A 57,671-nucleotide genomic window follows, 5' to 3' on the forward strand; every position below is an offset into this window, starting at 1 on the left:
ACAAGTACAGAGGACTGGAAAACCTCGAGTTCGCGTTGGACATTTTTATAAACCAACGTTTGTACGCTGCCAACTTTCAGGCATTAAATGACCCGATGGAAGGGCGCTTCATTTATTCGAGAGGATCATTGTCCCAAGATGAACTCAGAATGATCAGGGGCAGCAAATCAGACTACAATATTTTGTCCCTGAGCGAGTCTTGCCAAAACATGCTGATGTGGTCGTACTACGGCGCCGGCCACAAAGGATTTGTTGTAGGGGTTGAGATCGATGATGAATCCACAGAGACCGAGCCGGTAAACTATGTAGAAGACCTTAAACTGAATGAGCGAGACGACGGCGACATCGCCAAGAACATTCTCTCAAAAAAACTCGCCCTCTGGTCGCACGAGCGCGAACAGCGCGTATTCAAACGATATGATCCCTTTGTAGCTGTCAACGTGAAAGAACTGATCTTTGGCATCAACACAGAGCAAAGGCATGTCGATCTTCTCACCCAGATTGCCGAAAAGTTTTGCCCGGGTATTGTAGTTAGAACGATAAATAAGTCCGAACTCGAACTAGGCCGCGTTGACGAGTATGACATTTAAACTGCTCGTATACCTTTCTCAACCACGAATCAAGTTCATGCATAGCGTTGAGAAGTAGCGTGTAAACACACACGTCTTACCGGTCGTGATCCGGTATCCAGTTTCTGTAAAGGACCATTAAACAGCCATCCATCACATGCTATATGTAGTCCTCATCCCTGCCTGGCTGTGGGCCCTCATGCTGCTGGCCGGCTGGACAACACTGGCTTACCGCGCCTACAACCAACTCAATTTTCGCCACCCGCTAATGCTCAGTTTACTGGCCGTGTTAATGTTGCAGGCAATTGTCGCATCAGCCGGCGCTTTTGCGACGAGTCAGTACGCTATCGGTCAGTTTGCCTGCCTGACGGGTATCTTCGGAATGTGGGGTTCGATGGGCTTTACGCTGATTGAAGCAGGTGTACTGGTGTATCTTTCCAGGCATTGGCCGAGAGATGCTGATCGTAAAAGACGACTTCTTCGCTCCTGGACAGCGCTGTGGTTGGTCTTTAAACTGGTTGCGCTCTTAGCGCACATCCGATCAGCAGCGCTTTGTACGGTTTGATCGCTACGCAGATCATTTTCCCAAGTCCGGCTTGACGTGAGATGAGCGTCAAGAAATCAGCTTAGACAATACCTCAGCCACGCATGAACAGGCACAAAAGAGCACACCAGCTCACCACCGAAATTGCAGCCGCATATAGCCGGCTGTCTGCCGTAGAATCCGTTGTGCTCGCCGGCTCACAGACAACCGTCTACGCTGGCCCCACCTCTGATATCGACCTCTACGTCTATCAACGCACATCCATCGCTATTGACGATCGCCGCGCCATCGCTACAGCGTCATCTTCCAAATCTGAAGTCAACAACCAGTTTTGGGAAACGGGCGATGAGTGGATCGACAAAGCCACTGGCATTCATGTTGACGTCATGTTTCGGATGCCGGCGTGGATTGAAGATCAATTAGACCGCGTGCTCGTACGGCACGAAGCATCTCTGGGGTACTCAACCTGTTTCTGGTATAATGTGCTGACCTCACAAATCCTTTTTGACCGTAACGGATGGTTCGACGCGCTGCAGCAAAGGGCCAACCAGCCCTATCCTGACACGCTGCTAAACAGGATCATCGAGAAGAACTACGCAGTCCTCCGCCGTTCGATGTCTGCTTACCACAGCCAGATTGTAAAAGCAGTGAAGCGTAAAGATTGGGTAAGCGTAAACCACCGCGTCTCGGCACTGCTGGCGAGTTACTTTGATATCATCTTTGCCCTTAACCGGTTGCCCCATCCGGGGGAGAAGCGGTTGGTTGAGATTGCAGTAGCGGAATGTACGTTGCTGCCGGCGGATATGTATGAGCAGGTTAACGTAATGCTCGAAGCCGGCGCTGGGCAGGGCGATGTATTACGGGCACTAGATGGATTATTGAATCCATTGGAAGTGTTGCTAAAAACACGAGGTTTATTGTCTGGATGATCATTGCGCAACCACACGCGAGCAAACAGAAACACACGAAGTTGAGATGCAGAATAGAGACTATAACGAAATTAAAGCTGTTTCAACAAGCGTTCTTTTGCATGGTCAACTAGACGAGGCGTGTATCTAAATCTTTACACATTGTAGGGTATTGGCTTGTTAAAATAGACTATTGGGCCTGATTTGATCTCTGGTACTGTCTTTGTCATGCTATTGATGACACACATCAATAGAACCGTCATGAAGACACTACATCGATCCCACTTTGTTGTGCTGACTCGGCTACTCCTCTACGTGCTAGCAGTTGGTTTTATGTCTGGTTGTGGTTTCCAGATAACATTTTACGACTTCAACGGAGATCCTATAGGCAAACCAAAACCACGAACTTCCAGCATTCACTATGACAATCCCACGCAATCGCGCTATTTAGACCTCGAAGCATATGCGCATGAAGAGGTCCAACCATATATTGTGAAGCAAGAGGTGGTGTGTTTAGGGCCTATTATCGTAAAGGTCCTACCTAAACCCAAAAGGCCCAGCCGATGTGGCAATGATGGAAGGTCAAGAAATCCTTGCATAAGATACGAGTATAGGTAATCTATATTTCTTGCTATGCCCACCCTGGCTTATCAAAAGATTGCAGTCAGCATACAAAAAAAGCGCCTGACCACGAGTGATCAGGCGCTTTTGAAATTTCAAGCCAGCAGCCTTAGTTCAGGCGCTGCACGTTCATGGCGCTCAAGCCTTTTGGCGTGCGCTCAATTTCATACTCAACCTCTTCGCCATCTCTCAAACCGTCATCCCAGCCGAGGCCTTCAACGCTGTTGCGGTGAACAAATACGTCTTTGCTACCATCAGAAGGTTCAATGAAGCCGAAGCCTTTTTCAGCATTGAACCATTTTACTTTACCGTGTCCCATTGTATTGTTACGTTTCTACACTGAGCGCAAATCAACCAGGAGGAATCGTGAAGAGCCAACAGGGTGTTAGACGTGAGGTCAGTGATGTGTTTATAAGTATTGAAGAGCCCGGTGTACGTGCTTCTCTGGTAGAGGTTCGGTAAATCCTAAATGTTTATGTGAATAATGCTGCACAAGCCTGTTTCCAGGCGGCAAAGACGTGATTGAAAAAAGGGGTTGCGTAACCTACCTTGTAAATGCTTCTTCCAATCCAGCCCCAATTCATTTATGTCACGGCAAACGCTTAGACTCGTCCCCTGCTTGTTTTTTTGCCTTTCCCTCGTCTTTCCGGCCCTCGCGCAGCAATACCAGACCCCGCCTCCAGCGCTGCAAAAACTGGTCGACACCCCTGCCACACCGACCGTATCGCTCGGCCCTGATAAATCGGTCCTTCTCCTGATGGAGCAGCCCGGTCTGCCGGCCATTGCGGAACTGGCTGAACCCGAGCTCAAACTTGCCGGCCTCCGCCTCAACCCCCGCAACTTTGGCCCGTCCCGCACCCGCTCCTACAACGGCCTCCGGTTTGTATCTATCAAAGACAACGCAGAAACTGCTGTCACCGGCGTTCCGGAAAACGCGCGAATCCGCAACGTCCAGTGGGCGCCCGACGGCAAACATATTGCCTTTACCCTGGACCAGACCAACAGCATCAATTTGTATGTCGCAAACGTAGCGTCAGGCCAGGCCACCCAATTGTCGGACCGCGCTGTACATGATGTTTACTACGGCGCGCCTTTCCAGTGGATGCCGGACAGCAAAAGCCTCGTCATCCGAGCGGTACCCGTGGATTATGGCGCTGCCCCTGCTGCCCCCCTCGCCCCCGCCGGCCCTGTGATCCAGGAAAACCTAGGCGAAAAGGCTGCAGCACGCACCTACCAGGATCTCCTCAAAAATGCGCACGATGAAGCCCTGTTTGCCTACTATCTGACCAACCAACTGGTACACATCGCGCTAAATGGCACCTCGCGAAACCTCGGCAGTCCGCAAATCAACACCATTTTCTCCCCTGCCCCATCGGGTACCTACCTGCTTGCCCAGCACTTGCACAAACCGTTTTCCTACCTCGTGCCGGCAAGCCGATTCCCGCAAAAAACAGAAGTAATGGACCTGGAAGGCAACATTGTAAAAGAAGTGGCCGCGCTTCCGCTGGCAGAAAACATCCCAACTGCCTTTGGCTCCACACGCCAGGGCCCACGCTCGATCAACTGGCGTGCGGATAAGCCGGCCACCCTCTACTGGGTAGAAGCACAAGATGATGGTGACGCGCTCAAGGATGCTGAAATTCGCGACGCCCTCTTTACGCTTGAGGCCCCATTTGAAGCCGCGCCTATACAACTTGCCGCAATGCCACTCCGCTATGCCGGCATCACATGGGGCAGTGACAACCTCGCCATCCTGAACGAATCATGGTGGCTGACGCGGCAAACGCGGATGTACAAAATCAATCCATCATCACCCGGCGAATCGCCAGAGGTGCTTTTTGATCTGTCTACAGAAGACCGCTACAACAATCCTGGCCGGCCGCTTACCCAGACTACCCCGCAAGGTACCCAGGTGTTGATGATGCGTAACCACGGCAACACCCTGCTGATGCGCGGAACCGGAGCCTCGCCGGAAGGCAACCGGCCGTTTGTACGTAGCCTGGATTTGAAAACGAAGAAAACCGAAACGCTCTTTCGGTCTGAAGCGCCGTTTTACGAGTACCCGATTAGCGTGTTAGATAAACAGGGTACCCAATTGCTAACGCGCAGAGAGTCGCCAGACACGCCTCCGAACTATTTTGTGCGCAACCTTAAAAAAGATGACCTTGCAGCTGTCACACACTTCCCACACCCCTACCCGAATCTGGCTGCAGTCAACAAACAGGAACTGACGTACAGCCGCGCAGATGGTGTACAGCTCACCTCTACCCTCTACACGCCCCCGGGCTATGACCCAGAACGCGACGGCCCCCTGCCCACCCTGTTGTGGGCGTATCCGCGAGAATACAAAAGCGCAGCCAATGCCGGCCAGAAATCGGGTTCGCCATACCGGTTTAAATCGATTAGCTACTGGGGTGCCATACCGTACGTGACACAGGGTTACGCGGTAATGGACCAGACGTCGATGCCCGTCATCGGTGAGGGAGATGCAGAACCAAATGATACGTTTGTCCCGCAACTGGTTGCCAATGCAGAAGCCGCCATCTCAGCAGGTGCTGCAACCGGTGCCGTGGATCCTGAACGCGTAGCAATCGGTGGGCACTCGTATGGCGCATTTATGACCGCCAACCTGCTGGCCCATTCCGACCTCTTCCGCGCCGGCATTGCACGCAGCGGTGCTTACAACCGCACCCTTACGCCATTTGGGTTTCAAGCTGAGCAACGAACGTTCTGGGAAGCGCCGGAAATCTACTTCGGCATGTCACCGTTTATGCACGCAGACAAGGTAAACGAGCCCATTCTACTGATTCATGGGGAAGCAGACAACAACTCGGGTACCTTCCCGATCCAGAGTGTGCGGTACTACAATGCGCTTAAAGGCCACGGTAAAGTAGCGCGGCTTGTGATGCTGCCACATGAGAGCCATGGCTACCGCGCCCGCGAGTCGCTGCTGCACATGCTATGGGAAACCAACACCTGGTTGGAAACCCATGTACGCCCGTCTACCCCTGCAAAATCAACGCAGATTAAAGAGCCTGTTGGCCGGTAACCTGGATGCTCGTCCCTTTTCATCATTGTACCTTGTCTCCTTGCCCGGATGCAAAAAAACGCTCCGGGCAAGGGAATAAAGGGCATGCCTGATTTGTCTTATCAGTGTTTTTTTCACTGCCCCATAGCTCCCGTCCAATCATGCGTCTCCTTTGCCTACTTTCTTTGCTGCTTCTTCAGGCTTGTGAAATCTTCGGATCCTCAGATGATCCTGCTGCAAATACACAACAATTTGCCATCGAAACCCAAGAGACAGCATATCAAGCAGTAGCTGCCGAAAATGATGACCGCTTCTTTAGTTTTGAGATAACGGCAACGTTTACCAACCTTACCAACGTACCTACATACTTTGTAGGCTGTCGCCCGCCCCAGCAACCTTTGCTGGACATCAAAGCAGGCAACGAATGGGAGGCCGTTTACCAGCCTATCCAACTGTTATGCCTCAGTGAACCGTTGCGGCTCATGCCCGGTGACACGTTGTCTCTACCTCATGTTTATGGTGCTTGTTATCCCAACAACAACTGCGGACCCACATTCGACGGACCTGTTACGGGCACATACAGGTTGCGGCAATTCGACGTTTACTACGATCCCGAAGGGACCAAACCAGTCGACGTAGAATCGCTCATCTCCAACACCTTTACGCTTACCCTCCCTTAGCACAGTGTTTAAATCGATACCGCAGACATAAAGCCCATAGCCGGGCAGTTAACATGGTCTGGTGTGCTCCAAAGGTCATTAGAATTGCTTAACTTCAACGCATTCATATACCCTGCCACCTTAACCATGACAAAAATGAAAGGACTGCAACGCCTCGCATTGATGCGCAGCGTATTGCCATGCATCGCGTACGTACTAATCGTTGGCTGTACCGAGCCATCATCTCAAGAAGAAGCCGTAGCTGATATATCAAGCGTTGAGACTTCTGTTGTCGACATATCTATCAAGGAGGTAGCTAAACGTCTGGAAAATGTAAAGGTGCTCGATGTGCGTACAGCTGAAGAATTTGCGGCCGGCCACGTTGCCGGCGCCATAAATATCGACGTAAAACGCGACGATTTTCGCGACCTTGTTGACGAACTCGACAGAGACCAAACGTACCTTGTGCATTGCACTGCCAACGTCGAAGCCGGGCGTAGTGACCGTGCGCTAAAAACTATGCAAAATCTTGGCTTCACAAACCTTGAAAACATGGTTGGCGGCTACACTGCATGGGTTAATCAGGGAGGCTCTGTCGTTGTACCTGAAGCAGGAAGCTGATAGCGAGAAGAAGAGTTAGCAGATGCGACGCAAAAAAAAGCTGGCTGATGCCCTGACAACGGAAGACCTCTGGAACTTGATGCGCCGGCGGGTGCCGCCCGTTGTATCAGAGTATTTTCGTGGCGGAGCAGACGCAGAAACATCGCTGCGCGGTAACGTACGTGCTTTCCAACAGTCGGTCACAACAGCATACGGCGCCCTGAGTTTTCCATCGCTTGATCTTAGCACAGATACAGTGGGCCACAATCTGGCCGTACCCTGGTTCATTTGCCCCGTTGGCAGCCTTCGTGCGCTCTACCCTATGGCAGATGCTGTAGCCTCGCGTGTAGCCGGATCGTTCGGCACCGTAATGGCACAGTCCACACTTTCTGGTACCCCGTTGGAGGATGTAGCAGCAGCATCAACAGGCAACTGCTGGTTTCAACTCTACCTCTGTGGCGGTCGGGAAACGGCGTTGCGCGGCATTGAACGGGCTAAAAACGCCGGCTTTTCAGCCCTTATCCTAACCATCGACACCGGCGTTTCCGGTATGCGCGCGATGCATGCCCGTATGAAACCCATGGAAGCTACAGCGCCATTCAAAGGGCGTTCCCTCGGGGGCCGGCTCTCGCTGGCCTGGAAAAAACTCAAACTGACTCCCCAAATGATCACCCGGCTGCCCTGGCTCTTCGATCATTTTCGCGATGGCGGACTGATGCAATTTGTCAACATCATCGATGAAAACGGCAACCCGATGCCGTATGCCGATATCGGAACGCAGCTTGCAGCATCAGCGGTCACCTGGGATGACTTGAAATGGATCAAAGAAGCCTGGGGAGATGACAGGCCACTGATCATCAAAGGCGTCCACTGCGCCTACGATGCGCGCAGGGCAGAAGAAATGGGCGCTACGGGTGTCATCTGGTCGAATCACGGCGGCCGGCAACAAGACCGTGTCCCCCCCACCTTGCACATCGTCGCACAGGAGATGCCGCTGGTTGGCGAAACGCAACTCGACTTTATGATGGACGGCGGCATCCGCAACGGCACCGACATCTTGATTGCACTCACGTATGGCTTAAAGGCCGTCGGTATTGGTCGCGTAACGGCAGCCGGCATCGGCGCTGGTGGCGAAGCCGGCCTTACCCGCGCATTCGAAATACTTAAATCCGATCTCGACCGAGCCATGCGGTTGGTTGGCGTCCAAAGCATCGCCGAAATTCACGAACGCGGCGCCTCGCTACGCCGAGATAATCGGCTTTGGGGCGACGGGCATCTGCCAGCGTTTGTTTTTTAGTGTCGATTTTCGATTGCCGAATGTCGATTGATTGAGGCATAGTGCCATCCGGACAGAAATCCTTCCAGTGCCTCAGAAAAATATGGATGAGACAGATCAGCAATCCCGTACTCAGCAATCAGCCAACCAAACAGCCTTTACATGACTCAAGATGCCGTTTATGAAGGATGCTGCAAATCCTGCCTCCATTCGGCAATCGACATCCGAAATCTCTTTTGTGGATTAAAAGACTCAGGTTGCATATTTTGCTGTACTATTCCTCTAACCAACATACAGCATTATGAAGTCCCTTTACCTGCCCTTATTCCTTGTATTCACCCTTGCTGCCTGTACCGCTGAGACGGAATCCACAAATGCGGAAGCTGAGGCCGAAGTGGTACAAGGGGACTTCACGGTCCCGATGGGCGTCCAGTTGTGGAGCTTCCGCAAAATGGCTGAAGAAGAAGGCGCCGTTGCTATGCTCGACATGGTCAAAAACGTAGGGTTTACGCACGTTGAAACCGCCGGGCTTTATGGTATGACGGCTGCTGAACTCTCCACCACCCTCGACGCCGCCGGCCTCGAAGCTACCTCTATGCATGCGAACTACGACGCATTCAAAAATAACATCGACCAGGTTATTGCCGACGCCAAAGCCGTTGGCGCTGAATACGCAGGTATCGCCTGGTACCCACACGAAGAAGGCAACTTCGACGAAGCCACGGCACGGCAAGCGATCGCCGACTTCAACGAATTTGGACAGGCCATGAAAGATGCCGGCCTCAAATTCTTCTACCACAACCACGGGTATGAACCCTCCCCTTATGGCGACGGCACACTGCTCGACCTCATCATCGACGAAACCGATCCTGAGCTCGTTTACTTCGAAATGGACGTACTCTGGACCTGGTTGCCCAACGTTGATCCTGTTGCACTCATTGATCGCCACCCCGGGCGCTTCAAGCTCATGCACATCAAGGATATGAAGCCTGGTATCGAGCGCGGAACCCTTGCAGGTCGCATTCCTGATGAAGACAAAGCCGTAATTGGCGAGGGACAAATAGACTGGCCGGCTGTCTTGAAAACTGCCACTGAAGACGGGTTTGAGCACTTCTACTTAGAAGACGAAACCACCGAACCGGTTGACAACGCCCCAGTCAGCTATGCCTACTTAAAAGCGCTGAAGTACGAGTGATTTTGCGTGCCGAGTATCGATTGCCGAGTAAATGGCACCCTGTACCCCAATCGTCATCCTGAGCCCTGCAAAGGATCTTGGAATGGCTAACGATTGAGGCGAATGCAAGGAACACCCTGCTTCATAACCGCCATCTTGGCCCTTGCGAAGGATTTCTAAAGAACCGGCACCATAATATCCTAACAAGCCGCTGCATCACATCCGATGCAGCGGCTTGTTTGTTTTCACCCCTGTCGCCGTAGCTTTGAATTGATGCTACGACCAATATCAGAACGCAACGTCTATTAGCCCTATCTCCCCCCATTACTTGCTTCAGAATCCAGTACAACATTTCCAGTTCGCAAAACACATTTGGTCGTGCAAAAGAGAAAAAAACATAGTTGGTTGGGCTGGATTTATCTGTGCTTTGTAGTTTTTTGCTGTACAATTGCACTGCTTGAGCGGGTTTATCTACAAACACTAGACCTTGCGCCCAAGGTTGCATTGCCTTTGCAACTCATATTCGGTTTTAATGCCATATCGTATGTTTTCCTCATTTTCATAGGGGCACTCTGGTTTAACGATTCACTCCAGCGTTTAGGCATTTCGTACAATCAGATGGTTTCCTCACTCGTAATTGGTACCGTGACGTTCCTACTGGTACAACTGCATATACCAGAGCGACTGATGTTACTACCCTCCAAGAGTAATTTTTACAGCGTACTGAATCTACTGCCGGCATCACATGAATATCCGACAACATTAAATCGGCGTATTGGTTGGTTCAAAGTTGAAAGTTATGCCACAGACCCACGGGGCAGCACTTACTTTATGATCTACCAAACAAACGATTTTATAGACACTATCTCGCACGGACTGTGCTATGATCCGACTGGCGACTGCGCTTTTCCAAGTGACTTTATTGAATATGGCATTGCCCACTACAAGGCAATGAGCCTAGGCGATGGGTGGTACTGGTTTAGCACATCAAATGACTGGTAAAACATGCATCTTATCCCAAATGAGAACCCGACAATAGCTCATTCTGTATTGCAGAGGGCAACTCATTTCCAAAGCCACCTGTCTAATATGCCGATCTTATCGTCCAGGCACTTTTGGAAAGCCATACTTACGATCCTTTTATGCTGGTGCCTCATGCCCTCAGTACAAACCCGTGCCCAGCAGCGAACCCATGCGGTTTCTTCCTATACGATTGCGCCATTGTCGTCCTTAAAGCCTAACCCACGTAATCCCAAACTCGCGCTTGGCATTTCCCTCTTCAACTCAGTGACGCCATTCCTGGTGAACAACCTTATATTGCGCGACCGCCGAAAACACGAGTCGACGCGCTTACTACTTTCCGCTTATGGCTTATTGCTGGGGCCGAGTACGGGATACATATACGGCCGGCACTATGGGCGCGCCGTTGGCGGATTTATGGTCCGCACCCTGGGCATAGGCGTCTCGTTTCTTGCCATCGGGATTGTCGTCAATGACACATTTTTCAGGGGCGGTGAGGGCAACAACGTGCTCCCCGCAATCCTGTTTTATGGCGGCCTGGGCTTTTCGGTTTACAGCGGGATTTCAGATTTTTTCAGGATCCAGCGTGTCATCGCTGCGAGAAACGAACTATTGGCAAGCAAACATCGGGTTAGCATGGCACCCGTCTACGCCGGCAAACAGTACGGCTATGGGTTTGCATTGCGGGTTCAGTATTAACCATTTAGCAACTCTCTCGGCTATCTCTTCTTCGATCTGTTGCGGAATGCAAGGGATCTCTACGCGCCCTCGATGTCATATTTTGGGTCACCCTTTCACCAAAACAGGACCATAACACAGAACTGCACGTAAATTTTATAACGCATCCCCATGAACCACAACGGTTTTGGCTATGAAATCGCGTATTTCGGATCACTTCTGCGCTGCATCTATCTATTTCGTTTTGTTTTCCACCTTGCTGCTACCTACAGCGCAGGTAAGTGCCCAATCAACGGATGCCCCAGCTTCACCTGTCCAGCTTGATATCGACAATCCTCGCAGTCCGGATTGGGCAGTTTTTCATTCTGCTACGCATACCCTTCTGCCACTTGTTATCGGTTATACGGCTTTCAGCGAAAACAGCCAGGAGAACACCCGACTGGCAATTTATGCGTATAGCCTGATTATTGGCCCAAGTACGGGTTATTTCTATGGCCGGGACACGGGGCGTGCATTTGCCGGCATCATGGCGCGCACAATTGGTTTTGGGACGATTGCTGTCGGAAGCGCCGTGTTTATTGACAATTTATACGAAGGAAATAGAGCAAAAGGACTCCTAGCAATCGGCTTATGGCTGGGCGGCGGCGGTCTGGCACTCTATAGTATCATTTCTGATATGAACGGACTCAAACGTGTTGTCCGTGAGCGCAACGCATTCTACGCCAACCGCGGCAACCTTAGTATGACACCGATATACGCCGGCAAAAAAGGCGGATACGGCGTGGCTTTGCGGCTCACCCTTTAGCGGCATACATGCTTCACGTACTCGTTCGACTGACAGTTAAAGACTTCGCCGCCCTTGCACAATTTGAGCAACGGGCCGCGCAGCTTATGACCAACTACGGTGGACAAATCGTTGCCGCATTTGAAACGGCCCATAATGATGATGGCACGGGTGAGGAAGTACACCTCCTTACCTTTCCCGATGAAGCTGCATTTAATGCTTATCGGCAGGAGCCGGCGCTTGGTACGCTTGCTGCCTTGCGTGAGCAGGCCATCGCGCATACTGAGGTTAGCGTGTCGGTTGGTGTGAAACAGTATGGGTAGCGGGTGTGCTGGCCGTCAGGGAGATAGGGGTTGAGCAGTGCGTTCCTGGTGCTTGCCTTGCTGTAGTGTCATACACAGATCCTTCGGGATCAGGATGACAAACGTGAAGCAGCGCGCCATTCCCCAATCAACATCCCCCAATCAGCGATCTCCCGCCTTATCCTGCGAACGCTGGCCGCGATACTTGCTGTAAAAAGACAAGTCTCCTATGAAGCGTATTTCCTCTTGTACACTCCTGCTCATTGTCCTGCTAACTGTGGGATGTGCGGCGACCTTTGTGCCGCGCAGCTACGACGTACCCGAACAGCACCAATTACCGGCTTTTGCGTTCACCCGGCTCACACAGGCACACGCTGCCATGGACTATGAGGCTGTTATGGAGAGCCGGCACGAATTACGTTTGCTCTTTGGCGGGGACTGGCCAGCGGATTCGTTTTCGTTGGAAGAGAATATGGCTGATCTTGCACTACACGAATCGCTCTTCAGCGAACGGACGTCATTCACCTACACCATTGTCAACAGCAACGGCAGCCGGGTACTCGGCTGCATGTACATCAACCCTACTGATAGCGCTGGGTATGAAGCGCAGGTTCATCTTTGGGTGCGTACAAGCGAAGCACATCAGGCTGCAGCGATTCGAAACAGCGCGGTAGCCTGGCTGGATGACAATTGGCCTTTTGACCGCGTTTTGTACCATTGGTAATCCGATCACTTCGTAGTATGTTTACTCCCGAGCAACGCAAAACGGACCATTGAGCCTGCCGGCATGCCAGACTTCTACTGCGACCAGGTACTTAGCGGCAAATTACAGGTGGACGTAATTTTTGAGTCAGACCTCGTGCTGGCTTTCCACCACACCCGGCCCTTCTTCGAGCACCATGTCGTAATCATCCCCAAGGCACACATTAATTCACTAAGCGAGCCAGATGCTGTCGATGCAACGCTGGCGTATGCCTTTCTATCTGCCATACAACACGTAACAGCACAGCTTGAAGCAACAACTGGGGGCTGCCGGGTCAGCAGCAATGTGGGCGATTATCAATCCACAAAACACCTGCACTGGTACGTCCACGCCGGCAAACGCTTGCGGCACGAAGATGGTACAGTCATCGACCACTAAACGGCAACCCCATGCAAGCCTACTACGAGAAACGGCAACCTGAATACGAAGCCATCTACCAAAAACCTGAGCGGCAGGAGGATTTGTTGTGGCTCTGCGATGCGCTTTCCCCCCACGTCAGAAGGCGGCGCGTTCTTGAACTCGCCTGTGGAACGGGCTATTGGACCCGGCGGATGAAGCATGACGCCACCAGCATTCACGCGACGGATATTTCAGCCCAACTCGCTGAAGCCGCTGTGATGAGTTGCGACCATGCAAGCGTTACCGGCGACACACTCGATGCGTTTAATCTACCCGACAACCTTGATTTTGATTGTGTTGTAGCCGGCTTTCTGTATTCACATATCCTCATTGAGCAACGTGCTTCTTTTCTTAAAGGGCTAACCGCCTCTCTACCCATCGATACAACCCTGCTTCTGTACGACAACAAGTACGTGCCGGGCAGCAGTACACCGATTTCCCGAACAACGCCAACCGGCGATACCTATCAGCGCCGCAAGTTGAAAGATGGCAGCCAGCATGAAGTCCTCAAAAACTTCCCAACAAAAAAAGAGCTGCAGACAACGCTGCAGCCCTTTTGTAATGATGTTGTTGTGCTGGAAAGCACGTATTTCTGGTTTGCAACCGGCAAGCTACGCGGCTAACCCACCACCTCTGCCCCAGAGAACTCATGGACGGCATCGATAAACGCGCCGGCGTGTTCTGGATCGTGGCTCGGCAACATGCCATGGCCAAGGTTAGCAATGTGCGGACCGTCTCCAAACGCTTCGATCATTTTCCTGACCTCATCCCGAATACGGTCTTTCGGCGCAAACAGCAGGCAAGGATCCAGATTACCCTGCAGCGTTTTGTTGCCTACGCGACGGCGTGCTTCGCGCGGATCCATGGTCCAGTCCAGCCCGATTACATCGTAAGATGTAGCGGCGAGGTCTTCCAGCGCATAGTAAGCGCCTTTAGCAAACACCGTTTTGGGTACGTCAGGACGCGCAGCCTGCAAGCCGTCTGCTATTTGCTTCAAATATGGCAACGCAAATTCGTCAAAGTCTTCTGGTGAAAGCAGGCCGGCCCAAGAGTCGAATACCTGGATCAACTGGGCGCCGGCATCCACCTGTGCAATCACATACTCAATCAGCAAATCGGTAATAGACTGCAGCAGCTTGTGGCTCGCTTCGGGATAGCGGAATAGCCACGTTTTAGACTCTGCAAACGACTTGCTTCCGCCTCCTTCAATCATGTACGCCATCAGGGTCCATGGTGCACCACAGAATCCGATGAGCGGAACGCGGCCGTTGAGGGTTTTACGTGTCAGCGTGAGTGCATCAAACACATAACCCAGCGCTTCCTGCACGTCTGGCGTCTCAAGACGCTCGAGGTCGTCCGGTGTACGCAGCGGTGCAGGGAAAACAGGGCCACGGCCCTTGATCATCAGGCATTCCATCCCCATTGCCTGGGGAATAACCAGGATGTCGGAAAAGATAATTGCTGCATCAAGCGGAAAACGCTCGATGGGCTGGAGGGTGATTTCGGTAGCCAGTTCAGGCGTACGAACGACAGTAAAGAATTCTTCCATGGCGCGTTTTGCGCGGTATTCAGGCAAGTACCGGCCGGCCTGCCGCATAATCCATACGGGCGTATAGTCGGTAGCCTGTCCGCGTGCTGCGCGCAACAGGGTGTCATTCTGAAGTTCGGGGAAATTATGAGGCATCGTTACGTTACTTATTACTAATGCGTTAAGCATGTTTATAGAAAGAAGGGATCAACTTGTTTTACCTTGAGCGGTATAACAGCGCTGATTTACCAGTCCATCACACACATTTTAAACCCTGCATTTTGCAAGAGACTACTGAAACGTCTTCCGAGATCCCGTACCGTGCAGAACTCCTTCGAAAATCATTACACCTGCTTGCACTGGTGATTCCAGCGAGCATGTTGTATCTGGGTAAAACAACGTCTTTACTTATACTCGTTCCGTTTTGCGGACTGGCGATTTTCACAGAAGCTGCACGCGTCAGATTTCAGACTGTGGCAGACATAGTAGAGATGATTTTCGGGCGCATGATGCGTAATCATGAGCGGCCTAAAATTGGAGATGCAGTTGTAATCAATGGCGCCACCTGGGTTTTGTTGACTGCAACACTCCTTGTAGTCATCTTTCCTGTAGATGTTGCGGCCATCTCAATGATTATGTTTATGATAGGCGATGCAGCGGCAGCGCTTGTCGGCCGGCGCTTTGGTAAAATCCGCTGGCTCAACAGCACAAAAACGGTTGAGGGATCCCTCAGTTTTTTTATTGTTGCCGCTGGTATTTTGATGCTGTTCGACTTGCTTCCGCTCCCCTACAGCATGGGTATTGCAGCCTTTGCAACCCTGCTCGAATTGCTCCCGCTGCGCCTCAATGACAACCTTTATGTCCCGCTCCTCACCGCCGGCATGATGTATTGCCTGATGCGCTTCTTGTTGCTACAGGATGTCACACTATTTTTCTAACTATCAATTTGTGCCAATTCAGGTGCAACCCTTGTACGGCAAACAAATACAAGTACCCTGTCAAGCTTGCAGGAGCAAAGCAGATCCACCGCTACCGCAAAAGGAAGTACACCATTAAAGGGAAATTAGCAGTTACGTGACATGGGAGAAGGTGCAATTACCAAATTTATGAGCCTGGATGCTTTTCCTCAGCCGGAAATCATCCAGTTACAGTATCCTGTTGTATTGATGCACGGGTTTGGCATGGCCGGCTCATTCAGGCGCAGTGGTCACATGCACGACCTTGCCATGCACCTGCGTGCCCGTGGGGTACTCGCATACGCGCCCAACGTACCGCCTTACAATCCCGTCCCTGTGCGCGCCTCAATATGGCAGGAACGCCTCGCTTATGCGTTGCATGAAACCGGCGCTGAAAAGGTTAACCTTATCGCCCATTCTATGGGTGGGCTCGATGCGCGCTACATGATTTCTGTCAATGGTTGGCACGACCGGGTGGCCTCACTCACCACCATTGCGGCACCCCACCATGGCTCTTCCATCGCTGCGTTCCTGCTTGAGCAGCCGGAAAAATTCCGTGAATGGCTTAGCGAGTTTGCCAACTGGATGGGCACCAAAGTGATGCAAGACGTGGAATCAGACTTCCTCAACACCGTTACCGAACTTACCCCAGACCACCTCTGCAACACATTTAATCCCAACGTACAGGATCACCCAGACGTGCACTATTGGTCGTATGCCGCGCAAGCCGGCAAAGAAACACCGGTAGGAATCACACCTTTCTTGCGCCCGCTCAACTATATCCTGTACGGCAGAGAAGGCCAAAACGATGGCTTTGTTTCTGTTGAAAGCGCCAAATGGGGGATCTTTTGCGGCGTTATTGAAGCGGACCATGCGCAACAGATTGGCCTCAACTTTCCAGCACTGCGAAGCACCTTTGACGCATCCGAATTCTTCTGCAAGTTAACAAACAACCTCGCTGCAGCTGGCTGCTAATCCTGCAATACAACAAAAGGCCCGACAAAACTGCCAGGCCCTTTGGTATCCAATTTAAATCATGCTGTAAGCAGCAGATTACATGCTCGGTTTGATTTCAAGGAGCCATGCATCACTTGGGAAGTCGCTGCCATAACGAGACTTGTCAGCCTGCGCCAGCGAACGGCTGCTGTACTGCCCAATCGCAATACGGTAGCGAACAACACCACCTGATTCACCTGAGAGTACATCCACGCTGATTCCCTGCCGATAGAGGGCCATATACGTATTAGCCAGCTCCTCAGCTTCCTCCATGGAGGTCCGAGACGCGACAATCCACGTCCACCCGCCGAGACTGCGTTTGATGGAGCCAAGCCATTCTGGCAAGACGTTAGGTTCTGTAAACGTTTCAACAACTTGCGCAATCGGTGGCTCTTCGACAGGCGCCGGCGTCAGATCAGGTACCGGTACGGAGACGTTGACGCCTCCATTGGGCGAACCGACAACGGTATTTGTTGGCGCTGTATTCACCGGCATTTCGCCCTCGGATGCGGCTGTTACTTCTTCAGCTGGCAACGAGGTTGGCGGTGGGGTAATCACTTGCTGCTCTGTATTAGGCAGTGTCACCTCTTCTACCGGTGGGACAGGCACTTCAGCAACGCCGCCTCCCCGGTTAATGTCAACCTGTGTCGGTACGGCTGCAAATTGTGCACTCAGTACTTCAGTAAAGCCACCAAAGCCATCATCGGTCACAACCATCGCTGTTTGTCCCCCATAGTGGTTCGGTACAGGATCGTTCACAGAACGCTGCCGGCCCGGGAAAACGTAGTATTGCTCGCCATCTGCAAACACGCCTAGCGCAGGCTCTTTCAGTTGGCTTTCAGAGTAAAACTCAGGGTCAAAATAGCCCTCATAAGCCGGGTGAATCAGCAGGTATTCCGAATCCACACCATACGACTGCAACATGGCCTGCATCAGGCTTGTGATCTGGTATGCATTCCCTTCGCGTTTAGACAACAACACATCGAGACTGCGGTGCTGGCTTCCTTCGACAAGTTGGATATTGTCTTGTACAAACCCGAGAGCACGTTCAACGCGATCAAGTTCACTGGATGCGCCACCAAGCATTTGATCTGCCGCCTTTTTGACAGCGCGAGAAGGCTTGTCGTTTGGTGCAATTGCAAATTTGCTGTAATCGTCGGCAAAGTCGGTCCAATCTTCAGGCGCGCGGTACTTCACAGCACTACCCATCGACATGTTGCTCACCTGCAACTGGAAATAGGGTGCAACCTGCTTGAAGTAAGGCGACGTATTGGTCTGCTGAAACGCCGGCACATTCTGGTCAGCGTATTGCAGAATGATCTTGCGACGATCCTGGTCTTCAATCCGATCATACCTGAGCGGCTGATTCAAGCTCAGGTTCTTTACCTGCACCTGCCACCAGATGGGATAGATATACTGAAAGTCGAGGTTCTGGACAGGAATATCATACTGGAGCCGAACATCGTGGCTGACAGGCGGATTGCGTTCCAGATCACCGCGTGTAAGTTCATACTTTTCTGTGATGACCGTACCGGCAGCTACATTGGCATAGTCTAGCGTATACACCATTTCGCCTTCCGCACCTGTCTGGGCAACGAGGTCGTCTTTTGTGAAGGTCCGACTGGAAGCACCTGGTGCATTAAGTGTAATGGCAGCCTGCTGCAATTTGCTGTTCGAGGATACATCGAGGCGAAACTCGCGCACGGCCGGCCCACCTGGGTTGAAGACCACAAAGCTGCGGTCAACGATCTCATAAAATTTCCAATGTGGAATGGTACTCGTAAAAGCAATGCTCACATTGTGTTCGAGGGCCTGATTGTAGTTCAGATAGACACCATCAACATTGCCATATTGGGACTGGAGCGTTGCAAGGTTATTGCTGGGTAACTGCACACCTCCTATAGAATCAGAGGGGAAATGTACCACGCGTTCGGTTGTGTTACACGAAGTCAACACGAACACAAAAAGGAGTAGAAAGAGAGGTGATCTCATGGGAGTATTTAACAAAATTGGCTCAATAATAATGCTTTTTGAGAAAAGCCTGTTTGTTTGATTAATGCCCTGTTGTTTCGATGCTGGATCAATTGTACATGGAATTCGCAAGGCAAGCATGTCAATCCTTCAACTAGCATTCGTTACAGTCTGTCAACAAAGCTAAATGGTTAACAGGCTGCCCTTGTTTTTTATTGATTGGGAGTATGATACGTGCCAGCGTAGAATTTGATCGTGGCGGGCAGCAGCACAGTATCAGCAATCAACCGTATAAAAAAATACAGCCAACTTCATGCCAAGCCGGCTCATCTCAGGCAAGTGGCAGCGTTACCAATCAACACATTAGGCCACCAATAAAAACCCTGTAAAAAAGAAAGGATGTGCATAGATCAGATTACAAACGGTCTTAAATCTTGTTTTTGGAGAAGAATCGCTGTTATTTATGAGCACTTGCCCTCCCCTTGGCATTCTTATAGGTTATGTAGCCATGGCCCGTTTCCTCCTGTTTGCACTCCTTTTGCTCTTTACCGGCTGCAGGTCGGACCTGCCGCGTGATGTCGCCCGCGCCTACCGGGACCTACCGGACCAGGTTGATTTCAACTTTGACGTACAACCGATCCTTTCAGACCGTTGTTATGCCTGCCACGGCCCGGATGAGAATGCGCGAGAAGCCGACTTGCGGCTTGATATTGAATCAGCAGCAATGGCGGAGCTCCCGGAGACAGGTAACCGTGCTATTGTGCCGACGTCTTCAGGCGAAAGTGCGCTGATAAAACGCATCCTGCACGATGACCCGGAGGAGTTGATGCCACCGCCAGCGTCGAAAATGGCACTCTCAAGCAGGGAGCAAGCTATCCTGGTTAAATGGATCGAACAGGGGGCCGCATACAAAACGCATTGGGCTTTTGAGGCACCTGCTTACCCGCCCATCCCGGACAACAATACAACCTGGGGCAATAACGAAATTGATGCATTTATCCTCAAACGGCTCCAGGCAAGCAATCTCAAGCCGGCGCAAGCTGCAGACCAGGCAACGCTGCTGCGCAGGGTCTCGCTAGACCTCACCGGCCTCCCCCCCACCATTGAGGCGCTGGATCAATTTCTGGCTGATGAGACCCCAGGCGCCTACGAGCAAGCGGTAGACGCACTCATTGCATCTCCGGCGTACGGACAGCGCTGGGCATGGGACTGGCTGGATGTTGCCAGATACGCGGATACAAACGGATTTCAAGGCGATCCGACGCGCTCCATGTGGCCCTGGCGAGACTGGGTTGTTGAGGCAATCAACGACAACATGCCTTTCGACCAGTTTACAAAAGAGCAATTGGCAGGCGACCTGCTCCCCGAAGCTTCCTCACAACAGATTCTTGCCACCGCCTTCAACCGAAACCACATGTACAATGGAGAAGGCGGTCGTATCCCCGAGGAAACCCGCGTAGAGAACGTCTTTGACCGCGTGGAAACCCTGGGTACGACGTGGCTCGGGCTAACGGTCAATTGTAGCAGATGCCACGATCACAAATATGACCCGCTCACGCAGCAGGAATACTACCAACTGTTTGACTATTTCAATCAGACTTCTGAAGAAGGCGGTATTTCCAGTGGCAGGGTCCCGCCTTACCTCGATATGAGCGATGCTGCAAATAAGAAAGTCACTGCCGGCTTGAAGGCAACGCTTGACAAAGCTGCAGATCGGGTGTTCGAGGCGGAGCTGGTAATTTTTCCACGGCCGGCAGGAGAGAGCGCAGCAACCTCTCCAAACGCACGCGGCTTAATTGGAGAGAATGTTGATGCCTTGCGTATACATCCAGGCAAACGCAGCGGATATTACAACGGCTTGCTTATCAAAGCATTTGAAGAAAGCCGACCAGCATACACGCAACTCCTCAGCACCCTGCAAGAGGCAGCATCGGCACATGCCAGGCAACTCAATACCAGCCTGCTTGTCATGGTGATGGACGAAATAGAAGAGCCAAGGGAAACGTTTGTCCTGACCAGGGGCGGGTACGATAAACCTGCTGAATTGAAAGCTGAGATGAATGTGCCGGCATTCCTGCCTCCGTTGCCCAACACAGCACCAACAAACCGACTTGGGCTGGCAGAATGGGTTGTTTCAGATGAAAATCCATTAACGGCCCGCGTTACGGTAAACCGAATCTGGCAATCGTTTTTTGGTACCGGGCTTGTAAAAACAACTGAAGACTTTGGCATCCAGGGTGAAAAACCTTCGCACCCTGAATTGCTGGATTGGCTTGCGCTAGACTTTAGAGATAGCGGGTGGGACGTTAAAGCGCTGCACAAAAAAATTGTAATGAGCGCCACCTATCAACAGGCGTCTCATGTAGCCCCCTCCCTGCTTGAAGCAGACCCTGAGAACAGACTCCTTGCGCGAGGCCCCCGCTATCGCTTGCCTTCCTGGATGATTCGTGATGTTGCACTGGCTGCAAGCGGACTGTTAACCGAAAAAGCCGGCGGACCTTCCGTGAAACCCTACCAGCCCGCGGGGATTTGGCAGGAAGCCACCTTTGGGCAAATCAAATATGAACAAGATTCAGGGCAAGACCTTTACCGGCGTACGCTCTACACGTTTTGGCGCCGCATCGTTGGCCCCACCATGTTGTTCGACACAGCCAGCCGGCAGACGTGCTCTGTAAAGTCTCCTCTGACCAACACGCCGCTTCACGCCTTAACAACCCTGAACGACATAACCTATGTAGAAGCTGCCCGCGTAATGGCCGCCAGGGTGATGGCACAGGCAGAGACAGATGAGGCAAGAATTGAACGTGCCTACCGGCTTGCAACAGCCAGATTGCCCCGTGCTGCTGAAAAAGATATTCTGCTAGGTAGGCTGCACGCATTGCGTGCGCAATACAAAGCAGCACCTGAAGCAGCAGCAAAAATCATTGCAGCCGGCGAAGCACCCGTCAATGAAACGTTCGACCCTGTTGAACAGGCCGCATTTGCCGGACTTTGCTCGCTTATTCTCAACCTTGATGAAACACTTACTAAACACTGAGGAGTGAGCAGGAGACGCGTAAATGAAAAAATGCGACTATCTGGAATCACAGAACGGTGTGTGGTGCACGTACCCAACGCTTAACTTGCAAAATTGAACAATGAATCCATTAGAAGAACGCTCTGCGCATCTTTCTCGGCGGCAATTTTTTGGGCGCGCCGCAACGGGTATTGGAGGTGCTGCACTCGCCAGCTTGTTGTATAAAACCGGGTTTGCCTCCCCCCTGGATGCCCCAGCTACTGATGCGATCCAGAGCACCCTCAGTGCAGAATTGCGACATTTTGCGCCAAAAGCAAAACGGGTAATTTACCTCTTCCAAAACGGTGCGCCCAGCCATGTCGATCTGTTCGATCACAAACCCGAGTTGCGCAAGTGGGTTGGTACCCAGATACCCGATGAAGTGGTCGGCAATGCCCGCTTTAGCACCATGACGAGTGGGCAATCAGACCGTCCCGTTCTACCTGAAATCACCAATTTTGCGCAGCATGGCGACTCGGGCGCCTGGATATCCGACTTCTTGCCTTATACAGCAGAAATTGCTGATGAACTCTGTTTCATCAAATCGATGCACACCGAAGCAGTGAACCATGCCCCTGCCATCACGTTTTTTCTGACGGGGTCTGAAATGGCTGGCCGACCCAGCATGGGTGCGTGGTTGTCTTACGGCCTCGGCAGCATGAACGAAGACTTGCCGGCCTTTGTTGTGATGACCTCAGTAGACAAAGAAGCCAGTTGCGGGCAGATTTTCTACGACTATTATTGGGGCAGTGGATTCCTGCCCTCCAAACTCCAGGGCGTAAAATTTCGCGGCTCGGGCGATCCTGTGCTCTACCTCTCCAATCCCGAAGGCATGAGCAGCGAAATCAGACGAGGTATTCTCGATGACATCGCGCAGCTAAACGAACTCAGCTTACAGGACTATGGAGACCCTGAAATTGCCACCCGTATTGCGCAATACGAAATGGCGTACCGCATGCAAACCAGCGTCCCGGAGCTAACCGATTTTTCGGATGAACCCCAGCATATCCTCGATATGTACGGTCCGGATGTACACCGGCAGGGCAGCTATGCCTACAACTGCCTGATGGCCCGTCGACTGGCTGAGCGAGGTACGCGGTTTATTCAACTCATGCACGCCGGCTGGGACCAGCATCGCAACCTCAACCACCAGCTCAAAATCCAATGCACAGACACCGATGCCCCAAGCGCCGCGCTGGTCAAAGACCTCAAACAACGAGGCATGCTTGAGGACACGCTTGTCATCTGGGGTGGCGAGTTTGGCCGCACCCCTTTCCTGCAGGGAAAAATAGAAAACAAAAAGAATTGGGGCCGCGATCATCATCCGTATGCATTTACCATCTGGATGGCCGGTGGCGGCGTAAAACCCGGGATTTCTTATGGCGCTTCAGATGCGTTTGGTTTTAACGCTGTGGAAAACAAGGTGCATGTACACGACTTCCAGGCTACGATTTTACATTTACTCGGCATAGATCACGAGCGGCTGACGTTCAAACACCAGGGCCGGCACTACCGATTGACAGATGTGCACGGAGAGGTGGTAAGGGCCGTGATTGCCTAGCTGCAGAAGGCGGGATTGCACCCTGGTTCAGGCGCTTTCCAAAAGCAACAATACATCAAAACAACAAACGCCTGCCCCTCACAAGAGAGCAGACGTTTGTAGGCAACGCGATACAATCAGAATCTTAATAAACGTTACTGCATGACCGGGCCGGGTTTGCCAGTCACAGCAGTCATTTGTGGCTTGAGGGACAGCATCCAGGCGTCAAAAGGGAGTGCTTCACCAAGCGTTTCGCGCGCCGACTCGATGCCCGTCCGCGTTGCAAAGGTACCGAGAACCAGGCGGTATGCATTGGCCTCGCTGCCATCCATCAATACATTGATGTCAAAGCCCTTCTCAGCGAGTTCTTCCCGGTATTTGGAAGCTTCTTGCTCAGCTTCTTCGACGGAAGCAAAGGTTTGGATAACCAGCGTCCATGGGCCACCGGGCTCAACCTCTACTCCCTCCCCAGCATCGGTGAATATTGGCATCGTTGTCATTTCCAGCATCGGCAAAGCAGCGCGAGCCGGCAGGCGGATAACATCGTTTGAAGCCACTTGCAACGGTTGTACCGCATTGCGTTCCAGCGCCAGGGCCTGGTCTACTTGCAGGAATCCGGGCTGCGTTTTAACCTTGCGCGTAAATCGACCTCCAATGACGGTTTCAGCTGCTTCCTGTACATCGGTAAGCAGGGTCCATGCTGCAGGATAGCTGATGGCTACCGTGTTTTTCAGCACCATCGTTTCGCCCGAGGCAGACCCCAGCCGGCGGGGTGCACGCGTTAGCACCGTGCCGTTGTGCATGGCGTCAAACAACCCACAGGATTCGAATACAACCGTTTCATCTTCCTGAGCAACACAATCGTCCAGTGCATAGGTAACCTCAACGCGCGTCGGATTATCCCAAGAACCAGGTGCAATATTGTAGGTCAATTCGTCAACCTGCGTATCACTATGTGGCAACAGCGTTTTAACCATATGGCCTTCGTCTTCGCGTGCTAGACCATGGAAAAACTGGTATGCAGCATGGTGTCCCATTTCGAGGGTTGCTTCAACGCGGGCATCACCGTCTGCATTGATGAATACATCGTAGGCGTTGTTGTCTGCATACGACGCAGCGTTGGCCTGGGAAATGGTCGTAAATCCTTCAAAGTCACCCTCGACATACCGCAATGCCGGTTGCTCTTCAAAAACGGAGGGTACATAGGCTGCCGGCACATGGTCAAGTGCAGGAAAGAGATAAACCTGCTGCCCTGCCACTTCGGCTTCCAGTACCGGGTGATACAACTGCTCGCCGGAAACAAACTCAGCGTCAAAATTACCCCCCTGTGCGGAATGCGCCACCAGGTAATTTGAGACAATGCCGGCACGGTCCATGAGGGCTTGTGCATAAGTAGCAATTGCATAAGGATTGCCTTTGCCATTCTTCACGACGTCTTCCAGGCCACGACGCGGATGCGGTGTAATGTCTGCTCTGACATGCGTGAGGATGGCATCTATTTTCATTTGATCAGACGCGTGCTCGTCGAGTGCCAGGTCGCGGAATGCTTTGTCGATACCGGCTTTAACTTTGCGACCCGGGGTGCGGGCGTGAACGGCATAGCTCCTTGCAATGGTCTCCCACGCATCCGGGGCTTCGTATGCCAATACGTTCCCAACTTCCATATCCAGCACCTGAACGTGGAAGTATGGGGCTACTTCTTTCAAATACGGGCCAAAAGGCTGTGATGCAAACGCCGGCACTTTGGAAGCGCGGTAATGCAGTGTTTTCGTTTCAGCCTTGTCATCAGCTGACTCAGAAAGAAACAGGTCGCGCTGCTCGCCAATCTGCTTTACCTGTACATCCCAGTCGCGGGGGTAGGTATACGCAAAGGCCATATCTAGGGCCGGCTTATCGAGTTGAAAAGCCACATCATGGCTCAGCGGTAAGCGTTTGTACAGGTCGCCACGTTCAATTTCATACGCAGCTTCAACAATGCTGCCAGCCGGGATACCTTCAACTACAATCCGAAACAGAGAAGAGTCTCCTCCCATCCGATCGCGTTTCAACGCTGACTTCTTGTACCCGAAGGTGATACCATCCGGCTGGATGACTTTGTACGTAAGGTCACGGATTTTCTCGTATGAGGCCAGCGGGATCTGAAACAGCTCCTGCTCATCTCCAGGTGTGTCTTCCAAACGCATTTCGCGCCAGTGATACGACTCAAAGAAGTACCAGCGCGGGGCATTGTTTTTGAAATCAGGTTTCAGGTCGTTGGCGATATCGTGCTTATAAAAGAGATAGACGCCGGCGTCGTCGGGATATTGGCGTTGCAGGGTAGCCAGGTTGACCGGACTTTCTTCTTCCATCAACCCGTAAAGCACGGGACGTTTTGACGTGTGGCACCCTACCAAAAAGAGTGCAATGAGGGTTAGTCCCCAGAATTTTTTCATGACCGCGGTTCTTATAGAGTAGCTTGAACAGACTTCTCGATAAGAATCGTCTGGTTTACCGTTTGCTTAAAGGTGCAACTGGGTTTAGGCGGTCTTAGGCACAAACAAATCAATTCCCAAGGATTGATTTGTTTGTGGGTAGAAGGTTGCAGATTGAAAGTGCTTTGCGTTTTGCAATCGGTTTGAGGTAGGTCTACACCTAGCTGCGGGTTTTGTGGTGGGTTGTCTGTTGTGTATCAGTCAATGGCGCTTGTTCAGGATCTAATGACAGGCGTGTGGTGGACGCTTGTGTTACTTCTGCTTCTGTTGTTGGCGGCACCGTTTCGAGGCTCGCGGCATCAACCCCGGCCAACAAGTTTTCCAGTACGTGGTCAATGCGGGCCTCTTTATCAGCAACCCAATTCGGGAATTTGACGGCTCCGTACCCTAATCCGGCCAGGCCGGCAATGGCAAACATAGAGACAACCAGGGTCTTCGCCATATCGACGAGGAAATCGCCTTTGCTAGCCAGTACCAGCATAAAAAAGATGCCCATCACCGTCATCACGCCTCCCATGATTAACGCGCCTCGAAAGGTGTCTTTGGAGAGCTTCAAACGCAGGCGGTAGCCTTCTTCTCGGGGTTCGGCAACCATTTGGCCGATTTCGCTTTCCCAGATGCGGGTATTGCCAGCTGTATGTGTACGTCCCAATACATCCAATTCATCGTGCAAGGAAGAGACCAACCTGTTCCAGTGCTCCTCCCCAAAAGAAGCGGGGACATCAATGGTTCTTGTAAACCCAACGGGAAATCCAGCCAAACGGTCAATCTTTGCAGCGGGAGGCGCATGGCTGAGTTGTTGCACAGCGCCGGCTATAAAATTGGGGGAAATGCCGGCTTCTTGCCCGATTGCAGTCAATTCTTCTAGCGTCAGCCCGCCACCAGGCGAAAGGGCACGCAATGCGTTGTCCTGTCGCTTTGCCGCAAGTCGGAAAATCTCGGCAACCTCTTTTTCGTCAAAGGTGCGTCCTGCCATGAAGTGTCTGCCGTTTGGTTATTAGATACGATTACTCCTCTACGGACGTGAAACCAATCCGTTGCATCGCTTCCTCCTGGGAATCTGGCTATTGCTTGTTTGCTACGCCACACGGGTAGATTCCCTAATCAGGCGCGGCATAGGAGATGGAAGGCCTATGTGTGCTAATTTTCTGTCCCTAAATTATTCCTGGCAAACATCCTGAAGTGTGGTAATTTCGCCTTGCTCCTTTACAACAAAATCCAGCGTTTGCTCAAAGTGCGCGCCCCATCCGGGGAAATCCATTTCATCCCACAGCATGTTGTGCCATAGCCCCACGCAAACACCACCGTGTTTTTTACAAGTAAGGATTAGCGTTTGGGCAGCTGCGAGGGCTTCTTCGAAGCCCATATTGCGGTAGTTGAACAGGGTCCCATCCATAAAACAAAGGGGCACTTCCCACACTGTAGTAGATTTGTTTTTGAGGATGTCGTAGCGAAGAAAGGGGTGGCACGTGCCGTGGCGGAAGCCTTCGTGGTCAGAGAAGCCAAGGGTTGAGTCGACGGTAAAGCCGGCAGCCTCCTGCAGCCGCATCGTGTGTGGATAGGTGTACCGCAAATAGTGCTGCCGCACAGAGACCAGCGGCTGAGATGTGATGTCAGCAAGGGCCGCTTTCTCCTCCTGCATATAGTCTGGATGCGTGTGGGCGTAATAGCTTGGATGCAACCCTACTTCAAAGCCGAGTTGCGCCAGTCGCTTCAGTGTGCGGCGTAAGTACCCATTTGAAGGCGCATAATAGACATCATGCGGGCCGTGGGCGCCAGTCTTGAAAAAGTAGGTAGCTTTTCCTCCCCGCTTGTGCACTTCATCGATCATACGATCCAGGGACTGCCGAAAGATGTCTCCAGGTTTTAGCGCATCAGCTATAAAGGCACCCAGTCGCTTCACACGGGCCCCTACCCCAACATGCCGGCGGTTGAGTAGCCCATACTCTACGACCTCTCTATACACCATACCAGGCCGCCATTTCCAGATATAGTCAATGTCGTGGGTAGGACAAAATGCCCAGGTCTTGCCGGCCCAGGTCCGTTCACGCACGGGTATGCCATGCTGCAAGAGTTGCCGGCGCAACACCGCTCGGTAGCAATCTACCACCGGCGTATATACCGTATCCAGGACAGCTTGCATCGAATCGGCCCACGAAAATCTACCGTGACGGTCTCTGTTTTGAATCGTATATTCCTGCCACCCGGACAACCAGAAAAATGCCGAGGCCACGTAATCAAATGTGTCAGGTTCTGGACCACCAAACAATACGGGAAACCGTTCATCTGCAGCTTCTTGCCAGTGCACACCTGAGGTATCGTAGCGTGTTTTTGTTTCGAAATACTGCGGTGTTGCTGGCGCAAGGGGCAATTGCAGCACTGCGGGGGCAAGTCCAGCCGGCTCGTTTCCATAGTAAATCCCCCCTTCCGCAATGGATGCACGTGCACACCAAACAGGATTGATGCCCAGCGGGATAAGCAACATTTGGAGCGCATATTGCGCCTTGGGCACAAAATCGGCCGGCCCTTCTACACAGCAGGGCACGTCTGCGCTAGTTTCCTTCACAATGTCCGCTGATCCATTCATCTCAATAATGCTGCATTTCAACGTTCCGTAGATAGGTACAACACACAACACGCAAGATGCAACCGGTTACCCCAAGAATATGATGAAACCCAGATTCAAGATTTTTGCCGACCCCGTGCACGGGTTTGTGTCCGTGCCCCGGCAATTGCTGCTGCCACTCATCCATACTCCGGAAGTCCAGCGTTTGCGACGTATCCGCCAACTGGGTGTAGGTAACCTGGTGTATCCCGGCGCAGAACATACCCGGTTTGGCCACGCGCTAGGTGCAATGGCGCTTATGCAAGATGCACTCAACGTCCTGTCGGAAAAAGGAACGCCGATCTCGCAGGAAGAACATACAGCGGCGCTTGCTGCAGCACTGTTGCACGATGTTGGACATGGCCCCTTTTCTCATACACTGGAGCACGTGCTCATTGAAGACTTTCACCACGAAAGTATGAGCCGCGTGTTGATTGAACTACTCAACAATCGCTTTCCCGGGCAGCTCGACCTTGTGCTCCAGATGTTCGACAACACGTATGAGCGACCGTTCTTCCATCAATTGATTTCGAGTCAACTGGACATGGACCGGCTCGATTACCTCCGCCGCGACTCCTTCCACACCGGCGTTGCCGAGGGGGAAGTAGGTGTCCCGCGTATCATTAAAACGTTGCGCGTACATCCGCTTGAAGGCGGGCCAGGCGCCGGCATTGCCGTTGAGCCCAAAGGGATTTACGCCGTTGAGAACTTCCTTTTTGCACGCCGGCTGATGTACTGGCAGGTGTATCTGCACAAAACGGTCGTCGCTGGCGACCGCTTGCTTTATGGGATCATCCGACGCGCGAGAGACCTCATCCGGCAAGGCGTCTCACAAGTTGAAGCCTTGTGTTCTCCCCCGCTGTTTTTCTTCCTCAGTAACGAGGTAAAAGGAAGCGAAATCGAACACCCCACCGTAATGCAGGCCTATTGCGACCTCGATGACACCGATATCATCTACAGCCTCAAACAATGGATGCAATGCAAGGACCCGATGCTGGAAGACCTGTGCCGGCGGTTTATCTACCGCTCCTTCCTGCGGGTAACCTACCTCGATACCGCCCCCACAGCTGCAGATATTGCAACATGGGAAGCGCGGGTTGCCCGCTGGCTCCAGCAACGCTTCAGTCTGTCTGAGACTGAGGCTGAAGCTGCTGTACCGTATTACATGAGCCACGGGGAAGTCAAACACGTATCATACCGTGCAGATCGCGATCCTATTGATGTGATAGGCCCGAACAATGAAGTGCATGAACTGAGCCTGGTAACGGACAATGCTGCCGTATCAGCCCTCACTCAACTTGTTCAAAAACCGTTTGTTTGTTACCCCAAAGCCACCAACCTGAGCTTCGAAGGCCTGATGGTGCAGCACACCCCGGAGGCATGAAAACCGCAATAACCTTTAGCACAGATCACGAAGGGCACAGCCAAGCCGGACACGTGGAACGGCCGGAACGCCTGCACACCATTGTCGACTTACTTAACCGGGATGGTATCCTGGAAAAACTCGTGCACATCGATGCCCCCCTGGCTGAAGCAGCAGATGTGACGCTTGTGCACCCCTACGGGTATTTTGATCGGGTCGAAGCAGCCGTTGAAGCCGGCGGTACCCAGCTCGACCCAGATACGTATGCAACACCGCACAGCCTGCGTGTTGCGCTGCAAGCCCTCGGCGGCCTGCTTGCCATTACTGATGCCGTTGTTACCGGTGAGGTCACAAATGGCTTTGCAGCAGTGCGCCCGCCCGGGCACCATGCCCGCCCCGATGAAGCCATGGGGTTTTGCCTGTTTGCCAATGTCGCCATTGCCGCGCGCAAAGCATTGCAAGATCCAAACATCAACAAAGTCCTGATCATCGACTTCGACGTACACCACGGCAATGGGACGCAGGAGATTTTCTACGATGATCCGGATGTGATGTACATGAGTACGCACCAGGCACCACTGTATCCCGGCACGGGCGCCTTGCAAGAAACCGGGACTGGCGCCGGCGAGGGCACAACCGTCAACATTCCACTGCCGGCATACACAGGGGATGCTGACTTCCTGCACGCATTTCGCACGATGCTTACACCCAAAGCCCTTGCGTTTAACCCTGACCTGATTTTCATTTCAGCCGGCTATGATGCCCACTGGATGGATCTTGTCGGCGGGCTCAACCTTACCGTAATCGGGTTTGCTGAAATTGTACGGGAAATCCTGCAATGGGCTGACACCTGTTGTGACAGTAAAGTTGTGGCGCTACTCGAAGGAGGTTACAACGCAGACGCACTCGCCCACTGCGTGTTGACAACGTTACAGCTCCTCCAGGATCCTAATGCCAATCCAAGTGACCCTTTTGGATCTGCCAACCGCCCCAATGCTGACCTGTCCGGGTATATGGAAAAGCTGATTGCATTCCATTCCTGAGTTTATCTCCTCCCCCCTATTCCCGTTTTTCTTACCAAATTCCTTCGCCAGCCTGTGTTTTGTTTTACCGGGTTTGAGTATCCTTCTATGCATTAAAAGACACGCTTTTACAGACACGCATAGCTTTAACATAGAGGATCTTATGAAAACCATCATTGAGCCCTTCCGCATCAAGTCGGTCGAGCCCATCAGGATGACAAGCCGTGAAGAGCGGCAGGACTATATCAAGGCAGCCAACTACAACCTGTTCACGCTCCACTCAGACAATGTCCTGATTGATTTGCTGACAGACTCTGGGACCTCAGCCATGAGTGCAAGCCAGTGGTCGGGCGTGATGCGTGGGGACGAAAGCTACGCCGGCTCCCCCTCATACCACCGCTTCGAAAGCGCAATTCACAACCTGATGCCGTTCAAACACATCATCCCCACCCACCAGGGCCGGGCGGCAGAGCGCATCCTGTTTTCTATAATTGGGAAAGCCGGCATCAAAATCCCCAGTAACACACACTTCGATACCACGCGCGCCAACGTGGAAGCAAGTGGCGCACTTGCGGCGGACCTCGTGATTGAGGAAGGATTAAACCCTGCGCTCGAGCATCCCTTCAAGGGCAATATCGACCTCGAAAAACTGGACCGTTTCCTCACAACGCACAAAGGCCATGTGCCGCTTGTGATGATTACTGTTACCAACAATTCCGGAGGCGGACAGCCTGTGTCGATGGAGAATATACGCGGTGCTCGTGCCGTGTGTGATCGGCACAACCTGCCCTTGTTTCTGGATGCCTGCCGGTTTGCCGAGAACGCTTACCTGATCAAGCTAAGGGAGCCGGGCTATGGCGATAAATCAGTCCCTGAAATTGTACGTGAAATGTTTTCGTTTGCAGATGGCATGACCATGAGCGCAAAGAAAGACGCACTGGTAAACATTGGCGGCTGGCTGGCGCTCAATGACGACCGCTGGGCCATGGAAGCGAGAAATCAGCTTATCCTGACCGAAGGCTTTCCTACATACGGTGGGCTGGCCGGCCGTGACCTGGAAGCCATAGCCATCGGACTCGAAGAAATTGTCGACGAAGATTACCTCGCCTACCGGCTTGCGTCTGTGCAATACCTCGGGAATGCCCTTACCCAAATGGGTGTACCAATTATTCGGCCTGTGGGAGGCCATGCAGTCTATATTGATGCAGCGAGCATGCTCCCACATATCCCCGCATTGTCCTATCCGGGGCAGGCCCTGGCCGTTGCGCTGTATGAAGTTGGCGGCATTCGGAGTTGTGAAATCGGATCTGTTATGTTTGGCCGGCAGCCAGATGGATCTGAAAAAGCAGCCAGTATGGAGTTGGTTCGCCTGGCCATTCCGCGGCGCGTCTACACACAGAGCCACGTTGACTACGTCATTGAGTGTTTTGAAGAAGTAAACGCAAATAAAAACAGCCTGCCAGGCTATCAGATCGTCGACGAACCGCCGGCACTCAGGCACTTTACCGCAGCATTTGAACCCAAATAAACCAGAAAGTAAAGATGAAACGCACCCCGCTTTTTATCCTCCTCGCGTTGCTTCTCTTCAGTTGCACACCGGCTGAAGAAGAACCATATAACGTCGTGTTTATCCTCATTGATGATATGGGATGGACCGACACAGCTGCTTTTGGCAGTACTTTCTACCAAACCCCGCACCTCGACAGGCTTGCCAGTGAAAGCATGCGGTTTACCAGCGGGTATGCCGCATGCCCGGTCTGTTCGCCTACCCGTGCGAGTATTCTCACGGGCAAATACCCGGCACGCCTTAAGCAAACCGACTGGATTCCGGGCAGGAATAACAGGGCAGACCAAAAGCTAAAACAGGTGGAAGACCTCGATTATCTCGCCCTTGAGCACCACACCCTGGCGGATATTCTGCAGGAATCAGGATATGCTACAGCACATATAGGTAAATGGCACCTGGGCGCCGGCGACGAATTCCTCCCGGAGAACCGCGGTTTTGCGCGCAACATCGCCGGCAATCAGTATGGTTCTCCCCCTTCATATTTCTACCCCTACAGCCGCAAACTCTGGCGCGATACCTCTCAAGTCTACCAGTTAACAGACCTCGTTGAAGAGGGTTTTGAAGGAGAATACCTCACAGACCGTCTCGGACAGGAAGCTGCAAAATATATTGAAGCGAAAAAAGATGAGCCTTTTTTCCTGCACTTCTCGCAATATGCAGTACACACACCGCTGCAATCCCGCCCCCATCTCGAGGCAAAGTACAAAGCGAGGCAAAAGCCAATAGCCGACAGTTCTGACTTTGGCTACGAAGGTAAACGGCCTGTTCGTACGATGCAAAACCATGCTGTGTACGCAGGAATGGTTGAAAGTATGGATGCAAGTGTTGGCATGGTGATGCGTGCCATCGAAGATGCCGGCATCAGTGACCGGACAATAGTAGTCTTTTTCTCCGACAACGGTGGCTTGTCGACCTCAGAAGGCTGGCCAACGTCCAACTTGCCCTTGCGTACGGGCAAAGGTTGGCTATATGAAGGAGGAATCCGCGTGCCGATGTTGATCAAATGGCCGGGCGTAACGGACGTCGATCAACTATGCGACGTCCCGGTATCGAGTGTAGATTTTCTCCCAACCATCCTAGATATGCTGCAACTGTCTGATAAAATACCGGCAGAAGTTGATGGAGAGAGCCTGACACCCCTCCTTAAAGAAGCCGGCGAACCCGCCAGGGCTGCCATCTACTGGCATTATCCGCATTACTCCAATCAAGGCGGTAAACCCGGTGGCGCTATAAGAGAAGGGGCCTACAAGCTGATTGCCAATTACGAAGACCAATCAGTCGAGTTGTATAACCTCGACGATGACCTTGGTGAGCAAAACAATTTGGCGGATGCGATGCCGGAGAAAGCTGCGGAGCTCCAGCAAAAACTAGATGCATGGTTGGCCGGCATTGATGCCCAAATGCCAGTTCAAAATCCTGACTATGCTGGTGAATAACGGTGTGAGATAACGGCTCATACAGGTATATCTTGTCCGCGTCGTGCCGTGAGGTTTACGATAGGTATACTGAAGGAGTAGCATTGTTAACCCGGAGGAGAATTCTTGGGTTGCTTGTCGTAAATCCGTAACAATCACGCTTTATGTTTCATAGATGCTACCATCCTAAAACAAATCGTTATCACTTTATCAACACAGTTGCATGAAAACCCTTTTTCATAAATCTAAAACCCTCGCCCTCTTCCTTGGTCTGTTTATCATTGCTGTCGGCTGCGACAGCAACGACAATGAAGATGCTGCGGCATCATTTGATCAGATGGGCGAGATGATGCAGAAGTCCTTTAACGTCTTTGGCGCAGTCGCTGTTGATGTACTGCTAAGCCCCGTATCCGAAACGCAGCCGGCAAAGTCGCAGCCTGTCTATGACTGCGATGCGTCAGGCACCGTTACATATGACGCGAGTGGGACGAACCTGTACAATCTGATTTTCGATGATTGCGATGGCCTGAGCGGCGATGTCGACATGGGGCTTACAACCAATTTCACCGAAACAGGATTTGACTTCAGTCTTTCTCTGGATGGCAACCTGACTGAAGCATGCGAAATGTCGTTAAATAACTTCTCAATGGTTGTTGCGGCAACAGAAAGCGGTGAAGACCAGATTGTCCTAAACGGCTCCATTGGTTCAACCTGTAACGGGGAAGCCTTCTCTTGTACCTTTACACAAGATGCGCTTAATGAAGGCAATGAAGACACCCTCTTCAATGACAACTGCTCCGGATCTGTAGGTTAATTGCTATTCCGTTAGGCAGGATCGAGTAGATCCACAAAGGCGCTTCCGAAAGGGAGGCGCCTTTTTTGTATTGAGAAAATACCATGTACGTGTCAGAAGGGCCCTTCAATTTTTTTTGTAGCAAACGCGTCGCTTTACCTTCGCAGAACAACCCAAACGTAAGGAATTGCTTAATACCTGATATCATATCTGCGTGCCATTTTGCGATCTGGTTATCCTCCCATTAGAACTGGATGCGCAAGTCTGTGCATTTCCCGCACTGAAGATTCTTACCCAGCAAACGGTCATCTCAAAGAATCAGCGATATGATAGAGTTTTTCCACTCGTTGTTTAGCAGCGATTATATGCCACATGGCGCCTGTTATATGTGGCAACAGGATTTGCTGTTGCTCCATGTAGGCTCAGATGCCCTGATCGCCCTCTCCTATTTTTCGATTCCTTTTGCCATTGTCTACTTCGTACGGAAGCGCAAGGACCTGATGTACCGCAACATCGCGTTCTTATTTAGTGCGTTTATCCTGGCGTGCGGCATTACCCATCTGTTGGGTATCTGGGCTGTATGGGAAGGCATTTATCACATTACAGGCTTCTTCAAGCTTGGCACTGCACTAATTTCAGTAGCTACCGCCATTGCAATATGGCCGTTTTTACCCAAAGCATTGGCCATCCCCAGCCCGGATCAACTCAAGAACTCCAACGAAGCGTTGCAAAAGGAGTTGGCTGAACGTGAGATTCTAGAACGGAAATTGCGCAAGCACCAGGACGAGTTGGAAGCAATCGTCTATGAGAGAACAAAAGAGCTGGAAAAAGCCAACCGCGAACTGGTTGCTGCATTTGACCAACTGGAGCAGTCTGCACAAGGCTTGAAGTCAAGCGAGGAGCGTTTTGTGCTGGCCGCAAAAGCATCCAACAGCGGCATTTGGGATTGGATTGACGTAGACCAGGAAGAAGGATGGTGGTCGCCCCGTTTTTATGAATTGCTGGGGTATGACAATCTGGAAATTCCGGCCACGCAAACGCAGTTTAGCGCGCTATTACATCCGGCTGATAAAAAACGCGCCCTGGAGGCTACCGAAGCGCTCAAAGCCGGCAGTTCGAGTTTTGATGTAGAATACAGGCTTAAAACGAAATTTTCGGGCTACAAGTGGTTTCGGGGCCGTGGCGTTATACACCGCGGCACGTCGCGTACCCCAACGCGTATGGTTGGCTCGATTGCCGACATTGATCGGCAAAAACTCGCAGAAGCTAACCTGGTCAGCTACGCAAAACAGCTTAAAATGGCACGCGACAAAGCAGAGTCGGGCACCCGCGCAAAAAGCGAGTTTCTGGCCAACATGAGCCACGAAATCAGAACACCGATGAACAGCATTCTCGGATTCACCGATGTCCTCAAAGAGAGCGACCTCGACGAATCCCAGCAGAAGCATCTCGACATTATCCGAGACAGTGGGCGCCGGCTCATCAGCCTGATTAACAACATTCTTGACCTCTCGAAAATTGAAGCCGGCCATGTAGCCTTCAAGAAAACAGTATTCTCCCCTGAAGACCTCGTTAGAAGCGTTCTTGAGATGTTTGTTGTGCACGCCCAGGAAAAGCAAAACGAGCTGCACTATGAAATTGATGCAGGTGTGCCGGCTACCCTGCTTGGCGACCAGCAACGTATCCAGCAATTGCTCATAAACCTGGTTGCAAATGCCGTAAAGTTCACACAGCACGGCCGCGTAGAGGTATCTGTATTTTCAGCACCGCTGTCCAACAACCGTATCGCCCTTTCCATGATTGTGCAAGACACGGGTATCGGCATACCGAAAGACAGGCTGGAAGACATTTTCAACAACTTCACCCAGGTTGATGCCTCAGACACCCGCACGTTTGGCGGAAGCGGACTCGGCCTTGCCATCAGCCAGCGGCTGGCGCAGTTGATGGGAGGTGCCATCTCTGTCAATAGCGAATTGGGCGAAGGTTCAATTTTCGAAGCAAGGGTTGTCGTGCAAGGCGCGCCCCGACAGGTTAAAGTAAAACCGCAGCCGACAGATCGCCCGCCGATTGTCAATCGCGAAGGTCCGCCGCTTGAGATATTGCTTGCGGAAGATGACCCATCGAGCCGGCAACTGGCTGCATACGTAGTAGCTCAGATGGGACACCAGATTGAAATTGCCACAAACGGTAGAGAAGCCATCCAGCATCTGAGTCAGAAACGCTATGATGTCATCCTCATGGATATTCAGATGCCGGGCATTGATGGATTGCAGGTAACCGAACACATCCGCAAAACAATAAAGCGCGAAAGCCAGCCGCGCATTATTGCCGTTACGGCCCGCACTATGCAGGGCGAAAAAGAGCGCTTTCTCTCCGCCGGCATGGATGCCTACCTGAGCAAGCCCTATACACGCGACCAGCTAATTGCTGTACTCAACCGAACGATTTGACCCTGTCTTCAATATGACTTTTTGATGCGCTGCTTGCCCCAGGATTCAAGGTTGCCACTTCACACGCCCCCCTTCCCGGATATGGGCGCGCAACGCAGCAGCCATCGAACGGTATATATCAGGCCGTTCATCAAGGAGGTTATTGGTTTCCAGCGGATCTTCTGCCAGGTTGTACAACTCCTGAGGTTTGAAGGGGCTATCCTGTAGCAGCTTCCAGTCGCCGCGACGCATCGCCTCAACGGTTTTGCCACCATAACGCGTCCCTCCTTCCCTGCGCGAAAAGAAGAGGTCTCGATTTCGCCAGCCTTGTGCTTCTCCCATCAACGTGGGCAGAAAGCTCACCCCTTCAACAAAGTGTGTAACCGGTACCCGCGCAATATCAACCAGGGTGGAGAAAATGTCCATGGTGATGCCAACATAGGATGAGCGCGTGCCGGCGTCGATGTGCCCGGGCCAGGCAACGCCAGCCGGGACTTTGATGCCGCCTTCATACATGCTTTGTTTACCATCGCGAACTGCGCCATTTCGCGCACCCACATTGAGCTGTCCGCCGTTGTCACTGGTAAATACCACAACTGTATTGTCTGCATACCCAGCGTCTTCGAGGGTAGCCATAACTTCGCCAATGCCGGCATCCATGTGTTCAATGAGTGCAACCAGCCGGGCACGCGCGTCGTCTATCCCCTCTTCGCGTGCCTTCACCTTTTCAACCCAGTCTTCTGGCGGCTGAATTGGCGTGTGGGGTGCATTGTACGACAGATAAAGAAAGAATGGCGCTTCAGATATTGTCCGGGAACGAATGTATGCTTTGGACCAGTCTGTGAACAAGTCAGTAGCGTGGCCCTCCGGCTCAATGACGGTATCGTTGAAACGCATGTAATTGATACCGTGCCGGCGATGGGTGTAGTAATCATCCATCATGTCGCCCAGGTATCCTTTGAAATAATCAAAGCCCCGGTCATGCGGACGGTTTGGCGACTCCAGACCAAGGTGCCACTTCCCTACCATGGCGGTATGGTACCCATTTCGTTTGAGCATAGCCGGCAACATAATGGCATCCTCAGCAAGATACCCCCAGTTGTCGGTGGCGCGGGTACGAACAACACCCGGCACGCCGACCATGGCTGGGTACCGCCCTGTAAGCAGCGATGCACGCGTAGGAGAACACACCGATGAGTTGGCATAGAATTCGTCGAAGCGCATTCCTGATGCAATCAAGGCGTCGATATGCGGCGTTTGCAGATCAGTTGCTCCGTAACTGGACAAATCTCCATAGCCGAGATCATCTACCAGAATTAGCAGGATATTGGGTGGGGGATCCTGTTGGGCGGAAACCGGATTAACAAACAGAAATACGAAGATAAACGGGAGTGCTTTCTGTACTACTTTCCAGGGAAATAACATCATGGCAGCGGTGTTTAAAGAGGTTATACTGCCCTAATGTTACTAATTATTTCTTGCTTTTTCAGTCATTCCCGGCAACTCATCGCAGCCGGCATAGCTACCCTGCATATTGTTCTACACAGGCCAGTAGTTGTCTTGCGTGTGTATAACGGGTGGCTTCCCTGGCGTCATCTTTCAGGTGTGCAGTAGCAAGCGTAAGGTAATGGGCGGCCTGTACAAACTTCCGCTGGGCAATCAGGGCTTCTCCAAGTGCCACCCACCCCCGCGCGGTATGCCGGTGACCGGCTGGTAAAGCCTGCTCCATAGCGTCTACGGCGGCTTGCAGATTTGTAGCCGCTTCATCATTTTCACCCATCTGCAATACCATCTCACCGAATCTGAATTGCTGGAGGGCGAGGAAGAAATTGGAGCCTACTGCATTGCTCTCCATGTTGGATATCACCTCTTCGTACAGAGGTTGTGCTTCCTCATAGCGTGCACTGGCAGCCAGGAATGCAGCATATCGGGCTTTGCCGGCTGTTATGTACGGATGATCAGGCCGCAATGTTTGAGAGAAAAACGCCATTGCTTCCTGTCAATCTGCTTCTGCTGCTTCAAACATGTCAACACTTCCGGCTGTAGGTATCGTACTTTATGGGCGGCTTTGGTGAGCGCTTTCAGTGGGGGCATACAGAAAGGTTGCCGGCACTAGTATTAGCGAAAAGGCTCAGGATTTTCTCTCACATCAACAAAAAATAGGCTAAATAAGAAAAGCCCACCGGCAGAACATGGCCGGCGGGCTTTATCAAATTCCGAAAGAAAGCGGAGCGTTACTGATCTCCTTCCAGTTCAGCTTCCAGCTGTTCCAGCGCTTCTTCGTAATTTTCTTCAGTGACGGGTGCAGCTTCTTCAAGCGGCGCAGCATCGATGGATTCGAGCACCTGGACATCTTCGTCCGTCAACTCAATCTCGGCGGCTTCAGAAGCAGCCATTGATTCCTGGGTTGACGAACTGTTGCAGCCGGCTAGCACGAAGCATAACGCCAGGCAAAGGGGTAAGAAATATGTTTTCATCTTGAATAAAATCAATTGAATAAAAATGCTCCCGGGCAGCTCCTGCGGCAGCTACTTATCAAGACCAATCGCCTTAAAAAGACAGCAGCAAGGGCGACTGAGCAGCGTGGTTACTGATCAGCTTTCAGTTTTTTGTCCATTTTGCGGGCGAAACGTTTTTCCATTTCAGCCAGCTTGCCAATTTTTTTCTCGTGTTTGGCGTTTTCCTTGTCAACAAGGGTACCAATACGAGCAATGGCATCTTCGTTACCAGCAGTTTCTGCATGTGCCTTGATTTCTGCAATTCGGGCCATGCGTGCTTCGTGCCGCGCCACTTCCTTAGTACGCGCTTCTGCAATCTGAGCTTCGAGTTGCTCCGGCGTCATGTCGCTGCCACGAATGGTGCGCGGATTAACGCGATCACCCATTTCTTCACGGCGTGCTTCACGCTCTTCTTCGGTAGCTTTACGTCCGCGCTCAACAGTGCTGTCTCGGCGAGACTGTGCTTTGTCGCGCATCTCCCGGCCTTCCTGTTTTGCACGATCAGCAGCCTCACGGCCTTCACGGCGGACTTTTTCGCCAGCCTCCTGGCCATCACGCTGTACCCGTTCGCCGGCATCACGCGCAGATTCTCTGGCTTTATCGCCATTTCGGCGCGCTTCCCGTTCAGCTTCATTGGCAGCTTTGCGGCCTCTTTCTTTAGCTGATTCGGCTTCTCTGTTGGCCCGGCCTTCGATCTTCTTTGCTTCTTCTTTTGCTGTTTCTTCTACTTCAGCCTCTTGCATGAAAAAAGCGGATGCCTGGCGGGGCGTTGTGATCAGGCAAAACGCGGCCATTACACATGAGAAAACCAACGTTTGTAGGATTTTGTGTCGCATTTTAAGATTAAAACCAATTATTAATGATATCTCAAGTATAGATCCCAGGTTTACAGAACTGTACAAAACGGGGGGATATTCAATAAAAACAAGGATTTATACTACGGAAGGGCGCATACTATACATTAAGCACACACATTTTCCGCTTCCTGCGCTTTTAACCCAAAGACTATACCAGTTGCGGAGTATATGTTTTTTTAGACTTGAAACCAGAGAATACCTGTAAAAGAATGCAGCGGATTAGAGATTGAAGACACGCTATTCGTTCTGTCGTGTTTTCGTAGTTCTGCTTTTTGTCTTGCAAACCTTTTACCGGAGCAAAAACGCCCAGACAGCTATCAGCCGACGTTTTCGCGGGTCATCTCGTTGTTGACCATGCGCCAGATGCCTTTCTCATTGGCATTCCGCAGTTGCGGCGGCAGCAGATCATTGGGGAAACCCTGATAGCATACGGGCCGGCCAAATCGCAACAGCGAGCCGGTACCAATGGAGGTATAGTGACTATCCGTAGAGGCAGGGTACGGCCCGCCGTGATGCATTGCTGCACAAACCTCAATGCCCGTGGGATATCCATTGATGATGATGCGGCCTACTTTTTTCTCGAGGATCTGAATCAGGTTTTTGTGTGCTGCAAGGTCTTCAGGCGTGCCGTGCACCGTTGCACTGAGATGCCCTTCGAGCCCTTCAGCCATTTCTTCCATTTCCTCCACTGAATTACACGCCACAACAATCGATGTAGGCCCAAACACTTCTTCCATCAGATAGGGTGTTTGCTTGAGGGTATCGATATCCGTAGCAAAAATGGCACAGCCGGCCTGGGTGGCAACAGCCGGCGCATCAGCTGATTGACCGAGCACGGATACACCCGGCGTTTGACCTATTTTGTCTACACCGTCGGCAAACGCTTTGCTGATCCCGGCATGCAACATGGTTGCCGGAGTCACTGCCGTCGCCAATTCGCCCGAAGCCTGCTGAAATGACGACATGCCTTCGCCTTTCAAGCCCAGCAAAATACCCGGGTTCGTGCAGAACTGTCCGACGCCAAGATTGACAGATTGTAAATATCCTTTGGCAATATCTGCACTGCGCGCCTTCAAGGCCCCGGGTAGTAAAAAGACCGGATTTGTACTGCCCATCTCTGCATACACAGGAATCGGCTCTGGCCGTGCAGCGGCTGCATCAAACAGCGCCCGCCCACCGCGCAATCCGCCGGTAAAGGCTACCGCTTTGATATGCGGATCCCGCGCCATGGCCAACCCGACTTCATGGCCGCGGCCGTGCACCATCGAAAAAATACCGGCTGGAAAACCAGCTGCTTTAACGGCTTTAGTAATTGCCATCGCGAGCAGTTCACTTGTACCCGGATGCGCAGGGTGCGCTTTAACAACAACGGGACACCCTGCGCCCAGTGCAGTTACGGTATCGGTGCCTGCCACACCAATGGCTAGCGGGAAATTACTCGCGCCAAAAACGGCCACGGGCCCGATGCCAACAAGCATGCTGCGCACATCGGGTTTTGGTGCCGGTGTCCGATCTGGATTTGCGGTATCAATCCGCGCATTTACCCACGAGCCCTCGCGAATTACATTGGCAAAGAGTCGAATCTGATTAACCGCTCTGCCTCGCTCTCCTGTACACCTGCCCATCGGCAAACCAGTCTCCTGATGGGCCATTTCCAGCAAGTCATCACCCAATGCCATAATCTCGTCAGCAATGTGATCAAGCAGTTGGCCGCGCGCCTCAACAGTAGCTGTACGCAACGCATCAAAGGAATCGGCAGCGGCTTTGGCTGCAGCAGCAACCTCAGCGACAGTACCTTCTACAAAATGAACACCAAAAGGTGTGTTGGTGGATGCGTCAACGGCCTGATACGTCTCTGTACCTTTCGCTTCAAATACACCTGCAATGAGTTGCTTGCCTTGCAATGCCATGCTTCTTCGCTTTAAAATCTGTTGTTATAAAAATTGATACAGTTTGTATACAGTACCCGGTTGTTTGCTGCCCGGGATCACACCGTATTTACCAGCGTGCCGATTGGATCTATGGTAATCCGCATTTCGTCACCCGCTTTGAGGGTAAAATCATCTGGTGGCACGATACCGGTACCCGTCATAAGATAACACCCTTCAGGGAAGCTCGCCTCGCTGAACAAATACTTCACTAACTGATCCGGTTTCTTTTTCATTTGCCCAAGATCAGTTTTGCCTTCAAACACCGTTTGCTGCGCACGAACAACTTTGAGTTTGATCTTCGTTGTTGTTGGCAGCGGCTCGTCGGTGATCAACACAGCCGGCCCAATGGCTGCACAAGCATCAAAAGTTTTTGCCTGGGGCAGGTAAAGCGGGTTCTCTCCTGCAATGTCTCGACAACTCAGGTCATTGCCCACGGTATAGCCAACAATATTGCCCGACGCATTGACCATTAGCGTTAGTTCTGGCTCGGGCACCATCCATTTAGAATCTGAACGCAAGCGCATTTTCTGTCCATGCCCAACAACGCGGTGAGCAGTTGCTTTCATAAATAGCTCAGGGCGATCCGCATGGTAAACCCGGTCGTAAAAATCACTACCGCCGGCATCGCTGGATTCTTCCATGCGCGCGGTACGGCTTTTGAAATACGTCACGCCGGCGGCCCAAACTTCTTGTTTACTGATTGGCGGGAGCAGATCTGCAGCGTCAGGAGCACGGGTTTCTCGTCCGTTTACGTCAACATAATCCAGTAACCGTTCTTTGAGCCGGTCGAGCCGTAACCAGTAGTCCCAACTCACATTGGGCAGCTGGTACCAGTTTTTTTCATACTTAACAACAATACCCTGTGTTGTATTGTAGAGCAGCATATTTTTGGGGGCTTATTGTGTGGGATGCACGCCATCAGGGGCGTGTCTTTCCATCCTGCCGGGCTTGATCCAGCAAGGCTTGCAAGTCGGCAACAACTGCTGGTTCATCCAGATACAGGTTTGTTGCTTCGGTGGGGTCGGTGTCAAGGTTGTACAGTTGGCCGGCGGGCTCTCCAGCGGCTGGCGTAATACGCTGTGGCTGTGTAAATCCGCCTGAGCCCCGGCCTTCGATGAGTTTCCAGGGGCCCTTTCGAATGGCAAACATGCCGTCTAGCGAATGGTGTATGGCTGCAGGTCGTATGGGTTCTGCAACGCCCTGCCCCAGCCATGCAGGCAACATGTTGAAGCTGTCTTCGCCGGCGTCATCTGGCAGCGTTGTACCCACTACTGCTGCAAAAGTCGCAAGCAGATCCGTATGCGTTGTGAGTACATCGTTCACTGCTGCGGCATCTACAGTGCCGGGCCAGCGCACAACAAAAGGTACCCGGTGGCCCCCTTCCCATATATCAGCTTTCTGTCCGCGCAGCGTCAGGTTGGCAAGGTGATCAAACGTTGCGATGTCATCAGGATACCAATGCGCACCATTATCACTGGTATAGATCACGATCGTATTTTCCGTAAAGCCTTGCGCATCCAGGGCTTCCAGAATGTCTACAACAGACGCATCCACCTGCGCAGCAAAGTCGCCATAATAGCCGGCACCGCTCTTGTCTTTAAACGGCGCCGTTGGCAACCAGGGCGTGTGCGGCGCAGACAAAGGTACATAGAGGAAAAATGGATCGTCCGATGACGCCTGCGCTTCAATGAACGACACCGACTTTTCTGTTATCTCGGGCAAAACATCAACATGCTCAAAAGCGGGCGCCACGGGGCCACCTCGCCAGAACCCTCCTCCTTCTTGCCGGCGATGGGCGCTTGCCTCCACCTCAGCTGTGGGCATCTCGATTACTTTTTCATTCTGGAAATATACATAGGGCTGCATGTCCAGCGATGCAGGAATCCCGTAAAAGTAATCAAACCCGTGATCTGCAGGGTTAGGATGCAGTGGTGCAAAATAGTTTGTGCTATCGCCAGTGCCTAGCCCCAGGTGCCACTTCCCAACGCCGCCCGTTGTGTAGCCGGCCTCTTTCAGCAACGATGCTACGGTAACCCGGGCGGTGTCGATAAGATTGGGGCTGTATCCCCATAACACACCTGATTTCAGGGACGTGCGCCAGGCATACCGTCCTGTCAGTACGCCATACCGCGTCGGCGTGCAGACAGCAGATGGAGAATGGGCATCTGTAAACCGCATGCCCTCCTGCGCCAACCGATCAATGCCGGGGGTAGGAATTTTGGAGGCAGGGTTATACGCACCAGGATCTCCATATCCCATGTCATCCGCAAGAATCAGGACAATATTGGGTGGGCTCGCCTCCTCGCTGGCCAACGGATTGCAGCCGGCAAGTAACGAAAACAACAGGCAATAAGATAAACGCGTCATATTCGGGGGGGGATTAAACAAATGCTGGCCACTACGCGCAACTCACGAGAGAATGCCGTTTACAACTTTACCATGCACATCGGTAAGCCGGAAATAGCGGCCCTGGTGTTTGTAAGTCAGTTGCTCGTGGTCGATGCCCATCTGGTGCAAAATTGTTGCATGGAAGTCATGCACATGTACAGGGTCAGCAGCTATGTTATAGCTAAAGTCATCTGTTTCGCCGTAAGACACACCCGGCTTTATCCCGCCACCAGCAGCCCATACGGTAAAACAGCGTGGATGGTGATCACGGCCATAGTTGTCTGCCGTGAGTTGTCCCTGGCTATAAATGGTGCGTCCAAATTCCCCGCCCCAAACAACGAGGGTGTCTTCAAGTAACCCCCTGCGTTTCAGGTCGGTAATGAGCGCCGCACTTGCCTGGTCGGTGTCTTTACACTGGAGGCGGATGTCGCTGGGCAAATTGGAATGTTGGTCCCAGCCCATATGGTACAGTTGAATAAAACGAACGCCTTTTTCTGCCAGCCGGCGCGCAAGCACGCAATTTGCAGCGTAGGTACCCGGGCGGCGGGCATCGGCGCCATAGAGTTCAAAAGTCTCGTCAGGCTCGTCTGACAGGTCCATTGTTTCCGGCACAGAGGTCTGCATCCTGTATGCCATTTCATACTGGGCAATGCGCGAATAGACTTCCGGGTCTCCAAAAGATGCTACCCGCTTTTCGTTCAGCGCATTCAGGTGATCCAGTGCACGCCTGCGGTCTTGCAAAGCAACGCCTGGCGGGTTGTCCAGATAAAGCACCGGTGTGCTGCCAGAACGAAATTGTACACCCTGGTGCATCGATGCCAGAAAACCAGATCCCCATAAGCGGGAATAGATCGGTTGTGGGCGAATGAGCCCACGCGACAAAAGCACGCAAAAAGAAGGCAGGTTTTCGTTCTCACTACCCAACCCGTAACTGAGCCATGCCCCCATACTGGGCCGACCCGGTTGCTGTGAGCCCGTTTGAAAAAAGGTGATGGCCGGATCATGGTTGATCGCTTCGGTGTGCATCGACTTAATAAAGCACAGTTCATCAGCGATGCCGGCCGTATAAGGCATCAATTCGCTTACCCACGCCCCGCTTTTGCCGTGTTGGGCAAATTTGAAATACGATGAAGCAAGCGGGAAATTATTCTGATTTGCTGTCATTCCGGTCAGCCGCTGCCCCATACGCACCGAACCCGGCAAATCTTCGCCATGCATACCCGCCATTTTGGGTTTGTAATCGAACAGGTCCATCTGCGCCGGCCCGCCACTTTGAAACAAGTAGATCACCCGTTTGGCTTTTGCAGGCAAATGCAATCCGGGCAGTGCGTTTGCTGTTGCCGTGCGTAACGCGGCATCGCCACCAGACAGGCATCCGGGCAAGAGCGACGCAAGGGCTGCACCACCAATCCCCAAACTGGCCCGGGACAAAAAATGCCGGCGGTTGATATGCAACGCAGCCTCTTGTTCTGGCGCAGAAAACTCGATTGGTTTGTTTGTTTTTTTCATGGCGTTTGCAAGGTTGAGCAATGTGATGCGGCTGTCGTATGGCCCGGCGTAAAGCAAGAAAAACCTGCTTAATTCGCCGGCCCAGGATCAGCTCCTCATTTTTGCTTCATCCATATTGAGCAACGTATTGGCAACAATGGTCAGGGCTGCCAATGCAGCCTGGTCCAGTTCATGGTTTATGGGGCTTTCACCTACGGACAGCAAAGCTGCAGCGCTTTCTTCATCAGTAGTAAAACGATTGTTTTCTTCCTGATAAAGTGAGCGCATGAGCCGCTTTTCGGTCCGATCGGGCAACCGGCTGGTTATCAGCCTGAAAACCCGCTGCAATTGCAAGTCTGCGTCCGCTTCGGCAAGCATCGCTTGCTCGGCCAATTGGCGAGAGGCCTCGATAATTTGCGGGTCGTTGAGGAGTACCAGAGACTGTAAAGGCGTGCTTGTTGTCTGGCGCTTTACAATGCATACGGTGCGCTCTGCCGCATCAAAAGTCAGCATGGCAGGCGGCGGAATGGTTCGCTTCCAGTAAGAGTAGAGGCTACGTCTGTACAGGTCCACCCCTTTACTCGGACGGTATTTGTTTTCTCCGATCTGGTTGGCGAGTTCTTTCCAGACCCCGGGGGGCTGATAGGGTTTAACCCAGTGTCCTCCTACTTTTTCTTCAAGCAGTCCACTCACGTGCAGCGCATTGTCTCGAATCATTTCTGCTGAAAACCGCTGCGCCGGCCCCCTTGCGAGCAATACATTGTCGGGATCGCTTTGATACCCTTCCTCTGTTATGCGTGCTGCCTGGCGGTAGGTGGCGGACAATACCATGTGCTTCATCAGGCGACGCGTATCCCAGCCATTTTCGCGGAAGTCCACCGCCAGCCAATCCAGCATAGCAGGATGTGAAGGCAGTGCGCCCTGGCTACCAAAATCCTCCGGTGTTGCAACAACACCGCGTCCAAAAAGCAGCATCCAGAATCTGTTTACAGCAACACGGGCCGTCAGCGGGTTGGCATCATCTGTAATCCACTGGGCCAATCCCAGCCTGTTTGGTGGCAGATCACTGGAAAACGCAAGGACTGCTTTGGGTGTACCAGCCGCTACCTCTTCTTCTTTGGCGTCGTAGGCGCCACGGGCCAGCACGTGGGTTGCACGGGGCGAGGCCATTTCTTCCATCACCATCACATACGGTAATTCTAAATGAATGGCGCGCAGGCTGTCGAGTCTTTGCCGGGCTGCAACAATAGCTGGTTGTTGCGCTGTGTAAAACGCATACAACAGCCTTGCAGCATCACCCTGGTTTGCTGAACCCGTCTGGCTAGCGAGTTGCGCCCTGACGTCCCTGCCGGCAAGGACTTGCACTTCCAGATCAGACAGGGTACGGTTGTATACCCTTACATCATCAATCAACCCATTAGCAAAACCTTGTAAACCGCCGTGCGGTGTGTTACGGGTGGTCCAGTTGCCGGCCAGCAGGTCGTTACCATTGAGCATGCTTCTGCGCGCGAGGCTGTCCTGCAAAACGGTTACAGGTGCAAGTACCCCGTCGACAAACAGGTTGACGCCTTTCGCTTGTCCGGACCCATCATACGTAAGGAAGACATGTGCCCACGCCTGCATGGGTACTATTGCTGTTGAAACCACTTCAATGCGTTCGCCCCCCTGATTGTGGATCAGGCTGGCTTTCAGGGTGCCGGCGGAAGTTAACGATAGCTGGTAGCCGCCCCGCTTTTGTTCTTCATTCCGCTTAACCAGTACTGTTGCTTCTTTTTCAAATGGTGCCGGGTACTGAATCCATGCTCCCAGAGAGAACCGATCAGCGTGATCAAAATCACCGACGTCTCCGAGGTTGATGTAGTTCTCACCATCAAACTGGATGCTTTGTCCCAGCCGGCCATTTGTAAGCTCAGGATCGGCCAGTACGTTGAGCAGGCGCGTATTAATTTTACCCATACGCGCGGCTGTGACGTTGTCTGGTGTTTCTCCAGCAACCAGCGTGTCAAACGGGTAGTGAGAAACCAGACCCACAGCAACCTCTCGGCCGAGATCAAACGTGGGCCACTCCGTGTCGAGCCATGTCTGAAATGCGTTATCTGGAGGCACAGCGCGCAGGGCATCGTATGTTGTTGTAGCATCAGCAGTCTCTTGTGCCAATGCTTCGATCTCTTCTTCCAACTGCACATCTTCCATCAACATATGTGGCTTCGGCGCAAGGTCGAAATAGTTGATCTGTCCACGCTCATCGATGCCATTGAAGAATGAAAACATCTGAAAGTATTCATTCTGCGAAATCGGATCATATTTGTGGTCGTGACAACGCGCGCATTCGACGGTTAGGCCTAACATAGCGGTTGCCATTGTATTGGTTCGATCCGCTACATATTCGGTTACGTATTCTTCGTTAACCACCCCGCCTTCCTGGGTAATCCCATGATTGCGGTTGAAACCGGTAGCCAGCTTCTGTTCATAGGTTGCATCGGGCAGCAGGTCGCCGGCAAGCTGCCAGGTAAGAAATTGGTCGTAGGGCAAATTGCTGTTGAAGGCCTCTATGACCCAATCGCGCCATGGCCACATGGTACGGGGTCGGTCATCCTGATAGCCATGAGAATCAGCATAGCGCGCCGCGTCAAGCCATACCGTGGCCATCCGTTCACCATAAGCAGGGGAAGCGAGTAGCGCGTCTACAACCTTTTCATATGCTTCCGGCGTATTGTCTGCAAGGAAGGCATCAAGTCCTTCCAATGTTGGTGGTAAACCTGTAAGGTCCAGTGATACGCGGCGCAGCCATTTTTCGCGGCTCTCTTCTGGTGCCGGCGATAAGCCATCGCGCTCCAACCGTGCCAGCACAAAATGATCTAATGGATGCTGCGGCCAGTCGGCATTTACCACGGCTGGCAAAGCAGCTTTTTCCGGTGGAATAAACGACCAATGTGTTTTCCATTCCGCCCCCTGAGCGATCCAGCGCTCAATAATTTGCTTTTCGGTATCGGAAAGAAAAAGCTTGGAGTCTGGATGCGGCATCCGTTCTTCCGGATCCGGGTGGTTGATGCGTGCGATGACTTCGCTCAATTCAGGATCGCCGGGTACAATGGCGAAGCGGGTGGCATCTCCTTCTAACGCGGCAAAAGCACCCGCAGGTGTATCGAGGCGCAGGCCGGCTTCACGCGACTGCTCATCGGGCCCGTGGCATTTAAAACACCGATCAGAAAGAATGGGCTTGACGTGAAAGTTGAAATCTACGCTGTCCGGTACCACCTCAGCAACGGGAGACGTTGCATCAGGTTGGCATCCAGCGACGGATACCATCAGCGCACAACCAAAAAACAGGCAAAGAGGGGTTAAAAGGCGCATCTGCATTCAAATTCGAGCGATTACACACTTGATATACTCGAATATAGGAGATGCTTGCCACAGCTACCACGTCATACCAAAGAAAACACTTCTTCCATGGCTGCCCACTTTTCATTCGGGCCGGCTTCAGGCACCGGTTCCTGGAGCGTAGTCATGATGTCTTCCCACTCCTGGCACTTGGGATGCAGGGCCAGGTATCGCGGGAAATCCACAGCCGGATCGAAGGTGTCTGTTACGTCAGCCAGCATAAAGAGCCGGCGCCCAAGCAGCCAAATCTTCATTTGAATGACGCCGACAGCCTGCAAGGCCTCCAGCACTTCAGGCCAGGCATTGGCATGATACGCTTTGTAAGCAGCCAGGACTTCCGGGTCGTCTTTCAGGTTTACGGTTAAGGCCAGTTGTTTCATCGTGCAGCACCATCAGGAGACTGGGGTAAAGGGAGTGCTGAGAATACTCAATCTCATCCGCAATTACACACCTGGTCGCCTACACCCCCACATCTCATTGCTTGATCAAGGGTGTTCAGAAACAACCAAGTAATCTCCTTTTTCCGAAAAGAAAGTGCGATGGACGTCCACCAAATGCGTGGCGGTGTGCGTTGGGGGCTTTTATCGAAGCGTTTTCCTGAATGAAGTTCAGGATGGCATGTGCGAATGGCAATAAAAGCGCGCGTTTTATTTGGTGGTGCCCTTTTTTTGGTTCGTTTTTTTGGGCAAGCAAAAAAATGAACGTACGCCATGCTAAACAGGCGGCAGCAGTTTTTATGCACAATATTTATTTGGTGCGCGGCAAGAAAACCGCGCACCAAATAAATATTATTGTGCTGAACTCCAGCGGATTATTTAACGAGGTATACCGCGTAGGTCTCTACAAAAGAAACGCCTTGCACGCGCACCAGGTAGCGTCCACTGGCGAGATGTCCGCTGTCGATGCGCACCTGATGCATGGTATTGGCAGAGGCCCATCCATCAAACGCCGTACTGATCTGCTGCCCGAGCAAGTTTACCAGCGTTACGGTTACCTGTTGGTCTTGCTGTACGCTAAAGGAAAGGCTTGTTTCCGGGTTGTACGGGTTTGGATACGGTGCCTCAATGAAGTACGGTCTTTCGAGCGTTGCAACGCGATGTACTTCTTTGCTCCAGGCAAAAGTGCCGTCAAAATCGACCTGCTTGATCCGGAATCCATGCCGGCCCGGTGCAGCGAGTGCTACGTTGAACGTGTATGCTTGCTGCTGCGTAGTTGTCCCTGCACCAGGTACCCAACCGATCCGTTCAAATGTGCGGTCTGCCGTACGGTGATACACTTCAAAGCCGGCGTTATTGGTCTCTGATGCGGTTGTCCATTTGACAGTAGCTTCGTCACCATTCATCACAACATCAAAATCAACCAGTTCAACGGGTAGCGTACCGCTATCAACGGTGCCGGGCGTGCCGAGGTCATCGCAAAGTGGACACTCGAGGTTGCTGTAGTTGCCGGCGCGTTCAAACGCTTCAATCCAGTTATCCCCATCATTGTTGTCATCTTCTGGCCCACCTGTGTAGAGCAGGGATGCCCCGTTTGGCGAAGGAAACGTCTCATCATCATCGTATTCAACGCGGTCAATCTCGGTCTCCTCCGCATTGAACAAAATGATCGCGTCCTCTTTGTTGCCAAGTGCCATGTTTGTGTACTGGTAATCACACCCTACATCACCATTCAGATCACGTTCTTCATTTTTGCACAGCATGAGTGTGTTGTGCGGCTGAATCGTGACGCCGGCCGCAATGGTGTGTGCGTCTGTACCAAGGTCTTGCAGGACCCAACCGCCTAAATCGATGGCATCATCCGTTACATTAAACAGCTCAAACCACTCGCCGGCAGAGTCATTGACGTCATCCGGGTTTTTCATGATTTCAGTGATGATTACAGAAGGCGCCAGCGGCTCTTCGTTAACAGGCAACTCAAACAAAGCCTCTACTTCTTCTGCGGAAAGGGCACGGTCGTAAATGCGGATATCATCTATACCACCCTGCCAGGGCAAAGAGTTCACCCCAAGGTCATAAGTACCAATTGCGGCACTGTAATCACCATTAACCATGGCCGGCCCACCCTCTCCGATAAACGTACCTGCTTCTGCTGTACCGTTTACGTAGATGACCATATCTGTGGCGCCACTGACAACCGCGGTTACATGCACCCATGTTTCTGGCTGCAACACGCTGGTACCAACAACGCCGCGCCGGCTCTGTGGGCCAGGCAGGCCGCCATCACCAAAAGAAACAGACGCCGTCCCGTCATCCAGGGTAGCCATCCAAAAGCCCGTGTATTGCGTAGCGTTATCGTTTGAAACAAAGATTTCGCGGACATCTTCTGTCAGCGCTTTGGGTTCGAGCCAAACAGAGATAGAAAAAGGTAGCGACAGGTTGGTGAATGCATTGCCTATAGAGACAAAGTCATCAATGCCGTCAAAATCGTAGGCGCTATCCGGATTGCCACCGCGATCAGCGCGCAATGCCAGTCCACCTGCCGGCTTGCCATGGTGGTTGTTGCCGCTTTCATCTTCAGTGTTGCTATTAAAGGGATAGTAGGCAATCAGCCCGGCTTCGATGTCTACTTGTGCATGCGCAAGAGGCGCTTTGAACAAAAATACAGCACAAAGTAACAGGAATAAAATGCGATAGGATTGCATGGTAGCTAGATAATTTGGCTAGAAAAGCGTGTGTGGGAATTGATCTGCGTCTATACAGCTTTTCGTCACAACAACGGCACAGGCTGAAACTGCTGCAGCCGTTTGTTATACATGGAGGAGACAGGTACCAGAGAGATTGCTGCGGGTAAAAAAATAGCATCTGGCTACAATAAACGTTTTTTACAACGCGTTATGTAAGCACAAAATGCACATGCGTCACCCTTAAATGTGCATCCAACAAGTATTAGACATCCTTTCATTTGAATTAAATTGCTACCATCATGTTTGCTATCACCCGGCACAGCATCCGTCCCTTCGTTATTGCCTTCCTCTTCCTCTTTTGCACAAGCCTTACAGCCGTTGCTCAAAATGAAACGGTAACCCAAAATGATTTTGTAATGCGTACCGGCGGTGCCAATATGGTTTTGCTTTCGGTAGCCGGCGGCGCCCTGATCGTTGAAGGAGAAGACGAGGCGCGCGTCACGCGGCATGTCACAACAAACAGCAGCGCGGATACGCCGAAATTTCAGGCCGGCGACAAGATTATCTATCTCAATGGAGAGCGTATAGAATCAGCATCCCAACTCCGTTCGCTGTACCAAGAGGTAGCCGTAGGAGACGAGGTAAAAATGGGCGTACAGCGCGGCGACACCAAGATGATCAAGACGTTCATCAAACCCGAACCCCAACAACGGTATGAAAGCGCAGACGGCAACCAGGTCGTCAACTTGAGCACATCAAACATGGCAGTTGGCAATATGGCGAACTACAAAAACATAACGATGTGGAGAGCCGGCTTCATTGTTGGCGAAGAAGATGGCCGCGTTCTAATTGGTGCCCCCCTCCCCATCAACGGCAAAGCAGAAGCCCTATCTGACCTGAAAGCCGGCGACGAATTACTCGCCATTAACGACACAAAAATCACCACTGCGAAGCAGGTTGAAAAAGTGTATGGCGCAATCAACGTGGGCGATGATGTCACAGTGGAATACAAAAGCGACGACAGCGTCGAGAAGGTTATGTTCAAAAAACCGGCTGCACCCAACATGCGCATGCGCATGGGGCCACGCCAGCGTGTCAGCCAACAGTAAGCAAGGTATTTCGCCACCCTCAGACCCCTAGACCATGTTTCGACTCCTGGTAGAAAAAGAGTTGCGCGACCTGCTTGGTACCCCGCGCTTTGTGCTCACGTTTGCCATATCTGCGCTCCTGATTATCCTTGCCTTCTTTATGGGGGCAAAAAACTACCAACTGATGGAGCAGCGGTACATATCTGCTCAACAGGAAAACAACCGGCAAATTGAATCGCTGACAACGGAGCAGTGGATGATGGTCTCGCCAACCATTTTTGTCCCACCAAGTGCGCTAGCAGCGCTGGTTTCAGGCGTTTCCAACGATATCGGACGCAGTGTCCCAATCCAGGGGCGCGGTGAACTGAACTTGGAGAACAGCTACTTCAGCGACAATACTTCCGCTGCTGTTTTCAGGCTACTCGACCTGGAGTTTGTCTTTACCATCGTATTCTCACTCTTTGCCATTCTCTTTTGCTACAACGCGGTGAATGGCGAAAAAGAACAGGGTACCTTACGGCTCCTTTTTTCAAACAGCCTGGCCCGCGACCAGTACATTCTCGGCAAAATTGCCGGCTCTTTTCTGGCGCTGGGCCTGCCCCTGCTTGTCCCGATTCTCATCGGCTGCCTGTTGTTTATGTTGATGGGCATTCCCATGACTGGTGACGACTGGATTCGGCTTGCCGGCATCATCGCTTGTGGCTTCCTCTTTTTCGGGGTTTTTGTGATGATTTCGATTTTTGTATCTGCGCTCACGGTCCGTTCATCTTCATCGTTTATTTTACTGCTGGTCATCTGGATTCTGACCATCCTCATTATCCCGAGGACGGCTGTGCTGTTTGCCGGTCGGGCCGTCGAGGTCCCGTCAGTGGATGAGATTTCGTATCAGAAGCGGCAATTGCAATCGCAGCTTGTGCAGGAAGACATGAAGGCACTCGCCAAAGCCCTCGGCGGCGAAAGCGATGGCGGCAGCATCAGCTTTGAATTCAGGGAAGAGAGCACTTCACAGGAAGAGGCGCAGGAACGCATGGAAGAGCGCATGAACAAGTTCAGAGAAACACAGGAAGAGCTTGCAGATGCCCGCGAAGAAAAAATGGCTAACCTGAGCGAACGCCTTAACACAGAACGGTACAACCGGCAACGCATCCAGCAAAAATGGGCATTTGGCCTGTCCAGAATTTCGCCGGCTTCAGCCTTTACCCTTGCAATAACCAACCTCGCCGGCACCTCACTTGATGCAGAGGATCAATTTATGCAGGCGGCCAATGACTACCAGCAAGTATTCCGGACGTTTCAGGAAGAGAAAGCCGGCATGAGCGGTGGGGGCGGCTTTATGATTGTTATGCGGACCAATAACGAAAACGAACCGCCCCCTGAAGCCATCAAAATTAGTGAGGTGCCGGTGTTTGAATACGCGTCGCCCCGGTTGGCTTCTATTGCGCCATCGCTGTCACTCGACATCGGGCTGCTTGTCTTCTTCAACCTCTTCTTCTTTGCTGCCGCCTTTGTGGCGTTCCTGAAATACGACGTGCGCTAATCCGCACCATCGCCTGCCACCAACCTTGTAATACCCGGATCCATGTTTCTGACCCTAGTTGAAAAAGAGCTCAAGTACCTCCTGCTGAGCCCGAAATTCACCGCTACCTTCCTCGCCTGTACGATACTCACGCTACTCAGTATCCAGGCCGGCATCATGGAATACAACAACGGCCGGGCACAATACGACGCTGCTACGGCCCTCGTCAGCCAGGAACTGAATGAAGCAGAACGCTGGCATCAGGTTGGCGGACGCCAACGCGTATTTCGTGAGCCCAAGCCGGTTCAAATTTTCGTTTCAGGTGTACATTTCGACATTGGCCGTTACTCCGTCATCAGTTCCTGGCAGGACATCAAACTGCGGCAAAGCGCCTATTCCATTGAGCCCCTTTTTGCGGTCTTCAGGGCTATCGACTTCCTGTTCATTGTCCAGGTCGTGTTATCTCTGCTAACCATTGTCTTCTCATACGACTTGATCTCTGGTGAAAAAGAATCAGGTACCCTCAGGCTTATGCTCTCGAATGCGGTACCCCGCACCACGTACATCGCAGCAAAATTGAGTGGCGCATGGTTGGGGCTAATGGTACCGCTGCTGATCCCGCTTGCGCTTGGCATATTGCTTATCCTCATTCAGCGCATTCCATTTACGCCAGATGATTGGCTGCATATTGCTGCCCTAGCCGGCTATGCTGCCCTATACCTGACAGCCTTTCTCAGCGTCGGCCTGCTGGTTTCTACCCTCACCCATCAATCCAACCTGTCTTTCCTGATCTTGCTGGTATTCTGGATATCGATGGTGCTCGTTATACCGCGCGGCGGTATGATGATCGCTTCACAGCTTTACGACGTCCCGTCAGCAACAGAGATAGAAAGCCAAAAAGAAGGGTTTGCCCAGGAGCAACGGACGCAGTTCTTTGAAAGGATTAGCGAAGCGGCCCGAGAGCGCAATCAGGCGACTGCTGGCATGACAGAAGAAGAAAGAGAACAATACAATGAGGACAATGAATGGGACCAGATGCTGGCCTCCGAAGATATGCAAAAGGATATGGACGAAGCCATCGCAGAGTACAACCGCAAGATTGACGAAGACGCCGCCAATAAAAGGCAAGAACAGCAGCGGTTTGGGTTTATGTTATCCCGTTTCTCTCCTGCCGCAGCGTTCCAACTTGCAGGTATGACCCTTGGGCAAACAGATATCGGTCTGAAGCAACGCTACCTGACCGCCCTATCGGAATACCGTAGCACTTTTCGCGCCTACATCGATGAAAAGAGTCCATCGGGCGGGATTGTTATGGGCGGCCAACCTTCGCCGGCAGATAAACCAGATCTGACAGACATGCCGCAGTTCACGGCGCCGGCGCTGGCGAGCCCTATAAGTCAAACCCTGCCAGATGCATTGATTCTGTTCCTGTTTGTCTCAGTAGCTACGGTGATGAGCTTTGTGACATTCAACCGCTATGATGTCCGGTAATGCACTAATTACCGAGCGTGGGGCGATAAAAAGCAAGTACAGCTTCTTCATCTAATTCGTCTGTAGCAGACATCGCAAGGCCTTTGATATCTGAATCGCGTACTTGCTGCATTATGCTATTGTACAAATCCATCGGGGTATCCATAGCAAACTTGAGTGATACATACACTTCCGTTTGCGCACTCAGTAGCCCCAGTTGGTCGTGGATTTCATTGAGCGCCACCGGATGCCCGGCCAGATAAATTTGCGCTGCTGAAACAACCTCCATTTTCACAACCGAAGCAACCGGATTTGTCAGAGAATCTGCCTGTTCACAGCTACTGAACAGAACGGCAAGCAACAGGAGATGTAGAAGCCAAATGTGTTTCATTATGTGCTCTTTGCTGGATGAGTGACCCAATCAAAAGACCCTTAACAGTGATTGAAGTTGCTATCAGAAGAAGTACTGCCAGGATAACGCACAATCAATTCCCGGACACACGCAGCGGCTCTGTCCAGTCATTAGAACCCATGCCGCCGATGTAATCTGCCGGCTCAAACCAGTCAAGGGCTGCAGCACCCGGATCTGCGGGATAGGCATTGCCCTGGCTGTTCAGCATAAAGTTGGGGGCCGCGAGGCTGAAGGGGTTTTGCATGAAGTTGTCAGTGCCCACTTCATTACGCGCTACATCATTGAGGAATAATTCGTTTTCTCCACAGCGGTTGGTGAAGTCACGGTCGTTTGAAGAAAAGTATGTATTGCGCATCAGGATGCTGCCATTTTCGATATACAAGCAGGATGCAGAATCATCAATCCAGAACCCTTTCTGCTTATGATTAAAGACAATGCCATTCACAAGCGTAGCAGCTGTACCTAATGTCAGCTTTATCCCGTCGCGGCCCACCGACCGATCAGGAGATCCCATCAAGGAAAAATTGTAAACGGTGGGCCCGGAACGCGGTTCGAGGTCGAGGGATGCGTCCCAGGGTGTTACGTTGGTGCCGAAAACACCCGAATCAGCCTGGTCATTACACTGCTGGGCAATCCAGAATTGCCCCCTGCCCTGCCAGCCATCATGCCAGGCGAACCCGTGTTCTGCCGCACAGGTCGATAAAGCATTACGCAGATCAACCGTACCCCCTACCATCGAAAAACCATTGTTACCGCTATTAACCGCATGTACGTGTTCCAAAATGGTCCGACTCCCTACACCGTGCAGGGCAAAACTGCCTGGATAATGTGTTGATGAGTCAACAGCAATTGCGCCGGCATTTTCTACAACTACGTACCGCAGTACGCCGCTGCTGTCTGCACTATTGGTGCCGCAGTACGCGCCCGTCTCAGCAAGGGGCATTGTATCCGTACCCGTATTGCAAGGGGCATCGCCATTGATT

At 52.1% G+C, this 57,671-nt stretch carries 47 protein-coding genes (1 of these 47 running past the window's edge); 28 read left to right on the forward strand and 19 right to left on the reverse strand.

The window, feature by feature from the left end:
- The 3 genes from AAF564_01975 to AAF564_01985 all read left to right on the forward strand — a co-directional run.
- Positions 1-590: hypothetical protein (locus tag AAF564_01975; GenBank protein ID MEM8484282.1), on the forward strand; the 590-nt coding region annotated here is incomplete at its 5' end.
- 136 nt (positions 591-726) lie between these two features.
- Positions 727-1,134 carry a hypothetical protein gene (locus AAF564_01980; protein MEM8484283.1) on the forward strand — a complete coding sequence of 136 codons (408 nt, stop codon included), beginning with the start codon at positions 727-729 and terminating at the stop codon, positions 1,132-1,134.
- 83 nt (positions 1,135-1,217) lie between these two features.
- The gene (locus AAF564_01985; protein MEM8484284.1) at positions 1,218-2,042 is read left to right on the forward strand and encodes a DUF4037 domain-containing protein; all 825 of its coding nucleotides are present in this window, start codon (positions 1,218-1,220) and stop codon (positions 2,040-2,042) included.
- 709 nt (positions 2,043-2,751) lie between these two features.
- On the opposite strand, the gene AAF564_01990 is transcribed toward AAF564_01985, so the two are convergent.
- Positions 2,752-2,961: a cold shock domain-containing protein gene (locus tag AAF564_01990; GenBank protein ID MEM8484285.1), complete on the reverse strand. Its 210-nt coding sequence runs from the start codon at positions 2,959-2,961 to the stop codon at positions 2,752-2,754.
- A 267-nt stretch (positions 2,962-3,228) separates the two neighbouring features.
- Here AAF564_01990 and AAF564_01995 point away from each other — a divergent pair, with 267 nt between their 5' ends.
- The 12 genes from AAF564_01995 to AAF564_02050 all read left to right on the forward strand — a co-directional run bounded on the left by AAF564_01995 (position 3,229) and on the right by AAF564_02050 (position 13,948).
- Positions 3,229-5,691, forward strand: coding sequence for a prolyl oligopeptidase family serine peptidase (locus AAF564_01995; GenBank protein ID MEM8484286.1), 2,463 nt, complete (start codon positions 3,229-3,231; stop codon positions 5,689-5,691).
- Between the two features lie 140 nt (positions 5,692-5,831).
- A complete protein-coding gene (locus tag AAF564_02000; protein ID MEM8484287.1) occupies positions 5,832-6,350 on the forward strand; it encodes a hypothetical protein in 519 nt (172 codons plus the stop codon).
- Between the two features lie 135 nt (positions 6,351-6,485).
- Positions 6,486-6,950, forward strand: coding sequence for a rhodanese-like domain-containing protein (locus tag AAF564_02005; protein MEM8484288.1), 465 nt, complete (start codon positions 6,486-6,488; stop codon positions 6,948-6,950).
- A 22-nt stretch (positions 6,951-6,972) separates the two neighbouring features.
- Positions 6,973-8,226 carry an alpha-hydroxy acid oxidase gene (locus AAF564_02010; protein MEM8484289.1) on the forward strand — a complete coding sequence of 418 codons (1,254 nt, stop codon included), beginning with the start codon at positions 6,973-6,975 and terminating at the stop codon, positions 8,224-8,226.
- A gap of 280 nt (positions 8,227-8,506) precedes the next feature.
- A complete protein-coding gene (locus AAF564_02015) occupies positions 8,507-9,400 on the forward strand; it encodes a sugar phosphate isomerase/epimerase (GenBank protein MEM8484290.1) in 894 nt (297 codons plus the stop codon).
- 357 nt (positions 9,401-9,757) lie between these two features.
- Entirely contained in the window at positions 9,758-10,381 is a 624-nt protein-coding gene (locus tag AAF564_02020) for a hypothetical protein (protein MEM8484291.1), read from the forward strand.
- A gap of 153 nt (positions 10,382-10,534) precedes the next feature.
- Positions 10,535-11,098 (forward strand): hypothetical protein, encoded by a 564-nt coding sequence (locus tag AAF564_02025; protein MEM8484292.1) that lies wholly within the window; start codon positions 10,535-10,537, stop codon positions 11,096-11,098.
- A gap of 172 nt (positions 11,099-11,270) precedes the next feature.
- The gene (locus AAF564_02030; protein ID MEM8484293.1) at positions 11,271-11,882 is read left to right on the forward strand and encodes a hypothetical protein; all 612 of its coding nucleotides are present in this window, start codon (positions 11,271-11,273) and stop codon (positions 11,880-11,882) included.
- A gap of 8 nt (positions 11,883-11,890) precedes the next feature.
- Positions 11,891-12,184, forward strand: coding sequence for a DUF1330 domain-containing protein (locus AAF564_02035; GenBank protein ID MEM8484294.1), 294 nt, complete (start codon positions 11,891-11,893; stop codon positions 12,182-12,184).
- Positions 12,185-12,392: 208 nt separating this feature from the next.
- The gene (locus tag AAF564_02040; GenBank protein MEM8484295.1) at positions 12,393-12,887 is read left to right on the forward strand and encodes a GNAT family N-acetyltransferase; all 495 of its coding nucleotides are present in this window, start codon (positions 12,393-12,395) and stop codon (positions 12,885-12,887) included.
- 63 nt (positions 12,888-12,950) lie between these two features.
- Positions 12,951-13,304 carry an HIT domain-containing protein gene (locus AAF564_02045; protein MEM8484296.1) on the forward strand — a complete coding sequence of 118 codons (354 nt, stop codon included), beginning with the start codon at positions 12,951-12,953 and terminating at the stop codon, positions 13,302-13,304.
- Between the two features lie 11 nt (positions 13,305-13,315).
- Positions 13,316-13,948, forward strand: coding sequence for a class I SAM-dependent methyltransferase (locus tag AAF564_02050; GenBank protein ID MEM8484297.1), 633 nt, complete (start codon positions 13,316-13,318; stop codon positions 13,946-13,948).
- Here the strand turns inward: AAF564_02050 and hemE are convergent.
- Positions 13,945-15,009, reverse strand: a complete 1,065-nt coding sequence (gene hemE, locus AAF564_02055) for a uroporphyrinogen decarboxylase (protein MEM8484298.1) — start codon at positions 15,007-15,009, stop codon at positions 13,945-13,947. The two genes, AAF564_02050 and hemE, sit on opposite strands and share 4 nt — an antisense overlap.
- A 125-nt stretch (positions 15,010-15,134) precedes the next feature.
- On the opposite strand from hemE, the gene AAF564_02060 reads away from it, so the two are divergent.
- Positions 15,135-15,791, forward strand: a complete 657-nt coding sequence (locus AAF564_02060; GenBank protein ID MEM8484299.1) for a phosphatidate cytidylyltransferase — start codon at positions 15,135-15,137, stop codon at positions 15,789-15,791.
- 141 nt (positions 15,792-15,932) lie between these two features.
- Entirely contained in the window at positions 15,933-16,784 is an 852-nt protein-coding gene (locus AAF564_02065; protein MEM8484300.1) for an alpha/beta fold hydrolase, read from the forward strand.
- Between the two features lie 78 nt (positions 16,785-16,862).
- On the opposite strand, the gene AAF564_02070 is transcribed toward AAF564_02065, so the two are convergent.
- Positions 16,863-18,797, reverse strand: a complete 1,935-nt coding sequence (locus AAF564_02070; protein ID MEM8484301.1) for a hypothetical protein — start codon at positions 18,795-18,797, stop codon at positions 16,863-16,865.
- 487 nt (positions 18,798-19,284) lie between these two features.
- Here AAF564_02070 and AAF564_02075 point away from each other — a divergent pair, with 487 nt between their 5' ends.
- Positions 19,285-21,813: a PSD1 and planctomycete cytochrome C domain-containing protein gene (locus AAF564_02075; protein MEM8484302.1), complete on the forward strand. Its 2,529-nt coding sequence runs from the start codon at positions 19,285-19,287 to the stop codon at positions 21,811-21,813.
- A gap of 100 nt (positions 21,814-21,913) precedes the next feature.
- On the forward strand, positions 21,914-23,392 hold the full coding sequence (locus AAF564_02080) for a DUF1501 domain-containing protein (GenBank protein MEM8484303.1): 1,479 nt from the start codon (positions 21,914-21,916) through the stop codon (positions 23,390-23,392).
- 134 nt (positions 23,393-23,526) lie between these two features.
- Here AAF564_02080 and AAF564_02085 read toward each other — a convergent pair whose 3' ends face one another.
- The 3 genes from AAF564_02085 to AAF564_02095 all read right to left on the reverse strand — a co-directional run bounded on the left by AAF564_02085 (position 23,527) and on the right by AAF564_02095 (position 28,408).
- The gene (locus AAF564_02085; GenBank protein MEM8484304.1) at positions 23,527-25,803 is read right to left on the reverse strand and encodes an SPOR domain-containing protein; all 2,277 of its coding nucleotides are present in this window, start codon (positions 25,801-25,803) and stop codon (positions 23,527-23,529) included.
- A gap of 199 nt (positions 25,804-26,002) precedes the next feature.
- Positions 26,003-26,818, reverse strand: coding sequence for a hypothetical protein (locus AAF564_02090; protein ID MEM8484305.1), 816 nt, complete (start codon positions 26,816-26,818; stop codon positions 26,003-26,005).
- A gap of 183 nt (positions 26,819-27,001) precedes the next feature.
- Complete coding sequence (locus AAF564_02095) at positions 27,002-28,408, reverse strand: polysaccharide deacetylase family protein (GenBank protein ID MEM8484306.1); 1,407 nt, start codon at positions 28,406-28,408, stop codon at positions 27,002-27,004.
- Between the two features lie 100 nt (positions 28,409-28,508).
- Between AAF564_02095 and AAF564_02100 the strand changes: the two genes are divergently transcribed.
- The 6 genes from AAF564_02100 (at position 28,509) to AAF564_02125 (ending at position 37,057) form a co-directional block, all read left to right on the forward strand.
- Positions 28,509-29,831 carry an HD domain-containing protein gene (locus AAF564_02100; protein MEM8484307.1) on the forward strand — a complete coding sequence of 441 codons (1,323 nt, stop codon included), beginning with the start codon at positions 28,509-28,511 and terminating at the stop codon, positions 29,829-29,831.
- A complete protein-coding gene (locus AAF564_02105; protein MEM8484308.1) occupies positions 29,828-30,853 on the forward strand; it encodes a histone deacetylase in 1,026 nt (341 codons plus the stop codon). The genes AAF564_02100 and AAF564_02105 overlap by 4 nt, the downstream gene beginning before the upstream one ends.
- A 142-nt stretch (positions 30,854-30,995) precedes the next feature.
- Complete coding sequence (locus AAF564_02110; GenBank protein MEM8484309.1) at positions 30,996-32,360, forward strand: tryptophanase; 1,365 nt, start codon at positions 30,996-30,998, stop codon at positions 32,358-32,360.
- A 14-nt stretch (positions 32,361-32,374) separates the two neighbouring features.
- The gene (locus AAF564_02115) at positions 32,375-33,835 is read left to right on the forward strand and encodes a sulfatase (protein ID MEM8484310.1); all 1,461 of its coding nucleotides are present in this window, start codon (positions 32,375-32,377) and stop codon (positions 33,833-33,835) included.
- 202 nt (positions 33,836-34,037) lie between these two features.
- Positions 34,038-34,628: a hypothetical protein gene (locus AAF564_02120; protein ID MEM8484311.1), complete on the forward strand. Its 591-nt coding sequence runs from the start codon at positions 34,038-34,040 to the stop codon at positions 34,626-34,628.
- 305 nt (positions 34,629-34,933) lie between these two features.
- Positions 34,934-37,057: a response regulator gene (locus AAF564_02125; GenBank protein ID MEM8484312.1), complete on the forward strand. Its 2,124-nt coding sequence runs from the start codon at positions 34,934-34,936 to the stop codon at positions 37,055-37,057.
- 45 nt (positions 37,058-37,102) lie between these two features.
- Here the strand turns inward: AAF564_02125 and AAF564_02130 are convergent, their stop codons facing one another.
- The 11 genes from AAF564_02130 to AAF564_02180 form a co-directional block, all read right to left on the reverse strand.
- Entirely contained in the window at positions 37,103-38,464 is a 1,362-nt protein-coding gene (locus tag AAF564_02130; GenBank protein ID MEM8484313.1) for a sulfatase-like hydrolase/transferase, read from the reverse strand.
- A 94-nt stretch (positions 38,465-38,558) separates the two neighbouring features.
- The gene (locus tag AAF564_02135) at positions 38,559-39,026 is read right to left on the reverse strand and encodes a hypothetical protein (GenBank protein MEM8484314.1); all 468 of its coding nucleotides are present in this window, start codon (positions 39,024-39,026) and stop codon (positions 38,559-38,561) included.
- A gap of 244 nt (positions 39,027-39,270) precedes the next feature.
- Complete coding sequence (locus AAF564_02140; GenBank protein MEM8484315.1) at positions 39,271-39,513, reverse strand: hypothetical protein; 243 nt, start codon at positions 39,511-39,513, stop codon at positions 39,271-39,273.
- Positions 39,514-39,623: 110 nt separating this feature from the next.
- On the reverse strand, positions 39,624-40,277 hold the full coding sequence (locus AAF564_02145) for a hypothetical protein (GenBank protein MEM8484316.1): 654 nt from the start codon (positions 40,275-40,277) through the stop codon (positions 39,624-39,626).
- A 431-nt stretch (positions 40,278-40,708) separates the two neighbouring features.
- A complete protein-coding gene (locus tag AAF564_02150; protein ID MEM8484317.1) occupies positions 40,709-42,301 on the reverse strand; it encodes an aldehyde dehydrogenase (NADP(+)) in 1,593 nt (530 codons plus the stop codon).
- 77 nt (positions 42,302-42,378) lie between these two features.
- On the reverse strand, positions 42,379-43,206 hold the full coding sequence (locus AAF564_02155; protein MEM8484318.1) for a fumarylacetoacetate hydrolase family protein: 828 nt from the start codon (positions 43,204-43,206) through the stop codon (positions 42,379-42,381).
- 34 nt (positions 43,207-43,240) lie between these two features.
- On the reverse strand, positions 43,241-44,689 hold the full coding sequence (locus AAF564_02160) for an arylsulfatase (GenBank protein MEM8484319.1): 1,449 nt from the start codon (positions 44,687-44,689) through the stop codon (positions 43,241-43,243).
- 42 nt (positions 44,690-44,731) lie between these two features.
- A complete protein-coding gene (locus AAF564_02165) occupies positions 44,732-46,219 on the reverse strand; it encodes a DUF1501 domain-containing protein (protein MEM8484320.1) in 1,488 nt (495 codons plus the stop codon).
- An 87-nt stretch (positions 46,220-46,306) separates the two neighbouring features.
- On the reverse strand, positions 46,307-49,552 hold the full coding sequence (locus AAF564_02170; protein ID MEM8484321.1) for a DUF1553 domain-containing protein: 3,246 nt from the start codon (positions 49,550-49,552) through the stop codon (positions 46,307-46,309).
- Between the two features lie 71 nt (positions 49,553-49,623).
- The gene (locus tag AAF564_02175; GenBank protein MEM8484322.1) at positions 49,624-49,959 is read right to left on the reverse strand and encodes an L-rhamnose mutarotase; all 336 of its coding nucleotides are present in this window, start codon (positions 49,957-49,959) and stop codon (positions 49,624-49,626) included.
- 431 nt (positions 49,960-50,390) lie between these two features.
- Positions 50,391-52,220: a LamG-like jellyroll fold domain-containing protein gene (locus AAF564_02180; protein MEM8484323.1), complete on the reverse strand. Its 1,830-nt coding sequence runs from the start codon at positions 52,218-52,220 to the stop codon at positions 50,391-50,393.
- A 281-nt stretch (positions 52,221-52,501) separates the two neighbouring features.
- Between AAF564_02180 and AAF564_02185 the strand changes: the two genes are divergently transcribed.
- The 3 genes from AAF564_02185 to AAF564_02195 are packed head-to-tail and all read left to right on the forward strand — an operon-like array spanning position 52,502 to position 56,297.
- On the forward strand, positions 52,502-53,311 hold the full coding sequence (locus AAF564_02185) for a PDZ domain-containing protein (GenBank protein ID MEM8484324.1): 810 nt from the start codon (positions 52,502-52,504) through the stop codon (positions 53,309-53,311).
- A 34-nt stretch (positions 53,312-53,345) separates the two neighbouring features.
- Positions 53,346-54,827 carry an ABC transporter permease gene (locus AAF564_02190; GenBank protein MEM8484325.1) on the forward strand — a complete coding sequence of 494 codons (1,482 nt, stop codon included), beginning with the start codon at positions 53,346-53,348 and terminating at the stop codon, positions 54,825-54,827.
- A 42-nt stretch (positions 54,828-54,869) separates the two neighbouring features.
- Positions 54,870-56,297 (forward strand): ABC transporter permease subunit, encoded by a 1,428-nt coding sequence (locus AAF564_02195; GenBank protein ID MEM8484326.1) that lies wholly within the window; start codon positions 54,870-54,872, stop codon positions 56,295-56,297.
- A gap of 4 nt (positions 56,298-56,301) precedes the next feature.
- Here AAF564_02195 and AAF564_02200 read toward each other — a convergent pair whose 3' ends face one another.
- Positions 56,302-56,667 carry a hypothetical protein gene (locus AAF564_02200; protein ID MEM8484327.1) on the reverse strand — a complete coding sequence of 122 codons (366 nt, stop codon included), beginning with the start codon at positions 56,665-56,667 and terminating at the stop codon, positions 56,302-56,304.
- Positions 56,668-56,761: 94 nt separating this feature from the next.
- Positions 56,762-57,671, reverse strand: the 3' portion of a protein-coding gene (locus AAF564_02205; protein ID MEM8484328.1) for a hypothetical protein. Its footprint extends 362 nt past the window's final position; the window shows 910 of its 1,272 coding nt (coding positions 363-1,272); its start codon lies off the right edge, out of view; it ends in the stop codon at positions 56,762-56,764.

The sequence above is a fragment of the Bacteroidota bacterium genome (genome assembly GCA_039111535.1).
Classification (GTDB): domain Bacteria; phylum Bacteroidota; class Rhodothermia; order Rhodothermales; family JAHQVL01; genus JBCCIM01.

Coding starts and splice junctions, on each gene's coding strand:
- AAF564_02190 (MEM8484325.1), top strand. CDS start 53,346: ATGTTTCGACTCCTGGTAGAAAAAGAGTTGCGCGACCTGCTTGGTACC.
- AAF564_01995 (MEM8484286.1), top strand. CDS start 3,229: ATGTCACGGCAAACGCTTAGACTCGTCCCCTGCTTGTTTTTTTGCCTT.
- AAF564_02165 (MEM8484320.1), bottom strand. CDS start 46,219: ATGAAAAAAACAAACAAACCAATCGAGTTTTCTGCGCCAGAACAAGAG.
- AAF564_02160 (MEM8484319.1), bottom strand. CDS start 44,689: ATGACGCGTTTATCTTATTGCCTGTTGTTTTCGTTACTTGCCGGCTGC.
- AAF564_02075 (MEM8484302.1), top strand. CDS start 19,285: ATGGCCCGTTTCCTCCTGTTTGCACTCCTTTTGCTCTTTACCGGCTGC.
- AAF564_02025 (MEM8484292.1), top strand. CDS start 10,535: ATGCCCTCAGTACAAACCCGTGCCCAGCAGCGAACCCATGCGGTTTCT.
- AAF564_02065 (MEM8484300.1), top strand. CDS start 15,933: ATGGGAGAAGGTGCAATTACCAAATTTATGAGCCTGGATGCTTTTCCT.
- AAF564_02015 (MEM8484290.1), top strand. CDS start 8,507: ATGAAGTCCCTTTACCTGCCCTTATTCCTTGTATTCACCCTTGCTGCC.
- AAF564_01990 (MEM8484285.1), bottom strand. CDS start 2,961: ATGGGACACGGTAAAGTAAAATGGTTCAATGCTGAAAAAGGCTTCGGC.
- AAF564_01980 (MEM8484283.1), top strand. CDS start 727: ATGCTATATGTAGTCCTCATCCCTGCCTGGCTGTGGGCCCTCATGCTG.
- AAF564_02135 (MEM8484314.1), bottom strand. CDS start 39,026: ATGGCGTTTTTCTCTCAAACATTGCGGCCTGATCATCCGTACATAACA.
- AAF564_02030 (MEM8484293.1), top strand. CDS start 11,271: ATGAAATCGCGTATTTCGGATCACTTCTGCGCTGCATCTATCTATTTC.
- AAF564_02005 (MEM8484288.1), top strand. CDS start 6,486: ATGAAAGGACTGCAACGCCTCGCATTGATGCGCAGCGTATTGCCATGC.
- AAF564_02155 (MEM8484318.1), bottom strand. CDS start 43,206: ATGCTGCTCTACAATACAACACAGGGTATTGTTGTTAAGTATGAAAAA.
- AAF564_02130 (MEM8484313.1), bottom strand. CDS start 38,464: ATGATGTTATTTCCCTGGAAAGTAGTACAGAAAGCACTCCCGTTTATC.
- AAF564_02080 (MEM8484303.1), top strand. CDS start 21,914: ATGAATCCATTAGAAGAACGCTCTGCGCATCTTTCTCGGCGGCAATTT.
- hemE (MEM8484298.1), bottom strand. CDS start 15,009: ATGCCTCATAATTTCCCCGAACTTCAGAATGACACCCTGTTGCGCGCA.
- AAF564_02145 (MEM8484316.1), bottom strand. CDS start 40,277: ATGCAAGAGGCTGAAGTAGAAGAAACAGCAAAAGAAGAAGCAAAGAAG.
- AAF564_02000 (MEM8484287.1), top strand. CDS start 5,832: ATGCGTCTCCTTTGCCTACTTTCTTTGCTGCTTCTTCAGGCTTGTGAA.
- AAF564_02070 (MEM8484301.1), bottom strand. CDS start 18,797: ATGAGATCACCTCTCTTTCTACTCCTTTTTGTGTTCGTGTTGACTTCG.
- AAF564_02085 (MEM8484304.1), bottom strand. CDS start 25,803: ATGAAAAAATTCTGGGGACTAACCCTCATTGCACTCTTTTTGGTAGGG.
- AAF564_02125 (MEM8484312.1), top strand. CDS start 34,934: ATGATAGAGTTTTTCCACTCGTTGTTTAGCAGCGATTATATGCCACAT.
- AAF564_02115 (MEM8484310.1), top strand. CDS start 32,375: ATGAAACGCACCCCGCTTTTTATCCTCCTCGCGTTGCTTCTCTTCAGT.
- AAF564_02120 (MEM8484311.1), top strand. CDS start 34,038: ATGAAAACCCTTTTTCATAAATCTAAAACCCTCGCCCTCTTCCTTGGT.
- AAF564_02140 (MEM8484315.1), bottom strand. CDS start 39,513: ATGAAAACATATTTCTTACCCCTTTGCCTGGCGTTATGCTTCGTGCTA.
- AAF564_02035 (MEM8484294.1), top strand. CDS start 11,891: ATGCTTCACGTACTCGTTCGACTGACAGTTAAAGACTTCGCCGCCCTT.
- AAF564_02180 (MEM8484323.1), bottom strand. CDS start 52,220: ATGCAATCCTATCGCATTTTATTCCTGTTACTTTGTGCTGTATTTTTG.
- AAF564_02045 (MEM8484296.1), top strand. CDS start 12,951: ATGCCAGACTTCTACTGCGACCAGGTACTTAGCGGCAAATTACAGGTG.
- AAF564_02175 (MEM8484322.1), bottom strand. CDS start 49,959: ATGAAACAACTGGCCTTAACCGTAAACCTGAAAGACGACCCGGAAGTC.
- AAF564_02110 (MEM8484309.1), top strand. CDS start 30,996: ATGAAAACCATCATTGAGCCCTTCCGCATCAAGTCGGTCGAGCCCATC.
- AAF564_02200 (MEM8484327.1), bottom strand. CDS start 56,667: ATGAAACACATTTGGCTTCTACATCTCCTGTTGCTTGCCGTTCTGTTC.
- AAF564_02195 (MEM8484326.1), top strand. CDS start 54,870: ATGTTTCTGACCCTAGTTGAAAAAGAGCTCAAGTACCTCCTGCTGAGC.
- AAF564_02040 (MEM8484295.1), top strand. CDS start 12,393: ATGAAGCGTATTTCCTCTTGTACACTCCTGCTCATTGTCCTGCTAACT.
- AAF564_02050 (MEM8484297.1), top strand. CDS start 13,316: ATGCAAGCCTACTACGAGAAACGGCAACCTGAATACGAAGCCATCTAC.
- AAF564_02090 (MEM8484305.1), bottom strand. CDS start 26,818: ATGGCAGGACGCACCTTTGACGAAAAAGAGGTTGCCGAGATTTTCCGA.
- AAF564_02010 (MEM8484289.1), top strand. CDS start 6,973: ATGCGACGCAAAAAAAAGCTGGCTGATGCCCTGACAACGGAAGACCTC.
- AAF564_02105 (MEM8484308.1), top strand. CDS start 29,828: ATGAAAACCGCAATAACCTTTAGCACAGATCACGAAGGGCACAGCCAA.
- AAF564_01985 (MEM8484284.1), top strand. CDS start 1,218: ATGAACAGGCACAAAAGAGCACACCAGCTCACCACCGAAATTGCAGCC.
- AAF564_02100 (MEM8484307.1), top strand. CDS start 28,509: ATGATGAAACCCAGATTCAAGATTTTTGCCGACCCCGTGCACGGGTTT.
- AAF564_02170 (MEM8484321.1), bottom strand. CDS start 49,552: ATGCGCCTTTTAACCCCTCTTTGCCTGTTTTTTGGTTGTGCGCTGATG.
- AAF564_02150 (MEM8484317.1), bottom strand. CDS start 42,301: ATGGCATTGCAAGGCAAGCAACTCATTGCAGGTGTATTTGAAGCGAAA.
- AAF564_02185 (MEM8484324.1), top strand. CDS start 52,502: ATGTTTGCTATCACCCGGCACAGCATCCGTCCCTTCGTTATTGCCTTC.